At 34.2% G+C, this 57,671-nt stretch carries 49 protein-coding genes and 4 tRNA genes (2 of these 53 cut by a window edge); 13 read left to right on the plus strand and 40 right to left on the minus strand.

Annotated elements, in window-relative coordinates; all coding sequences use genetic code 11:
- The 11 genes from secE to AAYQ05_RS08810 form a co-directional block, all read right to left on the minus strand.
- Nucleotides 1-194, minus strand: partial view of a preprotein translocase subunit SecE gene (secE, locus tag AAYQ05_RS08760; protein ID WP_008466927.1) — the 5' portion only. 4 nt of this gene lie to the left of the window's left edge; 194 of the gene's 198 nt are visible here — the first part of the coding sequence; it begins with the start codon at nt 192-194; the stop codon falls past the left edge of the window.
- 18 nt (nt 195-212) lie between these two features.
- A tRNA-Trp gene (locus AAYQ05_RS08765) sits at nt 213-283 on the minus strand.
- Nucleotides 284-339: 56 nt separating this feature from the next.
- Nucleotides 340-1,527: an elongation factor Tu gene (tuf, locus tag AAYQ05_RS08770; protein WP_109192121.1), complete on the minus strand. Its 1,188-nt coding sequence runs from the start codon at nt 1,525-1,527 to the stop codon at nt 340-342.
- Between the two features lie 55 nt (nt 1,528-1,582).
- Nucleotides 1,583-1,654 (minus strand) — tRNA-Thr (locus tag AAYQ05_RS08775).
- Between the two features lie 91 nt (nt 1,655-1,745).
- A tRNA-Tyr gene (locus tag AAYQ05_RS08780) sits at nt 1,746-1,826 on the minus strand.
- A gap of 60 nt (nt 1,827-1,886) precedes the next feature.
- A tRNA-Thr gene (locus AAYQ05_RS08785) sits at nt 1,887-1,960 on the minus strand.
- Nucleotides 1,961-2,051: 91 nt separating this feature from the next.
- Nucleotides 2,052-2,354 carry a ribosome hibernation-promoting factor, HPF/YfiA family gene (gene hpf / locus AAYQ05_RS08790; RefSeq protein ID WP_179001097.1) on the minus strand — a complete coding sequence of 101 codons (303 nt, stop codon included), beginning with the start codon at nt 2,352-2,354 and terminating at the stop codon, nt 2,052-2,054.
- A 32-nt stretch (nt 2,355-2,386) separates the two neighbouring features.
- The gene (locus AAYQ05_RS08795) at nt 2,387-3,280 is read right to left on the minus strand and encodes a tyrosine-type recombinase/integrase (protein ID WP_343542718.1); all 894 of its coding nucleotides are present in this window, start codon (nt 3,278-3,280) and stop codon (nt 2,387-2,389) included.
- Nucleotides 3,281-3,370: 90 nt separating this feature from the next.
- Nucleotides 3,371-3,565, minus strand: a complete 195-nt coding sequence (gene rpsU / locus AAYQ05_RS08800; RefSeq protein ID WP_026730435.1) for a 30S ribosomal protein S21 — start codon at nt 3,563-3,565, stop codon at nt 3,371-3,373.
- Between the two features lie 146 nt (nt 3,566-3,711).
- A complete protein-coding gene (locus AAYQ05_RS08805; RefSeq protein WP_343542720.1) occupies nt 3,712-4,851 on the minus strand; it encodes an acyl-CoA dehydrogenase family protein in 1,140 nt (379 codons plus the stop codon).
- Nucleotides 4,852-4,866: 15 nt separating this feature from the next.
- On the minus strand, nt 4,867-5,754 hold the full coding sequence (locus tag AAYQ05_RS08810) for a helix-hairpin-helix domain-containing protein (RefSeq protein WP_343542721.1): 888 nt from the start codon (nt 5,752-5,754) through the stop codon (nt 4,867-4,869).
- A gap of 263 nt (nt 5,755-6,017) precedes the next feature.
- Here AAYQ05_RS08810 and AAYQ05_RS08815 point away from each other — a divergent pair, with 263 nt between their 5' ends.
- Nucleotides 6,018-7,484, plus strand: a complete 1,467-nt coding sequence (locus tag AAYQ05_RS08815) for an APC family permease (RefSeq protein ID WP_343542722.1) — start codon at nt 6,018-6,020, stop codon at nt 7,482-7,484.
- Nucleotides 7,485-7,533: 49 nt separating this feature from the next.
- On the opposite strand, the gene AAYQ05_RS08820 is transcribed toward AAYQ05_RS08815, so the two are convergent.
- The 7 genes from AAYQ05_RS08820 to AAYQ05_RS08850 form a co-directional block, all read right to left on the minus strand.
- Nucleotides 7,534-7,761 (minus strand): PspC family transcriptional regulator, encoded by a 228-nt coding sequence (locus tag AAYQ05_RS08820; RefSeq protein WP_008466940.1) that lies wholly within the window; start codon nt 7,759-7,761, stop codon nt 7,534-7,536.
- A gap of 72 nt (nt 7,762-7,833) precedes the next feature.
- Entirely contained in the window at nt 7,834-9,105 is a 1,272-nt protein-coding gene (locus AAYQ05_RS08825) for a DUF2851 family protein (RefSeq protein ID WP_343542725.1), read from the minus strand.
- Nucleotides 9,106-9,181: 76 nt separating this feature from the next.
- Complete coding sequence (locus AAYQ05_RS08830; RefSeq protein ID WP_343542727.1) at nt 9,182-9,664, minus strand: 3'-5' exonuclease; 483 nt, start codon at nt 9,662-9,664, stop codon at nt 9,182-9,184.
- A 78-nt stretch (nt 9,665-9,742) separates the two neighbouring features.
- Nucleotides 9,743-11,104 (minus strand): pyridoxal-phosphate dependent enzyme, encoded by a 1,362-nt coding sequence (locus tag AAYQ05_RS08835; RefSeq protein WP_281631384.1) that lies wholly within the window; start codon nt 11,102-11,104, stop codon nt 9,743-9,745.
- Nucleotides 11,105-11,152: 48 nt separating this feature from the next.
- Nucleotides 11,153-13,138 (minus strand): putative porin, encoded by a 1,986-nt coding sequence (locus tag AAYQ05_RS08840; protein WP_343542731.1) that lies wholly within the window; start codon nt 13,136-13,138, stop codon nt 11,153-11,155.
- 250 nt (nt 13,139-13,388) lie between these two features.
- Nucleotides 13,389-14,903 carry a SusD/RagB family nutrient-binding outer membrane lipoprotein gene (locus AAYQ05_RS08845; protein ID WP_343542733.1) on the minus strand — a complete coding sequence of 505 codons (1,515 nt, stop codon included), beginning with the start codon at nt 14,901-14,903 and terminating at the stop codon, nt 13,389-13,391.
- Nucleotides 14,904-14,906: 3 nt separating this feature from the next.
- Nucleotides 14,907-18,191 (minus strand): SusC/RagA family TonB-linked outer membrane protein, encoded by a 3,285-nt coding sequence (locus AAYQ05_RS08850; RefSeq protein WP_343542735.1) that lies wholly within the window; start codon nt 18,189-18,191, stop codon nt 14,907-14,909.
- Nucleotides 18,192-18,842: 651 nt separating this feature from the next.
- Here AAYQ05_RS08850 and rnhB point away from each other — a divergent pair.
- Nucleotides 18,843-19,505, plus strand: a complete 663-nt coding sequence (rnhB, locus tag AAYQ05_RS08855; protein WP_343542738.1) for a ribonuclease HII — start codon at nt 18,843-18,845, stop codon at nt 19,503-19,505.
- A gap of 31 nt (nt 19,506-19,536) precedes the next feature.
- On the opposite strand, the gene AAYQ05_RS08860 is transcribed toward rnhB, so the two are convergent.
- From AAYQ05_RS08860 to AAYQ05_RS08880, 5 genes are all read right to left on the minus strand, one after another.
- Nucleotides 19,537-20,388 (minus strand): nuclear transport factor 2 family protein, encoded by an 852-nt coding sequence (locus tag AAYQ05_RS08860; protein ID WP_343542739.1) that lies wholly within the window; start codon nt 20,386-20,388, stop codon nt 19,537-19,539.
- 305 nt (nt 20,389-20,693) lie between these two features.
- Nucleotides 20,694-21,392: a lipoyl(octanoyl) transferase LipB gene (gene lipB, locus AAYQ05_RS08865; RefSeq protein WP_343542740.1), complete on the minus strand. Its 699-nt coding sequence runs from the start codon at nt 21,390-21,392 to the stop codon at nt 20,694-20,696.
- 5 nt (nt 21,393-21,397) lie between these two features.
- Nucleotides 21,398-22,147, minus strand: a complete 750-nt coding sequence (locus AAYQ05_RS08870; protein WP_343542742.1) for a hypothetical protein — start codon at nt 22,145-22,147, stop codon at nt 21,398-21,400.
- 66 nt (nt 22,148-22,213) lie between these two features.
- Nucleotides 22,214-23,017: a hypothetical protein gene (locus tag AAYQ05_RS08875; protein WP_343542743.1), complete on the minus strand. Its 804-nt coding sequence runs from the start codon at nt 23,015-23,017 to the stop codon at nt 22,214-22,216.
- A 58-nt stretch (nt 23,018-23,075) separates the two neighbouring features.
- Nucleotides 23,076-23,801: a hypothetical protein gene (locus tag AAYQ05_RS08880; RefSeq protein WP_343542744.1), complete on the minus strand. Its 726-nt coding sequence runs from the start codon at nt 23,799-23,801 to the stop codon at nt 23,076-23,078.
- A gap of 280 nt (nt 23,802-24,081) precedes the next feature.
- Here AAYQ05_RS08880 and lysS point away from each other — a divergent pair, with 280 nt between their 5' ends.
- The 3 genes from lysS (at nt 24,082) to AAYQ05_RS08895 (ending at nt 30,210) form a co-directional block, all read left to right on the plus strand.
- Nucleotides 24,082-25,785: a lysine--tRNA ligase gene (lysS, locus tag AAYQ05_RS08885; protein WP_343542747.1), complete on the plus strand. Its 1,704-nt coding sequence runs from the start codon at nt 24,082-24,084 to the stop codon at nt 25,783-25,785.
- A gap of 389 nt (nt 25,786-26,174) precedes the next feature.
- A complete protein-coding gene (locus AAYQ05_RS08890; RefSeq protein ID WP_343542749.1) occupies nt 26,175-27,320 on the plus strand; it encodes a S1 family peptidase in 1,146 nt (381 codons plus the stop codon).
- Nucleotides 27,321-27,402: 82 nt separating this feature from the next.
- Nucleotides 27,403-30,210: a DUF2135 domain-containing protein gene (locus AAYQ05_RS08895; protein ID WP_343542751.1), complete on the plus strand. Its 2,808-nt coding sequence runs from the start codon at nt 27,403-27,405 to the stop codon at nt 30,208-30,210.
- Between the two features lie 63 nt (nt 30,211-30,273).
- Here AAYQ05_RS08895 and AAYQ05_RS08900 read toward each other — a convergent pair whose 3' ends face one another.
- The 8 genes from AAYQ05_RS08900 to AAYQ05_RS08935 form a co-directional block, all read right to left on the minus strand.
- Nucleotides 30,274-30,870, minus strand: a complete 597-nt coding sequence (locus tag AAYQ05_RS08900; protein ID WP_343542752.1) for a hypothetical protein — start codon at nt 30,868-30,870, stop codon at nt 30,274-30,276.
- Between the two features lie 27 nt (nt 30,871-30,897).
- Entirely contained in the window at nt 30,898-31,917 is a 1,020-nt protein-coding gene (locus tag AAYQ05_RS08905) for a 2-hydroxyacid dehydrogenase (RefSeq protein WP_281631370.1), read from the minus strand.
- A 14-nt stretch (nt 31,918-31,931) separates the two neighbouring features.
- Nucleotides 31,932-32,183, minus strand: a complete 252-nt coding sequence (locus AAYQ05_RS08910) for a DUF6755 family protein (RefSeq protein ID WP_177210660.1) — start codon at nt 32,181-32,183, stop codon at nt 31,932-31,934.
- An 18-nt stretch (nt 32,184-32,201) separates the two neighbouring features.
- Entirely contained in the window at nt 32,202-32,711 is a 510-nt protein-coding gene (locus AAYQ05_RS08915; RefSeq protein ID WP_343542755.1) for a QcrA and Rieske domain-containing protein, read from the minus strand.
- Between the two features lie 11 nt (nt 32,712-32,722).
- Complete coding sequence (locus tag AAYQ05_RS08920; RefSeq protein ID WP_281631368.1) at nt 32,723-33,292, minus strand: 4Fe-4S dicluster domain-containing protein; 570 nt, start codon at nt 33,290-33,292, stop codon at nt 32,723-32,725.
- 19 nt (nt 33,293-33,311) lie between these two features.
- Complete coding sequence (locus AAYQ05_RS08925) at nt 33,312-35,528, minus strand: molybdopterin oxidoreductase family protein (protein WP_343542760.1); 2,217 nt, start codon at nt 35,526-35,528, stop codon at nt 33,312-33,314.
- A gap of 100 nt (nt 35,529-35,628) precedes the next feature.
- The gene (locus AAYQ05_RS08930; RefSeq protein WP_281631366.1) at nt 35,629-36,678 is read right to left on the minus strand and encodes an MFS transporter; all 1,050 of its coding nucleotides are present in this window, start codon (nt 36,676-36,678) and stop codon (nt 35,629-35,631) included.
- A gap of 6 nt (nt 36,679-36,684) precedes the next feature.
- Complete coding sequence (locus AAYQ05_RS08935; protein WP_343542761.1) at nt 36,685-38,154, minus strand: MFS transporter; 1,470 nt, start codon at nt 38,152-38,154, stop codon at nt 36,685-36,687.
- Nucleotides 38,155-38,440: 286 nt separating this feature from the next.
- Here AAYQ05_RS08935 and AAYQ05_RS08940 point away from each other — a divergent pair, with 286 nt between their 5' ends.
- Entirely contained in the window at nt 38,441-38,881 is a 441-nt protein-coding gene (locus AAYQ05_RS08940; RefSeq protein WP_343542762.1) for a DUF4890 domain-containing protein, read from the plus strand.
- 45 nt (nt 38,882-38,926) lie between these two features.
- On the opposite strand, the gene hemL is transcribed toward AAYQ05_RS08940, so the two are convergent.
- From hemL to AAYQ05_RS08965, 5 genes are all read right to left on the minus strand, one after another.
- On the minus strand, nt 38,927-40,213 hold the full coding sequence (gene hemL / locus AAYQ05_RS08945; protein ID WP_343542763.1) for a glutamate-1-semialdehyde 2,1-aminomutase: 1,287 nt from the start codon (nt 40,211-40,213) through the stop codon (nt 38,927-38,929).
- Nucleotides 40,214-40,291: 78 nt separating this feature from the next.
- Nucleotides 40,292-40,801, minus strand: coding sequence for a hypothetical protein (locus AAYQ05_RS08950; RefSeq protein ID WP_343542765.1), 510 nt, complete (start codon nt 40,799-40,801; stop codon nt 40,292-40,294).
- A 51-nt stretch (nt 40,802-40,852) separates the two neighbouring features.
- Nucleotides 40,853-41,752 carry a glucosaminidase domain-containing protein gene (locus AAYQ05_RS08955; RefSeq protein ID WP_343542768.1) on the minus strand — a complete coding sequence of 300 codons (900 nt, stop codon included), beginning with the start codon at nt 41,750-41,752 and terminating at the stop codon, nt 40,853-40,855.
- On the minus strand, nt 41,745-42,653 hold the full coding sequence (locus AAYQ05_RS08960; RefSeq protein WP_343542770.1) for a 1-aminocyclopropane-1-carboxylate deaminase/D-cysteine desulfhydrase: 909 nt from the start codon (nt 42,651-42,653) through the stop codon (nt 41,745-41,747). The genes AAYQ05_RS08955 and AAYQ05_RS08960 overlap by 8 nt, the downstream gene beginning before the upstream one ends.
- Before the next feature lie 59 nt (nt 42,654-42,712).
- A complete protein-coding gene (locus AAYQ05_RS08965; protein WP_343542772.1) occupies nt 42,713-43,045 on the minus strand; it encodes a hypothetical protein in 333 nt (110 codons plus the stop codon).
- 114 nt (nt 43,046-43,159) lie between these two features.
- On the opposite strand from AAYQ05_RS08965, the gene AAYQ05_RS08970 reads away from it, so the two are divergent.
- From AAYQ05_RS08970 to ilvA, 4 genes are all read left to right on the plus strand, one after another.
- Nucleotides 43,160-43,345 carry a C1orf53 family protein gene (locus AAYQ05_RS08970; RefSeq protein WP_111377387.1) on the plus strand — a complete coding sequence of 62 codons (186 nt, stop codon included), beginning with the start codon at nt 43,160-43,162 and terminating at the stop codon, nt 43,343-43,345.
- 448 nt (nt 43,346-43,793) lie between these two features.
- Complete coding sequence (gene hutU, locus AAYQ05_RS08975; protein WP_343542774.1) at nt 43,794-45,770, plus strand: urocanate hydratase; 1,977 nt, start codon at nt 43,794-43,796, stop codon at nt 45,768-45,770.
- A 30-nt stretch (nt 45,771-45,800) separates the two neighbouring features.
- Complete coding sequence (locus AAYQ05_RS08980) at nt 45,801-46,337, plus strand: DUF4136 domain-containing protein (protein WP_343542775.1); 537 nt, start codon at nt 45,801-45,803, stop codon at nt 46,335-46,337.
- Between the two features lie 323 nt (nt 46,338-46,660).
- The gene (gene ilvA, locus AAYQ05_RS08985) at nt 46,661-47,905 is read left to right on the plus strand and encodes a threonine ammonia-lyase IlvA (RefSeq protein ID WP_343542777.1); all 1,245 of its coding nucleotides are present in this window, start codon (nt 46,661-46,663) and stop codon (nt 47,903-47,905) included.
- A 77-nt stretch (nt 47,906-47,982) separates the two neighbouring features.
- Here ilvA and AAYQ05_RS08990 read toward each other — a convergent pair whose 3' ends face one another.
- Nucleotides 47,983-50,400 (minus strand): RICIN domain-containing protein, encoded by a 2,418-nt coding sequence (locus AAYQ05_RS08990; RefSeq protein ID WP_343542778.1) that lies wholly within the window; start codon nt 50,398-50,400, stop codon nt 47,983-47,985.
- A 376-nt stretch (nt 50,401-50,776) separates the two neighbouring features.
- Here AAYQ05_RS08990 and AAYQ05_RS08995 point away from each other — a divergent pair, with 376 nt between their 5' ends.
- The 3 genes from AAYQ05_RS08995 to AAYQ05_RS09005 all read left to right on the plus strand — a co-directional run bounded on the left by AAYQ05_RS08995 (nt 50,777) and on the right by AAYQ05_RS09005 (nt 53,624).
- Entirely contained in the window at nt 50,777-51,187 is a 411-nt protein-coding gene (locus AAYQ05_RS08995) for a group III truncated hemoglobin (RefSeq protein WP_129746285.1), read from the plus strand.
- 76 nt (nt 51,188-51,263) lie between these two features.
- Nucleotides 51,264-51,710, plus strand: a complete 447-nt coding sequence (locus AAYQ05_RS09000; RefSeq protein WP_281631357.1) for a hypothetical protein — start codon at nt 51,264-51,266, stop codon at nt 51,708-51,710.
- A gap of 138 nt (nt 51,711-51,848) precedes the next feature.
- Entirely contained in the window at nt 51,849-53,624 is a 1,776-nt protein-coding gene (locus tag AAYQ05_RS09005; RefSeq protein WP_343542780.1) for an aromatic amino acid hydroxylase, read from the plus strand.
- Between the two features lie 209 nt (nt 53,625-53,833).
- Here the strand turns inward: AAYQ05_RS09005 and AAYQ05_RS09010 are convergent, their stop codons facing one another.
- The 3 genes from AAYQ05_RS09010 to AAYQ05_RS09020 all read right to left on the minus strand — a co-directional run.
- Complete coding sequence (locus AAYQ05_RS09010) at nt 53,834-54,469, minus strand: DUF4230 domain-containing protein (RefSeq protein ID WP_343542781.1); 636 nt, start codon at nt 54,467-54,469, stop codon at nt 53,834-53,836.
- 194 nt (nt 54,470-54,663) lie between these two features.
- Nucleotides 54,664-56,976 carry a translocation and assembly module lipoprotein TamL gene (tamL, locus tag AAYQ05_RS09015; protein WP_343542784.1) on the minus strand — a complete coding sequence of 771 codons (2,313 nt, stop codon included), beginning with the start codon at nt 56,974-56,976 and terminating at the stop codon, nt 54,664-54,666.
- Nucleotides 56,960-57,671, minus strand: the 3' end of a protein-coding gene (locus AAYQ05_RS09020; protein WP_343542785.1) for a translocation/assembly module TamB domain-containing protein. 4,400 nt of this gene lie beyond the right edge of the window; the window shows 712 of its 5,112 coding nt (coding positions 4,401-5,112); its start codon lies off the right edge, out of view; the stop codon is at nt 56,960-56,962. The genes tamL and AAYQ05_RS09020 overlap by 17 nt, the downstream gene beginning before the upstream one ends.

Below are 57,671 nucleotides of genomic sequence, written 5' to 3' on the forward strand. Positions count from 1 at the left end.
CCTTTTAACCAGTTAAAAAATCCAGCCAAAGCTTTTGCAAAAAATTCGTCTACTCCCCATGTTGCCAAAGCGAATAAAATCGAAAATACAGCCACAACAATTGTCAATTTTTGAACTTCAGCCCAAGCTGGCCAAGTAACATTTGACTTTAACTCTTCGAAAGCCTCTGATAAATAATTAGTAACTTTTGTCATTTGATATATTTTTTATTGCACGGGCGGAGGGATTCGAACCCCCATCAACGGTTTTGGAGACCGCTATTCTACCCTTGAACTACGCCCGTAATTAAAGCCAGTGATTTCAAATAAGAAATTCACTGGCTTTTATTTATTTATAGAATTACTCTACGATTTCAGTAACCTGACCAGCTCCAACTGTTCTACCACCTTCACGGATAGCAAAACGTAAACCTACGTTCATAGCGATTGGGCTTAATAAAGCAACTTCAATAGTTAAGTTATCACCTGGCATTACCATCTCTACACCTGCTGGTAAAGTAATAACTCCTGTTACGTCAGTTGTACGTACGTAGAACTGTGGACGGTAGTTATTATGGAATGGAGTGTGACGTCCACCTTCTTCTTTTTTCAAGATATAAACCTCAGCTTTGAATTTAGCGTGTGGTTTTACTGAACCTGGCTTAATAATAACCATACCTCTTTTGATATCAGCTTTATCAATACCTCTTAACAATAAACCTACGTTATCTCCAGCTTCACCTCTATCAAGGATTTTACGGAACATCTCAACTCCTGTAATAGTAGAAGTTAATTTTTCAGCTCCCATACCAATGATTTCAACAGGATCTCCAGTGTTAGCAACTCCAGTTTCGATACGACCTGTAGCAACAGTTCCACGACCTGTAATTGTAAATACGTCCTCAACTGGCATCAAGAATGGTTTAGCAACGTCACGTACTGGCTCTTCGATCCAGTTGTCAACAGCTTCCATTAATTCGATAATTTTAGGTACCCAGTTTGGATCATTGTTTAATCCTCCTAAAGCAGAACCTTGAACTACAGGACCATTATCTCCATCATATTCGTAGAAAGATAATAAATCTCTAATTTCCATTTCAACAAGCTCTAATAACTCAGCATCATCAACCATATCCACTTTGTTCATGAAAACAACGATTCTTGGAATACCAACCTGACGACCTAAAAGAATGTGCTCACGAGTTTGTGGCATTGGACCATCTGTAGCAGCAACTACTAAGATAGCTCCGTCCATTTGAGCAGCACCAGTAACCATGTTCTTTACGTAATCCGCGTGACCTGGACAGTCAACGTGAGCGTAGTGACGGTTAGCAGTTTCGTACTCTACGTGTGATGTATTAATAGTAATACCTCTTTCTTTCTCCTCTGGAGCGTTATCGATTTGATCAAACGATTTTGCTTGACAGTAACCAGCATCTGACAATACTTTTGTAATTGCAGCAGTTAATGTAGTTTTTCCGTGATCTACGTGTCCAATTGTACCTATGTTTAAGTGCGGTTTGGAACGATTAAAATTCTCCTTTGCCATTTTACTTAATTTTTAATCTTAGTTATATATTAATTTTCAATTTCCTACTTACTTGAGCCAATGTCGGGATTTGAACCCGAGACCTCTTCCTTACCAAGGAAGCACTCTACCCCTGAGCTACACCGGCAGAGAGTTCTGATTTGAGATTTCCGAATCCAAACCTCAGATTTTCAACAATCTAAAATCCAAGACCCAAAATCTTAACCTCTTTTTTGTTGTGGGGAGAGCAGGATTCGAACCTGCGAAGTTCACACAGCAGATTTACAGTCTGCCCTCGTTGGCCGCTTGAGTATCTCCCCTAATTTTAAAATTCCATCATTTTAAAGAACCAAATTCCAAATCGCATTTGAAATTTTCTGAGCCGATAGAGGGACTCGAACCCACGACCTGCTGATTACAAATCAGCTGCTCTAGCCAGCTGAGCTACATCGGCGAATGCATTAAAAAAGTCCGCTATTTCTAACGGACTGCAAATGTAGCTATTTTATCTTTTAATCAAAACATTTTTTCAAAAAAAATTTCAATTAAATATGCGCTCTTATTTTTTCCTTCCTTTTTACAAGCAAACGTTCTAACGACTCTGCAGAAAGCTCAACGGCTTCTTCAAATGTTTTACACTGTTTTTTCACCAAAAAATCATCACCAGGAACATTAATCTTTATCTCCACCACCTTATTCTCTTTATCACTTGTTCTTTCAACTTTTAAAAAAACATCTGATGAAACCACTCGATCGTAGTATTTCTCTAGCTTACCCATTCTTTCTTGGATAAAATCGACCAACTTTCTGTCGACAGCAAAATTAACTGCATGAACATCTACCTTCATAATAAAAAATTTAGGATTAACATTTAGAATTACTATTTACTTCTTGGATGCGCACCTTTATATACTTTTTTAAGTTCCGCCAGACTATTATGTGTATAAACCTGTGTAGATGCCAAACTAGAATGCCCTAATAACTCTTTAACTGAATTCAAATCTGCCCCATTATTCAATAGGTGAGTTGCAAAAGTATGCCTAAGCACATGCGGACTTTTTTTTACCTTTTCTGAGACCCTACTAAAGTATGAATTTATTAAACGATAAACAAAAGATTCGCTCAATTTTAACCCTTTTTTCGAAACAAAAAAATAGTCCGAATCAACCAAATTTTCCAAACCATCCCTTTCCTTTATATATAAATCAATCTGATCAGCAATAATTGGTAAAATCGGAATAATGCGCTCTTTATTTCTTTTCCCTAAAACCTTAATTGCATTACTTGAACGATCAACATTTTTAATCATCAAATGAATTAATTCCGCACGACGCATCCCTGTAACATAAAACATCTCCACAATAAGCCTATCTCGAATCTCTTCAAAACCAACAGAGACATCTATAACCTCAAGCAGATCTTTAAGCTCTTTTTCCGAAAAAGGAACCTGAATCACTTTTGGAGTTTTCAATGACTTATGCTTCAACATGGGACTAACCTCTATTTGTTTTGATTTTAAAAGAAACTTATAAAAAGCTTTCAAAGAAGCCATTTTTCTATTAACAGAAACATTTGAAATATCCTGATCAACTAAAAAAACAATCCAACTTCTCACCTGACTATAACTTACCAAATCAATACTTTCCTGACCAAAAGACTCCTTCACAAAAGACTCAAAAGACATTATATCACTCAAGTAAGCCCCAACCGTATGCGAAGAATATTTTTTTTCCAGCAAAAGATAATCCGAAAAAGCCTCTTTATTCGTTTTCATAAAATCTAAAAATTAAGCATAAAAAAAACCGTTAGCATCAAAATTAAAACATTTTGACCACTAACGGTAATTATTTTCTAAAAGCTGATATTAACTTTCTAAACTATCTTTCAAGCCTTGAATGTAAGCCGCTTTTTGGATTTGAGCTCTTTTGATAACAGAAGGCTTAATAAAAGCAGTACGTGCTCTTAATTGACGAACAGTTCCTGTTTTATCAAATTTTCTTTTATAGCGCTTTAATGCTCTATCGATATTTTCTCCGTCTTTAATTGGTATAATTAACATAATATAGACACCTCCTCTCGTTAAGGCTGCAAATGTATGTATTAATTATTAATTATGAGTTATAAATTTTGAATTATTTTTCATTTACGGCTTAAAACCAGAAAAAAAATCATTTCTCATGCACTGCATTTACCTTTTAAACGCTGTTATTTCAACAGATTTCTAGAAATAACCAACTTTTGAATTTCAGTTGTTCCTTCTCCTATAGTACATAATTTAGAATCTCTGTAGAACTTTTCTACAGGAAAATCTTTAGTATACCCATAACCTCCATGAATCTGAACCGCATCATTTGCAATTTTTACACATGCTTCAGAAGCATACATTTTTGCCATAGCTCCAGCGGTAGTTACTTGTTTATGCTGTTGTTTTAAAAAAGCAGCTTTATGCAGCAATAATTCCGAAGCTTCAATCTCTGTTGCCATATCAGCCAATTTAAAAGAGATTCCCTGAAAATTACTAATAGGTTGGCCAAACTGATGTCTTTCTTTTGAATATTTCAATGCCGCTTCATACGCTCCTTTTGCAATTCCTAAAGAAAGAGCTCCGATAGAGATTCTTCCGCCATCAAGAATTTTCATAGCCTGAACAAAACCTTCACCTACTTCTCCTAATCTATTTGCATCAGGAACACGGCAGCTGTCAAAAACTAATTCAGCAGTTTCACTTGCCCTCATTCCTAATTTATTTTCTTTTTTGCCAGACGAAAAACCTTTCATCCCTTTTTCAAATACAAAAGCTGTCATTCCTTTAGAATCACCTTTTTCACCAGTACGAACTATTACAACAGCAATATCTCCAGATATACCATGCGTAATAAAGTTTTTTGCCCCATTTACAATCCAATGGTCACCATCTTTAACAGCGGTTGTATTCATTCCTCCAGCATCAGAGCCAGTATTATGCTCGGTTAGACCCCACGCTCCTATATGTTCAGCTGTAGCCAGTTTCGGAAGCCATTTTTTCTTTTGTTCTTCGTTTCCAAAAGTCAAAATATGATTGGCGCATAAAGAGTTATGTGCCGCAACCGACAATCCTATTGACGGATCTACCTTAGAAATTTCTTCAATTATTGTAACATATTCATGATAACCTAGACCCGAACCGCCATATTCCTCTGGAACCAAAACTCCCATGAAACCCATCTCGCCAAGTTGCTTAAATAACTTAATTGGAAAAATTTGCGCTTCGTCCCATTCCATTATATGAGGTCTAATATTCTTTTCTGCAAAGTCTTTTATAGACTGTGCAATCATTAGTTGTGTTTCGTTGTAATCAAAGTTCATGAGTTAGTTTCTTTTTTAGAACTCCAAATATAAACTAATTAATTTTGCTTTTTCAACAGGAAAATCTTTAATTTTTGCTAAATCCTCAATATTTTTAAAATCCCCATTCATACTTCGGTAAGTCACTATTTGTTTTGCAAGACCATATCTAAAGTATGAAAACTGAGCCAACTCCTTTAATGACGCCTCATTTACGTTTATTTTCTTCAAGGTCGAAGGAATCACAGCTTTAAAATGCCCATTTAATTCATTTATAACTTCTGGCGAAAGTCCCCAAATCTCTTTCATCTGCTCCATTGACACAAACGCCCCTATGATTTCTTTCTGCTTTAAGATTCTAGACGACAACCCTTCTCCTATTCCGTAGATTTTCATCAAATCTTCTTGCGTTGCCAAATTAATATCCAATATTTCAAGCTTTTCTTTTTTTGGAAAACTCTTAATACTGAATTTTTTTTTCTCAGCAGTATAATTACTTTTATTTTGTTTCCAATCTGGAAATTTAAACAAAGGAGATATTTTATTTAACAAGGAATCAGAAATACCAGTAACTTTTTGAAACTCTTCCGCTGAGTTTACATATTTATTCTCTTTTCGAAATGCCATTAAACGATCGATTTCTTGTACCGACATTCCAAGCTTGTATCCTTTATAATCAGAAATAAAATTAGGGTTGAAAAGATAGTTAGATGGCTTCGTATTTTTATTGGTTAATTTCTCCTGATCAATTTCTGATTGTAAAGTAAGCCACTCTTCTTTTTCATGACTTTTGGTTTCTGAAATATTAAAATCAGATAAGAAATAAAACAACTGCAATCCTATCATTATAATGAAGAGCATAAAAATGCCTATCCGTTGCTGTTTTGTAAAATGAAAATAACTATTTAAAAACTTAAAATTCATCGCAAAAAGTGTCTTTAAAAAATAAAACAAGAAAAATCCTTCAAATTTATTAAGAAAATAAGTAAGAAAAGTAGTTTTTAAAAAATTATCGAATCTCTTATAAAAGACCAATTAATTTAATGAATATCAATACTTAGAGAAAGTTTCTTACGACTACTGTAAAAAAATCAAAGATTTTATAACTTAAAAGATGATAATTGTTTTTATTTTTTGCAAAAAACAATACATTTGGCACTTAATAACAAATAAACCAATAAAATAATATGTCAATTTGGAGAGTAAAACCTATATCTGCCTTTGAGGCCGATATGAAAAAAAGTGATTTAAAGAGAGTCCTAGGAAAATGGAGTCTTACTGCCATTGGTGTTGGTGCCATTATCGGTGGGGGAATTTTTGTACTTACAGGTACTGGGGCTTATTATCATGCAGGACCAGCATTAGCTATTTCGTTTATCATAGCAGGTATTGCTTGTGTTTTTGCGGCTCTTTGCTATTCTGAATTTGCTTCTATTTTACCTGTGGAAGGATCAGCTTATGCTTATGCTTACGGTACTATTGGAGAAGTTTTTGCCTGGATCATTGGTTGGGGACTAATTCTCGAGTATGCAATGGGATCGATGACTGTAGCGGTCTCCTGGTCCGGATACTTTAATAAATTGCTCAAAATATTTCACATTCACCTTCCTGATTGGCTAACTACAGATCCCGCAAGCTACACTGGAGAAGGTTTTTCTATGAATCTTCCAGCTTTCTTGATCGTTCTTTTAGTTATTTCATTGCTTATTAAAGGAACAAAAAGCGCTGCTAAAGCAAATAATGCGATTGTTATTCTTAAAGTATCTGCTGTAATCTTTGTAATTATTGCTGGTCTTTTCTTTATTAATACGGCAAACTGGAGCCCGTTTATTCCTGAAGCAACTCAGATCATTGAAAAAGAAACTACACACAATGCCTATGGAATTGGAGGTATTATCTCTGGAGCAGCAGCTATTTTCTTTGCTTATGTTGGTTTCGATGCCGTTTCTACACAAGCTGGAGAAGCTATTAATCCTAAAAAAGATGTTCCTTTTGCAATTATTGCTTCTTTATTAATTTGTACTACATTATATATTCTTGTTTCTTTAGTATTAACAGGAATGATGAATTACCAAGACTTTAATCCACTAGGAAAATATCCTGAAGCTATTAAAGCTCCTGTTGCTTATGCATTTGATATTGCAGGACAAGGCTGGGCTGGTTCTATTATTACTGTTGCCGCAACTATTGGTTTGGTTTCAGTATTAATGGTAATGATCATGGGACAATCTAGAATTTTCCTTGGAATGTCTAAAGATGGTTTAATTCCTTCTGTTTTCTCTAAAGTAAACCCTATTTCTGGAACTCCAAAAACGAACTTAATGATTCTTGGAGCCATTATTGCAACTGTTGCTGCTTTTACACCAATCAACAAATTGGCTGACATGACAAGTTTTGGCACTTTGTTTGCTTTTACAATGGTTTGTATTGCCGTGTGGATTTTAAGAGTAAAACAACCAGGATTAACCAGAACATTTAAAGTTCCTGCTTTACCAGTTATTGCGGTATTAGGAATTGCAATCAATTCTTATTTAATTTTTAATTTAAGTAAAGATGCACAGTTATTATCTTTTGGATGGCTTATTGTTGGTATAATTGTATACTTTGGATACAGCAAGAAAAGATCAAAACTTAACAATCCTACTGAAGAATAATAAATACAACTTCATAAAAAAAGCTCCAAATTAAAATTTGGAGCTTTTTTTATAAATCAAATACTGATGTTCTTTTTGAGCGAATTAAATCTTTTAGGCGAATCCAGAAAGCGAGAGTCAAGTAGACTCCAAATCCTAAACCAGCGGTAACAAACGATATATATATGAAAAACAAACGAACACTTGTAACACGCATTCCGAGTTTATCTGCTAGTCTTGAAGAAACATGGAAACCATATTTTTCAAAAAAAAATTTAAGTTTTAAAATTGCCGACATCTTTATATTTTAGATTTAAGTCTTTAGACTTTTAGATTCCCGATTGCTCAGGATTACAAAGGTACAAATTATCTAATTATTTTTAAGCAACTCTAATCCGATAGCACACTTAAGACATGCCTTTTGATCACAATATTCATTTTTAAGCTCTAGCAATCCCTGGCTTTCAAATGCTGATTGAGGCTTTATTCCAAACGAATTAAACTTATCAATAATAGCATTTTTCTCAGAAGCCATTTCATTCATAAAATCAATCAAATCTTCGATTATTAATTCTCCTCTAATATTGGAATAAGCAAATTGAAGCGGAATTATAGTATTGATAATCAACAAATCTATAAATGATTTTGAAAGCATTTTGGATTTCTTTGGACTTTCTTTATCAAACTGATAATGATTCTGCCAATAAGAACTTGCAGAAACACTCAATAGATGATATACTTCTTCAACAGATTTTAAATCAATTATTTTTGAAAACAGGTTTTGATGTCTATAATATAAAGATGCCAATTGAGAAAGCCTTATCGTTGGAAAATTATCTGGTCGAAGTTTAAAAAACTGAAGAGGATCTGTATAAGTCTTTTCTATTTGATATTTATGTCGTAAATAAAAATAGCGAAATTGTAAATCTTTATAATAAACATCCTCTTTCTCTGCTTCTAACAATCCTGAAGTTCCAAAAAGCAACGCTTCTAGATTTTCGGCTTCAAAACTTTCTTTTCTTATTACTGAAAACGGAATTGCTTTTGAAATCTGCAGAAAGGAATTTCCATTGGTATTTAAACCAAAATTCCTTGCTAGAAGACAAAATAAGACCGCTTCCCAATCCTGATTGGTTTCTTCTAATAATTGATAAATAAATTTAGATTTTCGCTCTAATCGCTCAAAAAACAATCTTTCTTGCCAATTCGCAATTACAAATTTGTCAATTGCTTTTAATTGTCTTTCACAAGAAATCCATGTTTTTGGAGCAAATAATGCATTATAATTTTCGATTATTTCTTTTGGGATATAATCTTTAAGAACCAAAACAGGAATCTCAGTGTTATTCTCTCTAAAAATAGCTGTATCATTCTCCCATACTACATGAAGAATGACATTTTTATAAGCTGGATCTTTTTCGTGGTTATGCAAATACCAATCTGAAGATTTTAAATGGATCTCTACATTGCCAGCCCATTTTTGGTTTCCGATTTCTATATGTGCATTAAAAAAATCAGGCCCAGCAAGCTCTAAATAATCGCCAGTCTTAAGAATAGTAATTGGCTCACCTTGAGCTGATTTTAAATTCAAGCTGTCAAATTTCTTGAATCTCCATACATAATGAAGGAAGTCTTCTTTCATTTTAGATTTTATAATGAATTACAAAATCTAAAATAACAAAAATTCAATATTATTCTTACAAATAAGATAAATTTATTTAACGAAGCATGTACAATTTAGCACAGGCCCAAGCATCTGACAATGCCTCATGGTGATTGAGCCGAATATCCATTTCGCGGCAGCAATCACTTAATTTGGTAGGTTTTATGCCTTTTGCTTTATAAATCTTTACCGTGCATTCCCATTTTGCAGCGATATTCAAATCCTCATAGTTTAAACCATGAAGCAACATTGTTTTCATTAAAACATTACGGTCAAAGCTTTCATTATGCGCCACTACAACTCTATTTTTTAGCCTTCTCTCTATCTCAGGATATATCTGAAAGAACGATTTTGCATTGACAGTATCTTTAGGATAAATTCCGTGAACGCGAATTGTAAACGGATTATATACATTATTAGGCGGTTTTATTAAAGATACATACTCGTCAATAATAATTCCGTTTTCGACTGTAACAATACCAACTGAGCATGGATGATATCCCGTTGCAGTTTCAAAATCAATAGCTGTAAAATTCATATTTTATTTTTAAAAGGCAAATCCATAAATCCAATTGTTTTACAATAAGATTTATGGATTATTTTTATTTGCAATGGCTTATTTTATTGAACCAATAATATCATATTTAGTAATAATATGGTGATGTCCGTTTCCTAAATCGACCAAAACAGCATCATTTTCTTTGCTGAAAAGCTTCGAAACTTCTTCGATTGGCGTTCCTAATTTTACGATTGGGAAAGGTTTTCCCATTACCTCTTTAATTGGTTTTTCGGCAACGTTTTTATCAGCAACATAACTTCTAAATAAATCAGTTTCATCTACAGAACCCACAAATCCATTGATATCAACCACTGGAATCTGCGAAATTTTATACTTACGCATACGCTCAATTGCATGAGAAACTAATTCTTCTGTACGCACAACAATTAACTCTTTATCAATATGATCCTTAATAACGTCTTCTGCTTTTGTTATGTTTTCTTCCAAGAATCCACGTTCACGCATCCAGTCATCGTTGAACATTTTACCTACATATCGGCTTCCAGAATCGTGAAATAATACCACAACAACATCTTCTGGCTTAAAGTGCTCTTTCAGCTGCAACAAGCCTTTTATACAAGCTCCTGCTGAATTTCCAACAAAAATACCTTCTTCAAGAGCAATCTTTCTGGTATAAACTGCTGCATCTTTATCAGTTACTTTTGTAAAACCGTCAATTAAAGAAAAATCAACATTTTTTGGCAGAATATCTTCTCCGATACCTTCAGTAATATAAGAGTAGATTTCGTTCTCATCGAAGATTCCTGTTTCATGGTATTTTTTGAAAACAGAACCATAAGTATCGATTCCCCAGATTTTGATATTTGGGTTTTGCTCTTTCAAGTATTTTCCAACTCCAGAAATAGTTCCGCCTGTTCCTACTCCAACAACAAAATGCGTAATTTTTCCTTCCGTCTGTTTCCAGATTTCAGGTCCAGTCTGTTCGTAATGCGCCAACGAATTTGACATGTTATCGTACTGATTTACATACCAAGAATTTGGTGTTTCTTCTGCTAAACGTTTTGAAACAGAATAATAAGAACGTGGATCTGTAGGTTCAACATCTGTCGGGCAAACAACAACTTTTGCACCAACAGCGCGAAGGATATCCATTTTCTCTTTTGACTGTTTGTCTGAGATTACACAAATTAATTTGTATCCTTTTACGATTGCAACAAGCGCAAGTCCCATTCCTGTATTTCCAGAAGTTCCTTCTATAATAGTTCCTCCTGGTTTAAGTCTGCCATCTGCCTCTGCATCTTCAATCATTTTTACCGCCATTCTGTCTTTTACAGAATTACCAGGATTAAAGGTTTCGACTTTTGCCAATACTAACGCATCAATTTCAGCAACAATTTTGTTGAGTTTTACCAATGGCGTGTTACCAATTGTTTCTAAAATGTTATTTGAAAAGTCCATTTTTATTTAAGTTTTATTAAGTGGTTCTAAATAAAAAACAAGCCAGTTTTATTGGAAGAAATTCCAAACCAGACCAAAACGTAACACAAAATCACGATACGGATTATGAGGCGCCGCATAATAATTGCTTTGTGTAAATAAAGCATTAAAATGTTCTGCTTTTAAGTAAAAACGAGTCTGACGTATTCTGGCATTTACAAAGAAATCGAATGTTGCAAAACCTCCAATTTTCTTATCCTGCTGTACAAAAAATTCTGCAATTACAGGGTTATAATCATCTCCGTAGTATTTTGTCATATAATTAAATACAAGCCCTGTTTGCATAAACAATGCTTTTTTAAAGAAATGATTTGAATAATAGAATGTATTTCTAGTTACAAAATCAGGCACATTTAAAATTAAATCTGACTGGTCTACTTTCTGATACAAAAGTGTATTATCTAGTGCAAAAGGCCCAAATTTAAACTCTCGGCTTGCTTTTATTTCTAGATAGTTAATCGCGTTACCGTACTGCATTGGCTTAACAATCTGCTCACTCGCCGCTTTTTCTGCGGTTGTGGCCATATCCGTAAAATACAAATGATCATTTAAAACCGTATACTGAACCTGCCCTGTTAACCAAGGCGTTGTAATCTCTGCGCTTAACGAATTAATTTTTTCGTTTTTAAAATTATTAGACCAATTGTAAGAAACCCAGCTACTTTGGTACAAATTATAATTGTTGTTTGGCAGTTTATTGATGTTGCGGTATCTAAAATCAAATTTGATTTTTTCGCTCATATCATATCGCAACTTAGCATCTAAATCTGAAAGCGATTCATTGGTTATTGATCTTGAATATAAAAATCGACCATTCCATTTGTTTTTCTGATATTCATACTGAGCACCGAAATTATTAAACTGTAAAAACAAATTATCTGGAACCGCATTTCCTGCAGCATCAACAATAATTCGGTTGTACTTATAATTGGATCTGTAATCGTCTATAAAAAATATAAATTTCCCTAAAAGCGAATTCTCATAAGCTGCTCCTACCTTATTATACAGTCTTTCATATTTAGTCTGATCGTTAATATTACTAGCTGCATAAGATTCTCCAAATCGCTGTATACGTGTGGTAGAACCGTCGTTGGCTGTTATCGTTGAGATTACCGTTGGCTGCTTATATTCATAATCTTTATATTCGTAGTTAAACTGATGCGTTATGTATAAATTATTGCTTCCATCGGTTGGGTTCACTCTAAATGCGTGATCAAAAAACAATCTTCTTCCTTTTAAAAAGGATTCCGCATCAGTCAAATAAACCTGTAATCGCTGTCTATTTTTATAATCTTTATTATCGCTTTCAAAATCAGCATCGTTTGTAATACCGCCATTTTCTTCATTCATTATGTCCTGATTCGTAAAATGTGCATTTATCGCATAACGTTTGTCGGTTGTCGCATAACTGGTTGTAATTCTTAAATTTCCAGCACTAACCAATTGGTTATTATAATCCCCTTCAGATCTTAGTCCTTTATAAGCAATAGAGAAATTAAGATTTTTAGAAGCATTTAATGTGATAAAAGAATCTACATTTTGTCCTTTTTTTATTGTTGTATTAAAAAACAACTCTGTAAAAGGTGTTGCAACAGAGTAATATCTAATTTGATCTGCCTGCATATAAATAGAGTGTTTTCCTTTAAAACCAATTTCAGGATAAGGCGAGAAGCTATTCAAACTATATTGAAGTGTATTTAATGGCTGTCCAATATTAGAAAACTCCTGAAGTCCGAAAAGATCTTTTCTGAGATGATTCTGTCTGTAAGCACTTTTAATAGTAAGTGAAGTATCAGCATAAATGGTATCGTGTTCTAAGGTCACAATTTTATACTGATCTATTGTAGCTATTTTTTGCTTTTTCTTTTTTACGGAATCATTAATACTTGAATATTCCGTATTCATATCTAAATTATTTTTTGGAGCAGTTTTTTTTTCTTGCGAAAACAATAAAGTTGGAACAACTAATAGATATAGAAAAATGAATATTCTCATTTGATGGCTTTATATAAATTTATTTTGACAAAATTTGCTAGGCAAAGGTAAGATAAAAACGTATAAACGAAAAAACATAATATATAATATAGGAGTAGAATCGTTTCGGTCTTTTGCAAACGAAAACCCCGTATACAAAAGTATACGGGGCTTTCAAAAAAAAATCAAAATATTTATTTTTCTTATTCCCAAACTGGGTATAATTCATTTTGAATCATCAACTTCATTGATATCAGGTATATTCTAAAGATTAGAATTTATCCCAGAACAATTTAGTGTTTAATAAATCTCCACCAATATCAGAAGCTGCTTTAGTATAATTTGCTTTATTGATACTTGCTTCTGCACCTGGATAAGTATATCTAACAGGCACTGTGAAAATAAGTTTGTTTATAGCTGCTTGAGGCGCTTTTAAAACTGGGAAATCCAATCTTCTGTAAGATGTCCATGCTTCGTATCCTCTGTTATAAAGAGCAAACCATGCTTGAGTACCAATTTTTTCTTTATACGTTGCTCCACTTAATGGATTGTTGTAATCTACTTTTGGGCTCGCAATATAAGCATCAATAGCAGCAGTATTAGTAACTCCCCAGTCTGCCATAGAAGCTCTAATACCAGCATCGTAGTATACTTTTGCTTGAGCAGAACCACCTGGAATTAAGCTTTTCTCTGCAGCTTCTGCCAATAAGAAATTCAACTCCGCAAAATCAAAGATAGTTCCAGGAAAAGCCGGATTGTTTAATGTCGAAGTTATTTGTGAGTAAGTCGTATAAACATTTGCTGAACCGTACGTTCCACCAACAAATGTTCTTCCTGCAGGAATAACTGGAGCTGGAGAAGTTAGATTCGTAAAAAATTTAGGCATCCTTGGGTCACCACCTGGAACAATAGCGTCCATAGCAGAAACAAAAGGCTCAGCAGGAATAAAATCAAATCTCTGGCTAGTTACTAAATCAGCATACAATGGATTTTGGTTTCCTGATGTAGTTAAATAAGTCAATTTTGTATTATCAGTATTATTAGCCAAAGCACCAGAAGCAAGAGCTGCCTGAACTTGAGCAGTTGCATAAGCCGGATCAATATCAGACATATTAAGTGCCATTCTAATTATCAATGAATTAGCAAATTTTGCCCATTTTGCAGTACTTGCAGCATTACCTGAATAGATAATATCTGCTGCACCGAAGTTAGCTGCTGCACTATTTGTTTTTAAGATCGCAACATCTGCATTTAATCTTTTAATAAGATCCTGATAGATCGTTTTTGCATCATCATAAGCTGGCAAAGGATATTTCTCAATATCAATTGCTTGTGAATAAGGAATATTTCCAAAAGTATCTACCAATACACTATAAGCGTAAGCTTCTAAAATATCAATAAGCGCTAATTTATTTTGCTTAACTGCTTCGTCAGCAGGAGTTGCAGTAGTTGTTGCAGCGATCATAACTCTTGAATCGTGAAAATCAGCTAGAACGTCTCTATACAAAACCAAAAAGTGCGTATCAGGAATTTTTCTGTTTGTAATGTTATACTGGCTTTCATCTGGATAAGTGGTCTCTGCCCATTGTTGTGCAAATAATCTAAAAACATTATTATTTACACTAGTGCTAACCATTTGATCGACTAATTTTTTCTCAGCATTTGTAAACAAATATTCCGCTTTGGTTGTTGTTGGTCTTTTCGGATCAACATTCATATCTGTAATGTCCTGGCTGCACGAAACCATCATACCTACCACAGACATTAATAAAAGTACTTTTTTCATGATTTAAAATTTTAATGTTAGGTTACAACCAATGTTTCTTGTTGTCGGAAGTGAACCTCCTGAATAACCTGATGATAAGTTACCTGAACTTAGACCACTTTCTGGATCTGCATCTGGAAGATTTTTACTGATGATCCATAAGTTAGAACCTACTAAAGAAAGACGTAAATCATTTAAACCTGCTTTAGCTATAAATTGTTTAGGGAAGCTGTAAGTAATGCTTACCTCTCTTAATTTTACATAACTTGCATCATAAACAAATGCTTTTTGTGGATTATTATTGTAACCATAGATACTTCCAGCTACCTCAGGACTTGGTGTTCTTGTAGTATTTGGAGTACCATCTTCATTAACTCCTGGTAAAATAACACCTCCGCCGTTAGCCAATGTATTTCTTACAGGGTTTCCAAGTTCGTTGTTTCCTGCTGTAGAAGTGTACAAACCAGAGCTTTGTCCATAATATTGGTCAAGAGAGAAAATATCTCCTCCTTTTTGAACATCGATTAAGAAACCTAGCGATACTTGTTTGTATGTAAATTTATTACGGAAGCCACCAATCCAGTCTGGAGTAACATTACCAATTACATTAGTAGCAGTTGCAGTTTGTAAATACACACCATTTTTAGTTACTCTTTGTCCGTCTTTGTAGATATAATCTTTCCCAAGGATATCTCCATAAGCATGCCCTTTTGTACCAACGATACTAACACCTCCTTGGAATGTACCAATTGTTAAAACATCTACACCTGGAGCTAAAGCTACAACCGTATTCTCATTTTTAGACCAGTTTACACCTAAATCCCACTGGAAATCTTTTGTTTTAACAGGAACCGCATTGAATATCACCTCAATACCTTTATTTTCTACCGATCCTGCATTTACATATTTAGAAGAATACCCTGTTGCAGTAGAATAATCTACAGGAAAAATTTGATCTGCACTTAAACTTTTATAAACACTTGCCTCAAAACCTACTCTTCTGTCAAGGAATTGCAGCTCTAAACCAAGTTCTTTAGATGTGGTTTTTACAGGGTGCAAATCTAGGTTATTACCAGTGTTTGGTCTTGAATAAAGTTGGTTTGAACCAAATGGGTTAAATTTAGTAAATACATCTTGTAAGGCATAAAGATCAATACCTCCTTGTGGATTCTCAGCATAACTCGCTCTAAATTTACCAAAAGTCAACCATGGCGCATTAATATGTTTTGTAAAAACATAACTCGCAGAAGCAGAGTATGTATTAACGTCATTATTACCTTTTGGCAACATCGAGAATGCATCATTACGTACAGTTCCTTCTACATAAAGGAAATCTCTAAATCCTACTGAAGCAGATGCATAAACACTGTTTACCGCCGAATTATCTTCAACCTCAACCGGGAATGGAGAAGGATTTACCGAATTTGATAATGAATAGATTCCTGGAATAATTAATCCTCCATCTGTAGAAGCCAATGTAGAGCTACGTCTAGTTCTTAATGCATTGTATCCAGCTAAACCTGTCAATGAAAAATCTTCAGTAAGTTTTTTATTGAAGTTTAAGGTAAACTGATAGTTTTGCTCAGAAAACATACCTGAATATTTTTGGTATCCTGAGCCAACAGCTAAACGGTTGATACCAAATGTACCTGCCAAAGATCCTACCGCTTTTCTCTCTTCACGTAATTCTGAATAAGAATCTGTACTTACTTTTCCTGTAGCGTTTAACCAATCTGTAAATTTATAGTCAAACTGTCCATAACCAATGAAACGATTTCTTTCGTCTGTCTGGTAATTTCTATATCTTGTAAAATATGGGTTATCCCAATATTTAGGACTTGTATTTCCGTTCGCAGGATCAGCCATATTCCATGAAATATTTTGCCCTCCTGAATTATTAAAAGCTTCTTTCTGAGATTGAATATCTACGTTAGTTCCCCACCATTGACGGAATAAACCTGCAACGTTATCACCACCGTAACCAGTAGTATTTCTACCCGTAGTACTTTGTGCTAAATAATTTGCAAAAATACTTACAGATAATTTATCTGTCATTTTGTGGTTGAATTTAATACTTGCATTATTTTTCTTCAATTCACTATTTGGCAAAATACCAGTCTCTTTATAGTTGTTGTAATTAACAACAAAGTTGTTTTTATCCGTACTACCTTCAAAAGAGATTGTGTTATTGAATGTTTGAGCTGTTTGAAAAAATGTAATTGGACCATTTTTAGCAGCTACCCATGGAGATTTTTGTCCAAATTTTGAAGAATATGGAGTATAAGATTCCCATGTATAAACAGAAAGATTTGGATCAAACGCAACACCGTAAGAAGCATCATCTGTAGTGCTTACCACTTGGTTACCATTTTTATCTATAACAAAAAATGCACCTGTTGGCCCAACTGGAGTTCCAGTAGGAGTTCCATCAGGCTTATAAGTTGGCCCATAACCTTGTCCGTACTTGTTTTGGTAAACAGGGAAAGTTTTTTTATCAACTGAACCAACACCAAACTCACTAGATACAGTAACTCCCATACCTTTTTGAGCTTTTCCTTTTTTAGTAGTAATCATAATTACACCATTACCAGCTTGAAACCCGTATAATGCAGATGCCGCAGCACCTTTCAATACATTTAATGTTTCGATATCATCAGAATTAATATCCATACCAGCATTACCATAATCATAGGTATTACGAGCTCCTTGTGTTTGTGAACCTTGGCTTGAGTTTATGTTACTATTGTTAATAGGCATACCATCAATAACAATAAGCATCTGGTTATTTCCTGTAAGACTTTTAACACCTCTTGAAACTACGCTTGTAGATCCTCCAAAGTTCGTATTTTTTCTAATGTATACCCCAGCAGATTTCCCAGAAAGGTCGTTAAGGAAGTTTGCGCTTGCAGTCCCTCCAACTAAATCCTCTCCTTTTATTTCCTGAGTAGCGTATCCAAGAGCTTTTTTCTCTCTCTTAATACCAAGAGCTGTAACCACAACACTTTCTAATTCTGTAGTATTACTAGTTAATTTTACACTTAATGATGTAGAACTAGCTGCAACTTCTTGCGTTTTCATTCCAATGTAAGTAAAAATCAAGACTTCGCTTGACGATGCTTTGATAGAGAATTTTCCATCAAAATCTGTTTGCGTTCCGCTTTTAGTTCCTTTAACTAATACACTCACACCTGGAAGAGGCATTCCTGCATTATCGGAAACCACACCCGAAACAGTTCTTTCTTGCGCAAAGGTTAGTTGCGTAATCAGCGCCACCAGAAGCACTAAGAATCCATTTAACTTTAGTTTCATTTTTAAAAATTTTGAATTAGTAAGTCGCAAACATCTTAATATTTTCTTAAAACAACAATGCGATTCGCTAACGCAGCTTAACTTTTTTTTAATATTTTTTTAACATCTAATCATTTTAAAACATTTAATTATCACAAAATTAACCTTATACGTAATTTTATACATAAAATACTGTAATTTTATTAATCAATATATTAACATTTATTTAACATTTAAAGCAAGAATTACCTCAATAAAAAGAGAAAAAAAAGCAAAACAGGAAGAAGTATTATCTTACATTTTAATCAAATAAATAAAACATTCTGCATTGAAAATGTTTTATTTGACAAATTTTCACATTACACTCACTCCGTAAATTGTAATAAATTGTAAATCAATTCTTCTAAGTTTTATAAAACTATTTTAAAATCAATTTTAAAAAAATTCGCAATTATGCATTTTGCAAAAAAAATCATAAAAACCAACCGTTTTCTTCTGTTTTTATTAAAGACTGTCCCTTTTTAGTCAATTTGAAAAACCACCGAATTTGATCAATTTTAACTTGACATCTGGCCATTCCAAAACACACAGATTTGCATGAGTTGCGATTTGAACCTACTACCGATTTTTAGGAAAAAAAACACCATATTTGCTTTTAAAAAAAACTAAAAAATGCTCGAAAAAAATTTCTCAGGATTTATTTTAGAAACCGGAACTGATGAAGCCGGCAGAGGATGTCTGGCTGGACCAGTTACTGCTGCTGCTATAATTTTACCCGAACATTTTGAAAATAAAATTCTAAATGACAGCAAGCAATTGTCTGAGAAAACTAGAGCACTTTTAAGACCAATTATCGAAGAGGAGGCAGTTTGTTTTGCCGTTACACATTTATTTCCGGATGAGATAGACGAAATAAACATTCTAAATGCATCAATGAAAGGAATGCAAGAATGCATTTTAAAATTAAAACATGTTCCTGAATATATTATCGTTGACGGAAATCGCTCTTTAAACGCTAAACTGGGGCTTAAAAATACTTTTGGAAAACAATTTACTCAAGATGAAATTGCGCTTCTAAAATCGATTCCTAATCAAAGTATTATAAAGGGAGATGGAAAGTACCTAAGCATTGCTGCTGCATCTGTTCTTGCAAAAACATATCGTGACGAATATATGGATAAAATTCACGAAGAATTTCCAATGTACAACTGGAAAAAAAATAAAGGATATCCGACCAAAGAGCATCGTGAGGCAATTAAAGAATTTGGAACTACAAAATATCATAGAATGAGTTTTAGGCTTTTGCCAGAGCAATTAGAACTCGATTTGTTTTAATAAAAAACGACCTATTTCTAGGTCGTTTTTATTACTTTTTGCTTTTTAAAAACTCGGCAAATGTTTTTGTGTCATAGTAAAAAGGTCTTACAGAAGTAATTTTACCATCCTTTAAGTCGAAATGTTCTGAAATCGGAACAGACATCGTTTTGCCTGATTTTTTAGATTTACAGCTTATTGTAAAATAAATAATTACTTCATTTTTAGACTCATCACTAAAATAAGTCGGTTCTTTTTCTATCTGCAAATCAAAAAATTCTGTCGATTTGGCAAACATTTTTGTCCATTCACTAAAACCTGTATATGTTCCTCCATAGGGTAAACCAATTGCCTGATTGTAAACCGCACCATCTGCCACAACAGTAGCCAACGCATCAAAATCTCTTGTTTTAAAAAGACTTTCGTAATATTTTGTTACAATTTTTAAATTATCAGCTTCTAGATTTTTTAAAATATCAGCTTCAGACAAAGTCGCTCCTTTATCCCAAAAACCAATAATTTTACTTACTTGACCTTTACCGTTTAAACGTGCAAAGTCACGCCCGGCCATTATAAGATTATTTTTAGAATCGAGAACTTTCCATTCCCAGGTTACATAATTGTCCTTTACAATTTTGGGTCCCGATGTTAATACCGCATCTGAATTTTTCTTGTAAAATTCATTGATAACATTATTAAACGCTGCGATTCCTTTTATAGAGGCCGAAGGATCTTCAAAAGTACTATCTTCTAACCAAATCGATTTAATCATCTTTAATCTGGTATCGCTGTTTTTTTCTTGCCACACCTTTTCGTAAACTGCAACTGGATATAGTTTATCTTTCTTTTGGGCAAAAAGACCGTTAAGCGCAAAAAGTAAACAGAATAAGTAGATTTTTCTCATAAGCAATCAGGAATAAAATGAAATTTAAATTTAATAGCATAAAACCAAATTTAGCATAAATAGCTAAGAGAATTACAAGAAGTCTAGAATTTGCCATCCCTTCAAAATCTTAGCTTTTGAGAAATGGTTTTTCAGTTTTTTGAATATAAATTTAAGAAAAAAACAGTTTGTATTTAAAAAATAAGCTTCAAATCCTGATTCAAGACTTCCATGATTATGCACAAATACAGTCTAATTTATCCCTCAAAATAAAAACCCGTTTCAAACAGAATGTCTGAAACGGGTTTTAATATTATTAGCAGTTTTTAAACAAATTCAGCTTCGAACAGCTCAGTTAAATGTTTGATAATTTTAGATTTCACCTCTTCTTCATCTACTTTCTCTACACCAAGTTCTACGTTTAAAGAAGTAACTCCTTTTCCGCGAATGCCACATGGAATAATATTATCAAAATAACCCAAATCGACATTTGCATTTAGCGCAAAACCGTGCATCGTAACCCAACGTGAAGCGCGAACACCCATTGCACAAATCTTACGGGCAAACGGAGTTCCTGCACCAAGCCAAACACCAGTTTCCCCTTCACTTCTACCCGATTCTAAACCATATTCTGCCAAAGTCAAAATAATTGATTCTTCTAGCAAACGAAGGTATTTATGAATATCAGTAAAGAAGTTTTCTAAATCAAGAATTGGATAACCTACAATCTGTCCAGGTCCATGATACGTAATATCGCCACCACGATTGATTTTATAAAAAGTAGCACCTTTGGCTTCTAACTGTTTTTCATTTAATAATAAATTCTCGAGATCACCGCTTTTTCCTAAAGTATAAACATGAGGATGCTCAACAAAAAGTAAATAATTTGGTGTTGGCAGATCTAATTCTTCTCTTCTGTTTTTGATTTTTAAATCGACTATGTCTTTGAAAAGTTCTTCCTGATATTCCCAAGTCGATTTATAGTCTTTCTTGCCCAGATCATGAAGTTGGATTTTTTTGTTCATTTTAATTATTTTTCAAACTCAACATCAAAGTTCAGTTTGTCGGGATTCTCCATATAATCCGTAAAAGAGTATTGAATTGTAATTGATTTTCGATCGTCGCTAAACAAAGCACTTGGATTAGAGACTTTCTTAATCTTTTTTGGAAAATGATATTTTACAATATAGCTAGAAGAAGCAAACATCATTTTTGTCATATCTGCAGCTGTATCTTTTGCTTTTGCTGCCAATTTTTGCTGATCGATTACTGCTTTTCTTGTAAATTTCTTTCCATCATAAGTATAACTTAATTTACTGCCGTTATCCCCTACACCGCTTCCAAGAGGCGTGCTTGCGCCTCCTTCTACTTTTTGAAGCGTACTTAAAGTCTGTAAAACGTCCTGAAGTTCATTCACGTTTTTAAAATCAGTTCCTAAAGTCATTAAAAACTGCTTTTTTTCTGAACTCATCTTAGTCGATACAACGAAGTTTTCTAGTTTTTTCAGTTCTTTCTGCGTTTCTGGAGACAACTTAGCAATGCTATCCTTTTTCTCTTCAAATACTTGTTTGAAAGTAAAAGTAGTATCTATATCTTTCTTAGCACTTTCTCCCATCTGACCAGCAATTTGATCTCCAGCCATTTCCATTAAGGCAGAACCATCCATATCTACCGAAAATTTTCCGGTTCCATTATCGTTGATATAAATGTTTTCAGTAAAAGTACAGCTGGTTAACGTGGCTATTAAAAAAGAAAAACTAAGTAATTTATATAATTTCATCGCGGTATATTTTTATCAAAGATACAAAGACTATTTTTAAAAAAGCATTTTATTGAAAACAGCCTTTTATTGCTCAAATTCGACTTTAAAACCAAAATCGACACTGCTTTCCTGCATATTATCTAAGGGAATTTCGACAGTAAAACTTTTTCGATCAGACGCTATTACAGCATTTTTTATCGAAACAGTTTTAATCTTTTTAGGAAACTGATATTCGGCAATGTACTTACACTCTTTAAGCATTTCATCCATCTTTTTTGAGAACGGATCATCGCTTTTTTCTTTCTTAGTTTCTTTTTTCTTTTTAAGTTTCTTATCGTCTTTAGAAGGTGTTACTGACTTAATAAAAACCTTGCCATCATAAAAAATGGTGGTATTAGATTTTTCTTCAGGTTTTGGAGCAGCACTTAACGCTCCTAATCTTTTTTTATCAGTAGCAGCCAGCGCTTCTAAACTTTCGGCAGGTGTTGCAATAGTTTTAAAATCTGTTCCGCTAGGAAAATCAATTGACATGGTATATTCGAATTGCTTTTTCTCGTCGTTTACTTTCATGCTAACTTTAAAATTCTCCAAAATTTTAAGCTTCTCTTTTTCTTTCTCCAGCATCGCAATTTTTTCTTTATCTGCATCTGGCAATTTAGAAATACTGTCACTTAACTTGTTAAGCATATCTTTAAAGGTAAAAGTAGTATCCACGACTTTGTTGACTTTAGTCGAATCACTTTTTTTCATTCCCATTTTATACATCGGAGACATATCAAAACCGTACGAAAAAGTGCCAGAACCATCTTCGTTCATAGTCATCTTTTCCTTAAGGATACAGCTAGTAAAACAAAATGCAATAAAAAAGCAAAGTAGTATTCTTTTCATAATTTAGGTTTAAGTTATGCAAGCGAAGATACTTTCTTTTAAAAAATTTTTGAAGTTTTTATTCTAAAACTACTTCTAGATTTGTCATTTCAGGATTTCCATAAAAAGCAGAAAGCGGAAATTCTATAATCAGCCCTTTTTTATCGGAACTAATTAAAACTTTAGGATTAGAAACGGATTTTATATTTCTTGGAAAATGGTATTTCAAATTATAGGTTTGCATTAAACTTGAATTACCGTATCGCTCTAAAAATTTCTCAGATTCTTGTTTCGCTTTTTCTAATTCCTCTTTATTTATAATGACAACTGATCGTTTAAAAACTTTTCCATCAAAATCATATCCAATTCTATAATAATGATTTTCTGCTGTGAGAGCGTAATTATGCTGAATATCTGATGCGTAATTTTCGGTCTTATATAAATCGGGAATTTCTGAAACTGTTTTAAAATGAAGTGAAAGTTCGTTTTTATATTCTTTTTCAAAGGAGCTCTTTTTTAAATGTACTTTTACTTTGGCATATTTTTGAAATAACCGCTGCTCTTCTGCTTTATACTTTACGAAGTTTTCGTTGTATTTATTGATATAATCTTGAAAGATATAGGTTGTATCTTGAAAAACATTTTCTTTAGAATACTCTTCTCCTGCTATTTGCATATAACTGTTTTCGTCTCGAATCTGTTCTATTTCTATGGTACCACTTCCGTCTGAATTTATGGTAATTGTTTCGGTAATTTGACAGCTTGCAAAGAAAAACAGAATTAATAAGCTTAATAAATATTTCATTTTTTTTGAGAAGATTCTGAGATTGTGAGTTGCTAATATAGTTCATTTTTTATTTAATTTCTTACAAAATAAAGGTCTTGTAAAAACAAAATGGTGCAATCTAGCCCCGATAGAAGCAGTATCCTTTTTCTTTCGCCATGGCGAGGAAAAGATACAAGCAGATAGCAGGACTAAAGTTGATTGAAACCCAATAAATTGCTGCTTCAAAAAATCTAAAAACTGCATTAAAAAATCTACATTCTTTTGTTTATCTTTGCACACTTAAAAAACAGAGCACAAAATGGCATTATCAGAACAAGAAATCATCAGAAGAGAAAAACTTCAAAACTTACGCAATCTGGGAATCAATCCTTATCCAGCTAATCTTTTTCCTGTAAATCATACTTCGAAGCAGATAAAGGAAACTTTTGAGGAAGGTAAGAAGGTTATCGTTGCTGGACGTTTGATGAGTGTTCGTGATCAGGGTAAAGCTTGTTTTGCTGAATTACAAGACAGCGAAGGTCGTATTCAATTGTACGTAAATCGCGATGTTTTATGCGAGGGTGACGACAAAACTTTATACAACCAAGTATTTAAAAAATTAACCGATTTAGGTGATTTTATTGGTATTGAAGGTGAATTATTCACTACGCAAGTTGGTGCAAAATGTATTCGCGTAACTGGTTTTACTTTCTTGAGTAAAACATTACGTCCGTTACCTTTACCAAAAGTTGACGAAGAAGGAAATGTTCACGATGCTTTCAACGACGCTGAATTGCGTTACAGAATGCGTTATGTAGATTTAACTGTAAATCCACAAGTTAAAGAGACTTTTATTAAACGTACTAAATTGTTCAGTGCGATGCGTGGTTATTTTAACGATGCAGGATATCTTGAAGTTGACACTCCAGTTTTACAATCAATTCCTGGTGGTGCTTCGGCAAGACCATTTATTACGCACCATAACTCGCTTGATATTCCGCTTTACATGCGTATTGCGAATGAATTATACTTAAAAAGATTAATTGTTGGTGGATTTGAAGGTGTTTATGAGTTTTCTAGAAACTTCCGTAACGAAGGGATGGACAGAACGCATAATCCTGAGTTTACAGCAATGGAAATATATGTAGCCTATAAAGACTACAATTGGATGATGGAATTTGCTGAAGGCTTGTTGGAGCATTGTGCAATTGCTGTAAATGGCACAAGCGAAGTTACTTTTGGCGAGCACAAAATCAACTTTAAAGCGCCTTATGCACGCGTTACAATGACAGATTCAATCAAACATTTTACTGGTTTTGATATCTCTGGAAAAACAGAACAAGAATTGTTTGAAGCGGCAAGAGGAATGGGAATCGAGGTTGACGAAACAATGGGTAAAGGAAAATTGATTGATGAGATTTTTGGAGCAAAATGTGAAGGAAATTATATTCAGCCAACTTTCATTACAGATTATCCAAAAGAAATGTCTCCGCTGTGTAAAGAGCACCGCGATAATCCAGATTTGACTGAACGTTTTGAATTAATGGTTTGCGGAAAAGAAATCGCAAATGCTTATTCTGAATTAAATGACCCAATTGACCAAAGAGAGCGTTTTGAAGATCAAATGCGTTTGGCTGCAAAAGGTGATGATGAAGCAAACGGAATTATCGACGAAGATTTCTTAAGAGCTCTTGAGTACGGTATGCCTCCTACTTCTGGAATGGGAATTGGAATGGACCGTTTGATTATGTATTTAACAAACAATGCTTCTATTCAAGAAGTTTTATTGTTCCCTCAAATGCGTCCTGAGAAAAAACAAGCTCAAATCGAACTTTCTGACGAAGAAAAATTCATCATTGACTTGCTTACCAAAAATGAAAATAGAATGGATTTAACGCAGCTAAAAATTACAGCTAACTTAAGCGGTAAAAAATGGGATGCTTCTATGAAAAACTTATCTAGACACGGTTTGACTAAAGTTGTCGTTGACGGCGAGTTTAAATTTGTGGAATTGGTGGGGTAAATTTTAAAAAATCCAATTTTGGAAATTCCAAATTGATTTACATACTTCAAACCCGACAGGTTTTTAAAACCTGTCGGGTTTATTTTTTTTTAAACTAATACTTCTTCCCATCAATATTTTAAAGCCAAAATCAAAATTGCGATTAAAAAACTGAAAAACAATACGTTACTTCCCTTAAATTGTTTTACAAGAAAATACTTTCATAATCCTAGCTATAAAATTCAAAAACAAAACAAAATTCGGTTGGCATTGAATATGCAATTGATTTTGTTTTTGCTTTTTTTTAGCAAACAAATTACTACATTTGAAAAAAAAAATAGACTTTGTATAAAGTCTATTTTTTTTTAACCCAAACCTATTCAATTAACATTTTTCAACCAATATTTTAAATGAAAATTAGAAAAATCGCCCCAAACGAAGACTTAGAAACAACAATCAAGAAAAAAAGAAATCGTAACAAATTTATTTTCATCGCTATTATTGCTCTTTCAGCTGCAGGATTTTTAGGATTTAAATATTTTACTCCTAAAAAAGAAGCTGTTTGTTTAGGCACAGATACTAAAATCTATGATACTTACAAAGATGCCGTTGTACTTATAAAGCATAAATATGGCTATTTTGCTAAAATTAATGGAAAAGAAATCCCTCTTAATGTTGAAGATGCTAAGGAAGAAACCATTTACGGAACAGGTTTTTTTGTAGATACAGAAGGAGACATGATTACCAATAGACATGTTTTACAGCCATGGAATTCAACTGAAGAAGAAAGTGAAAAAGTAAATACTAATATTCGAAATCTGCGAATGAAAATTGCTTCTATCCTTACTAGCGATGTTTCTGAAGATGACTATGAAAGCTTTATTAGCAACAATTGGTCACATGCTTCAGTCTCTTATGATGAAGGTGAAGGAGACGGAGAATATGAAGAATCAGGCGAAGAAACTACTGAATCAGCAGGTGAAGAATTTGTTAGTTCTAATGAAACAGAAACAGATTCATCGCAAGTATCAACTGATATCGCAGCATCTATTCCTGTAAAAGAATATGTTTCTGCAGAAAACATTGAAGTATATGTAAAAACGGTAGACATTCAAGTTGCACTTCATAATTCTGATAGCGAATGGATTAATTGTGAAATGAAAAAAGTTTCAGACGACATCAATATTGATTTAGGTATTTTGCAAGTAGCTGATCATAAAACTCCTAAAACCGTTACCAATATTATAAGCCTTGATAATATTGTTGACAATGATACTTCTCTTGCTCCAGGGCAAAAAGCGATAATGGTGGGCTATCCAATGGGAATAGATTTGGCACAGACCAATTCTGGTATAAAAGTGCAACTTTACAATGGTCAAATAAGTAAAGAATCTGATGGCAACAAAATTCAATACAGTATAACTTCTACACATGGTGCTAGTGGTTCGCCTGTTTTTAACGAATGTGGACAACTGATTGCAGTTAATTTCAGTGGATTCGACCAAGTTCAGGGTTTCAACTTTGGAATTGTGGCTAAACATATTCAAGCACTCTAATTTGAAAAAATCCCGAAAAAAACGCTTAAATCTAATCAGGTTTTCACTTTTCCAACCAAACAAAAAATCGACTTAATTAATTATGAATAAATTTTTTAGTATCTGTGCACTACTGTTCTGCGGTGCCGCTTTTTCACAGATTCCAACTCTGGATGTCGAAAATCAGAAAAAAAATTCGGTAATCTTACAGGAGGTAAAAATTGAAACCAAAATTTTAGGAAATCTTGCTTCCACTACAGCTACTTATACATTTTATAATCCTGGCGACAGAATTTTAGAAGGAAATTTTACCCTTCCGTTGCCAGAAGGAGTAAGCGTAAGTGGTTATGCTTTGGACATTAATGGAAGCTTAAGAGATGCCGTTCCTGTTCCAAAAGAACGAGCTAAAGAAGTATTTGAAAGTATTGAAAAAAGAAATGTAGATCCAGGTATTATTGAAAAAGTAGCTGGAAACAATTTCAGAACTAGAATTTATCCAATTACAGCTAGAGGCAGCCGATTTATTAAAATTACGTACAATCAGGAATTGAAAAATTCGGCTACTGATTATCAGTACTTTTTAAGTTTTGCCAATGCTATTAACATTCCAAAATTTAATCTGAAAGTAGTAGTTAATGAAAGTTTAGTCACTCCTAAAATCACTGAAAATCCAGACGGAAGTTTTTCTTTTCAGAAAAAAGGAAACCAATGGATTGCTGAGATTAATAAAGTAAATTTTACGCCAAATGAAAGCCTTAAAATAGCTATTCCAAAAGTAAACGAATCGTCGAACGTGATGCTTCAAAAAGCTTCTGACGATAAATCTTATTTTGCAGCAAGTGTTTCAATGAATTTCCCTGTAAAGGAAAAAACAAAATCTCAAAAAGTTGCCATTATTTGGGATAATTCATTTAGCGGATCAAAGAGAGAGCGTCAAAAAGAACTGGACTTTCTTAATGCTTATTTTTCAGACAACAAGAATGTTGCAGTCTCTTTTGTTCTTCTAAATAATACGCTAGAAAAAACAGAAGAATTTACTGTTTCTGGAGGAAACTGGAATGCCTTAAAAGACAGAATTCTTAATCTGAAATATGATGGTGGAACTGACTTCGGCGCTTTAAAAGAGATTTCATCAATAGACGAATATCTTTTGTTTTCTGACGGAATTTCAAATTTTGGAGATTTAACTTTAAAATTCAAAAAACCGGTTAACACTATAACAAGCACCCCAACTTCTGATTTTAATCTGCTGAAACTTTTAGCATCACAATCTGGAGGAAATTTTATTAATCTTAACGAATTAGATACGCAATCTGCTCTAAAAACATATAAAAGGCTTCCGATTCTGTTTTTAGGCTTTAAAGAAACAAATACGCTTCAAGAGTTATTTCCAAATGTTGGAACTGCCGTAAACGAACCTGTGAATATATTCGGAATTTCATCTTCGAACTTGAGTAAACTTACTGCTGTTTTTTCAGTCGGAGACAAGAAATTTGAAGTGCCTGTAGATTTTAGTAACGCTGTACAAGTAGATAATTGGCCTCTTGCACAGTTTTGGGCGCAACGAAAAATTAATGATCTTGAACTTAATTCAACTCAAAACAGTGATGAAATCAGAAATCTGAGCGAGCAGTTTGGTGTAGTAAGTAAGAACACCAGTCTTATCGTATTGGAAGATGTTAATGATTATGTGCGTTTTGGCATTACTCCTCCACAGGAATTATTACCAGAATACAACAGAATCGTTTCTCAAAACAAAAAACAAATTTTAGAAAAAAGAAGAAATCTTCTATCTAAAGCTTTTGATAAAACACGTGAACTGACAACTTGGTGGAACAGTGAATTTAAGCCTACAGAAAAAAAACAATATCCTACAATTTCTAAGCAGTCACAAAAATTGTCGTCAGCAGAGGAAAGTGTTGTTAGCGATAATGCTTTATATTCTGCAGAAAGTAGAGCAAGCGATAAAAAAACAGCTACAGGTAAAATAACTTTGGTAGAGGTTGAAAGCACTCAAGAGTACATGAAAGATTTTCAATCTTTACAATCGCCGGAATTGATTTACCAGAAATATCTTGAAAATCGTCCAAAATATGAGAAACAGGTAACCTATTATTTTGATGTTTCTAAACTCCTATTCAAAAAAGGTGATAAAGCTCTTTCTCTAAAGGTTTTAAGCACATTAGCAGAACTTGATTTGGAAAATGAAGAGTTGTACAAAACGATATCTTATCTGTTGAAACAGAGAGGCAATTATGAAAAAGAATTGTGGATTACTCAAAAAATTCTAGAATGGAGACCATTTGACCCTCAAAGCCACAGAGATTATGCATTGGCTTTGGTAGACAATAAAAAACCTCAAGAAGCTCTTAACATCTATAAAGGCATGCTTTATCAGGAATATACCGATGAGATTTCTATTAGAGATAATGGTATCGAAGAGATTTTGATTATGGAAATCAATAATATTTTGAGTCAAAACAAAAATGTTGATGCAAGCAAAGTAGATGATCGTCTAAAAGCAAACCTTCCAGTCGACATTCGCATTGTTATTAATTGGAATAAAGACAATACAGATATAGACCTTTGGGTTACAGATCCAAGAGGAGAAGATTGCTCTTACTCGCATAGATCTACAGAAATTGGAGGAAGATTAAGCAACGATTTCACTCAAGGTTTTGGTCCTGAGCAATTTTTACTTAAAAAAGCGATTAAAGGGAAATATAAAATTAAGACTAATTTCTTCGGCGAAAGACAGAACATTCTTTCTGGACCAACGACTGTAATGGCAGAAGTTTATCTTTATTATTCTGATGGCAGACAGGAACGTAAAATTGCTGTTTTCCAAAATCAAAAAGAAAACAAACGCGAAAGTGACAGTAAAATTCTAATTGGAGAATTTGAATTTTAGAAATTACAAAGCTTACTAATATTTAAACCCGACAGATTCTAAAATCTGTCGGGTTTTTTATTTTTAAAACGAATATTTCTCCAATTTCTTTCCTTGAATATCCAAAACCTTTGTACTCTCTTTTGGAACATCGCCTTTTATAACTTCTTGAACAGATGGATTGGATGGGTATTTTCCACTTTTCATTTTTAGAAGATGAAATTTTCCTCCGCTTTCAAATATCAAATCATAAAACTTTTCAGTTGATGAAGAGGTTACATAAATCGGGAAATCGGTTACTGTGAAACGATTGATTACAGTACCATCATTCTTTAAAATATAACCCGAGCATCCTCCACTTCCGCAAAAATAAGGGTTTGCAAAACCAACTAAATATTCGTTTTTCTTATCATTATTCAAATCGAAAGCTTCATAATAAAAATAACGATCGTCTTTGGTCAGTGCAGGGATATCATTCTTTAATAAAACCAATAACTGTTTACGGATTAACTCTACGGCTTTATCTTCTTTTGGCGTAGCTTCACTTAAATTTGCTGTACCACCAAGTGTTTTAGATAACGTATCTTGAACAACTGTTTTTACAATATTTTTCGAATTATCTTTATTTTGACAAGAGCTTAATGCCAAAATACTCATTAGAATTAAAATCTTATTTTTCATAATCTGATATTTTAAATTCGTTATAATTTACACCAGTAATGCCGCTTTATTTTCAATATCATTTTGAGTCAGCAATGATTTTATATTGTTAAAAGTCACTAAAGCAATCTGAGTTAAAGCTTCGTTGGTAAAAAACGCCTGATGTGCTGTTACCAAAACATTTGGAAAACTCATTAAACGCTGAATTGCATCATCTTGAATAATATCTGCCGAAAGATCTCTAAAGAACAATTTTTCTTCCTGTTCGTAAACATCAATACCTAAATAACCTATTTTTCCTTCTTTCAAACCTTCAATAACAGATGACGTTTCTATTAATCCACCGCGACTGGTATTGATTATCATAACACTGTTTTTCATAAAAGAAATAGAAGTAGCATTGACAACATGTTTTGTTTGCTCATTCAACGGACAATGAAGCGAAATAATATCACTAGATTTAAAAATCTCTTCCAAGCCGACAAAAGAAACACCGTCCTTTTTCATTTCTTCATTTTCTATAATATCATAAGCCAAGACTTTACAGCCAAAACCTGAGGCTATCTTGGAGAATGCTTTTCCGATATTTCCAGTTCCAATAATTCCGATTGTTTTTCCGAATAAATCGAAACCTAATAATCCGTTTAAAGAGAAGTTCTGCTCGCGAACTCTATTATAAGCTTTATGTGTTTTTCTATTTAAAGTTAAAATCATTGCCATGGCATGTTCGGCAACTGCTTGCGGAGAATATGCGGGAACACGGCAAACTTTTATGTGGTGTTTTTTAGCTGCCTCCAAATCGACATTGTTAAATCCAGCGCAACGTAAGGCAATTATTTTTACTTTTTTTTCTGCTAATTGTTTAATAACGGTTTCGTTTACAATATCATTTACAAAAACACAAACAATCTCGCACTCTTCAATTAAAGCTACAGTCTGAGGATTCAATTGTGTTTCAAAGAAATTCAACTGAAAACCAAAATCTTCATTGTATTTATTGAAAAACGTTTTATCATATGGCTGAGTAGAGAAAAAGGCAATTTTTCTTGCATCTGGATTTGAGTTCATGATATTCTATTTTTTTATGTATTATTTTTAAAATTCCCTTTTGGCAGATAATACAGCCATCCAAAACCAATCAAAAATAAAATAAGCGAACCTATAAAAGCAGGAATTAAAATTTCTTTATTGTTATCTAATGCATTGTTTAAAGCAGCATACAATAACCAGATCTGAATGCTTACATTTAAGATTAAAACAAATATTAAAGTAGACAGAATAACATTCAACTTATTAGGATTTGCTTGATTTTGGCTTTTTCTAAATGTACTCATAATTTTTATTTTAAACTATTAACTTTCTTTATTTTCGAATGCTTTTACGAAAATTTTATCCCCTTTTAAAAGCACTTCTAACTGAGGCAACGCTCTCGGCGGAGGTCCAGCGATAACATCTCCCGTTAAAGCATCAAAAGAACCTTCGTGGCATGGACAATGAATTATTCCTGTTCCAGGTTTGTAATAAACGGCACAAGAAAGATGCGTACATTTTTGTTCGTAGGCTCGAAACATGCCGCTTTCTAAATGCACCAAAATATAAGGAATGGCACTTCCTTCAATCACAAAACCTCTTGTTCCGCCTAACGGAATATCTTTTACTTCACACACAAAATGTTCTCCAACAACTTCTTCGCCAGGCAACAAATACGCTTTTGCTGCGACCAAACCACTTCCTACCATTAAGCCTCCAGAAACTAGTGTAAGAAACTTGGCAAAATCACGACGGCTGACTTGTGTCGATTCCTGCTTTTTATATGGAAAATCTTTCTTCCAGTTTTCACTTAAATTATCTTCTTTAGACATGGATTTTAGATTTAGAATATTCGTAATTCGTTGCTTCCTTTTGGCATCATGATATTCACTTTTGTATTGACACGTTCTTTCCCGAAAACAAATGAATTTACAGGAGTGCTGTTTGGACGCATTTCTTCAATCTGAGCGCGAGTTCCATAAAACAGCGCGCCACTCGGGCAAACCGTTGCACACATTGGCTTTTTACCAACGCTGGTTCTATCGTAACACATATTGCATTTCATCATCAAATCATATTCTTCCATTTTCTTTGGAACTCCAAACGGACAAGCCATTACACAATTGGAGCAGCCAATGCAGCGTTCTGTATTTGCGGTATGAACTACTCCGAATTCATCTTGCGAAATCGCATCAGCTGGACAAACATTTGCACAAACTGGATCTTCGCAATGCATACAAACCTGAACTGTGGTCTGAATTGTCACGGCACGCTCTACATAATTAACATGAATCATGGATTCCTGACCATTCGTTTCACATTCCGAACACGCCATTTCGCACGCTTTACAGCCTATGCATCTTTGTAGGTCTACAAAAAACTCTTCGTTTTTATTATAATTGGTTACATTCATAATTGTTGCTTTTTATAGATTAAACACTTGCATAAGCATCTGATTTGTCTGATGAGTTTTCGATTTCGCCCAAAGGTTCCAACTTACAAGCACAGACTTTAAATTCTGGAATTTTAGAAATCGGATCTAATGTTCCAGGCGTTAACTGATTGGCCGATTTTTTCCCTGGCCAGTGATAGGGAATAAAAACGGTATCTTTTCGAATGGTTTCTACAATATTGGCAGGAAAAATTCCTTCTCCTCTTCGGGTTGAAACTTTAACTAATTCCCTTTGCTGAATATTATATTTCTGAGCCATTTCTGGATGAATTTCCAACAAAGGTTCAGGAAATTGATCTACTAGTTTTCCTATTCTTCTAGTTTGCGTTCCGCTTAAATATTGAGAAACAACACGACCAGTTGTTAATGTTATTGGATATTCTTCATCTGTAACCTCGCCAGGCAGTTTATAAGGAGCTGGATTAAAATGTGCTTTTCCGTCTGGTGTGGCAAATTTTTTATCTTCCCACAATCTTGGCGTTCCAAGATGATCTTCGGTTGGACATGGCCAGAAAACACCCATATTATCTTCTACTTTTTTATAGGTAATTCCGTTGTAATCAGCAGTTCCTCCTTTTGAAGCGACACGCAGTTCATTAAAAATGGCTTCACTATCTGCGTAAGTAAATCTTTCTTCTTCGCCTAATCTCTTTGCTAATTCTAATAATATTGAAGTGTCTGTTCTCGCATCGCCTGGAGGTGTTACAGCTTGACGAATTCGGATAACACGTCCTTCGGCTGAAGTTGTCGTTCCCTCCTCTTCTTCCTGCAATGAACCTGCTAAAACAATATCAGCATGACGTGCTGTTTCGTTCAAAAAGAAATCTATTGCCACATAAAACTCTAATTTTTCAAGAGCAGAACGCACATAATTATTATTCGGTAAAGACACTAACGGATTAAAACAAATCGAAATCAATCCTTTTATTTCACCGCTATGGATTGCTTCGATAATCTCATAAGCTGTGATACCTTTATGTGGCATATCTTCTTCCTTAATTTTCCAGACATCGGCAATGTATTTGCGATGATCCATATTTTCGATATCACGATTTCCAGGCAATTGATCGCATTTATGACCGTGTTCTCTTCCTCCCTGTCCGTTTCCTTGCCCCGTAATGGTTCCGTAACCACAATATGGTCTTCCAATTCTTCCTGTTGCCAAAACCAGATTAATGCATCCTAATACATTATCGACACCTTTTGAGTGATGTTCGATTCCTCGTGCGTGCAGTAAAAAGCTCGTTTTTGCTTTTCCCCATAATTCAGCTGCCTCTTTAATTTTTTCTTTCGAAATTCCCGTAATCTCTTCTGCCCATTCTAAAGAATAATCCTTTACGGCATCAATTGTTTCTTGAAATCCCGAAGTATGATTATCGATAAAATCATGATCTAGCATATCATGATCTACGAGATATTTTAGCATTGCACCATATAAAGCCGAATCGGTTCCCGGTCGTACATCTAAATGGACATCAGCAGTTCTTGCCAATGGAATAACTCGCGGGTCGACTACAATTAATTTAGCGCCGCGATCTCTCGCTTTCCAGATCCAATGGGTTAATGTTGGAAACGTCTCACTAATATTCGCTCCCGCAACAATAATAACTTCAGCATATTCTAAATCCGAATAATTGTTTGAAGCTCGATCTAAACCAAATGCTTTTTTGTTTCCTGCGCCAGCACTTACCATGCAAAGACGTCCGTTATAATCTAAATTTCTTGTTTTTAAAGCTACTCTAGCAAATTTTCCTACCAAATAACTTTTTTCGTTTGTAAGCGAAACTCCAGATAACATCGAAAAAGCATGTTTGCCGTATTTTTCCTGAATTCTTTTAATTTCCGAAACGGTTTTATCCATAGCTTCATCCCAAGTAGTTTGTTCAAAACCTTTGCCTTCTACTCTTTTTATGGGGTGTAATAATCGGTCGGGATGATTGTTCTGCATATAGCGCTGTACCCCTTTTGGACACAAACGGCCTTCGTTGAACGGAAATTCCATCCAAGGTTCAAAACCAACCACTTTATTGTCTTTTACAGATAATTGAATTCCGCACTGCATGCCACAGAAACAGCAATGTGTCTTAACCGTTTTATCTGGTTCATCACGTCCTGGATATCCTTCTTTTGGCGTATAATTCAGATGCGGACCAAATGCTTCAATTATTTTTTCGGTTGATACAGGTAGTTTTGCCATGATTTTTTTTTGTTATTTTTTGGTTTCAGATTTCATGTTTCATGTTTCATGTTTCACGTTCTGCGACGAAACTTGAAACCTTAAACTTGAAACTATAATTTTATCCAAATAAATTTCCGCCTTCGATTCTTGCTTTTAAATGCGCTTTTGCCAAACGATCTCGTTTTCCTTCGGGACTTAAATCCAGATGTGAATTTCCTTGATCGTCACTAAAGTCAAAGCCTAATTGTTTGGTTACAATTTTTAAATCATCAATATGAAGCTGAGTTGTAAAAGGTTTTCCTGTTTCTTTACAGATTGCCATTCCTTTTTTCATTCCTTCTTTTTTGTAAATGTGCGCACCAATCTGTGCAGGTCGTTGAATGATATGGAAGAACTTTCCAAACGGAATCCATATTAAAAACATTATTACCGTTACGGCATGAACCACTGCGAGAAAATCATACGCAAATCCTTTCATAAATTGATAAGAGTAAGTCAGACACAAACCTGTAACCGAGATTGCAATTAATAATAAAAGCGGTAATAAATCTCCTTCGAAAGTTTGAGTTGCAATTAATCCCGGATTGGTTAAACGTCTTCTTAAATAATAAAGTGATCCAAAAATAACTAGATAGGAAGACCAGTTTAAGGCATGGAAAGTCAAAAAAGCCATAATAGAATCCAACCTGAAATCCATTACTTTAAAACCAAAAAAGTGAGCTTCGTAAACTGAAATGGAATTTGGTGCCAAAGTAAAATGAATCCATCCAAACGTTAACGGAAAAGTAATTGCAAAAGCCGAAAAACAGCCAATTGCAATACAGAAATGAGCCAGCCATCTGTATTTTCCTCTTGGATAAATGAACTTCTGAAAAGCGATATTTTGAACTGATTCTTTTCCTAAAAACCACAAATGCGAAAATACTTTTCCTGTAAAGAGAAAATGAATTCCGCGCTTGAAATACATCCAAGTTGGCGGTCGTTGCAGCCAAACTGTATAGCGATACACGACTCCGAAAAATGCAAACAGAGTTCCGAATAAATAGGTAACTAAGGCCGCATCAAAATTCTGCAATTTTCTTGATCCATAAAAAACCAATACGACCATAAAAACCGAAGCTGCCGTTGCAATTAATAAAGCTTTCGTATTAAATGTTTTTTCTTTCATGACAGATTATTTTCGATCAATATCTTTAGCCATTTCAGGCAGTTTTTCTTTTGTCATTTTCACAATTACACGGTGCATCCAAATCAGACAGGTTAATGATAGTGCCAGAATAAAAAGCCAAGAACTCGTCCAGAATCCAGTAAATGATAATAAATAGCCAAAAATAATGGGTCCGAAGAATCCGCCTAAACCGCCTAAGAGTCCGACCATTCCACCAATTACACCTACTTCATTGGGAAAATAATCTGGTATATGTTTGTACACCGCGGCAGAACCAATTCCCCACGAAATTCCTATTAGAATAACCAAAACTAAATACACCCACATATTGGCTTCAAAATGAATTTGTGTAATTCCTTCTGCCAATAAATCTTTTTTCTGTATTTTTTGATTTTCTACTACGACAACTTCCTGCCATGTTTTTTTGGATGGAAAAAATTTAGAATGCGGCTGACTTTCATCTTTCTGACTTATAGCATATTCTTTACCATCAACCACTATTTTATCTGGCGAAACCGCTGTAACAGTTCCGGCTTTACTGGCCAAGAGACCACTTCCTGAAGTAGTGATGTCCATTTTTGGAAACAATAATAAAAAGCTTAATACGACCGAAGAGCTCAAAACCCAGTACATTACCTTTCTGGCTCCGAATTTATCCGACAAAAAACCTCCAAAAGCGCGTACGACACCCGCAGGTAAACTAAAACAAGAAGTAAAGATTCCGCCTAAAACTAAAGTTGTGTGATACACATTCATAAAATTTGGCAGAAGCCATTGCGAGAAAGTCACAAACGAACCAAATACTAAGAAATAATAAGTTCCGAAACGCCAAACACGCACTCTCTTTAAGGGCTGCAATAATTGTCTTACCGTTTTAGATTGTGCTTCACTTTTTTTGTTTTTAGCGAAAATCAAAAATACAATTCCCATTAATAGCAAAGCAGAACCATAAAGTACAGGAAGCCATTTCCATCCATTTTCAGGATCGTTTTCTGAGAATGTACTCAAAAGTGAAGGCGCCAAAAAAGGTGTTATAGAAGCTCCAGCAGTGCCCATTCCAAAAATTCCTAAGGCTCTTCCTTGCCATTCTTTAGGATACCATACAGAGGTTGAAGCTACTCCTACAGCAAAACTGGTTCCTACCATTCCGAATAGAAAACTTAAAATGGCAAAAACAGTAAAAGAAGTTGCAAACGGCAAAAGAAATAACGGAATTGAAGCCAAAATCAATAACCCAGAATGTACAATTTTGCCACCAAACTTATCAGTTAAAATTCCCATTGGCAATCTCATGATTGATCCTGTAAGAACAGGAATTCCCAATAGCCAGCCAATTTGCACAACGCTCCAGTTAAAAATTTCTTTATCAACTAAAAATGTAACTAATACTCCGTTGAGGGTCCAGCATGCGAAACAGATTGCAAATGCCAAAGTATTTAAAAAAAGAATGCGGTGGGCTTGGGAAAGATCTGCCATAGAATAAAGTATTAAATTGTGTTTTTGAAATCTATTACTGAAATATGGGAATCATGGACATTGCTTTTCATAAACAACAGAAAAAGCAATAGTTTCCTAAAGTTAAAAAAAAATATTCGAAGCAAGATACTTACTGTCAAATATTTAGCGTTATAATAATCTTATTTAAATTCATTCTTTAAAAAAAATGTAAATCAATCTGTTAAATAAAACACAATTTTAAAAGACTGATTAAACCAGTTTTAAATAATAAAGTCTAATCTGAAAACAATTAAAAAACTTGAATATGAAAAAATTATTTATCGCAGCTATGTTATTTGTTGGAATAGCAAGTTTTGCACAAGACATGGATCAAAAACCAGCACGTGAGCAAAGAGAAAGAATGACTCCAGAACAGCGTAATGAGAAACAGCTTCAAAAACTGACTACAGAATTAAATTTAGATGCGAGTCAGCAAGCACAGGTAAAGCAGCTTTTAGCAGATAGAAGCGAAAAAGCCGAAAAATTTAGAGAAGCTAGAAAAGAAAAAAAAGACAGTAACACAAAACCAACTGCTGAAGAAAAAGCGGCTTTCAAAAAACAAATGGAAGACGAAGTCGCAGCAAATGATGCTAAAATGAAATCGATCTTAAAACCTGATCAATACACAAAATGGAAAGCGCTGCAAGAAGAGAAAAAAGACAAAATGAAGGAAAAAATGAAAGAGCACAAAAAAGATAAAATCTAATTTGATGCATAAAAAAAGAGGCTTTAAAAGCCTCTTTTTTGTTATTTAAAATGTTTTCGAAACTTTATCGATCGCATTGATTGTAAAATCTAAATCTTCGTAAGTCAAAGCGTCTGTAATGAACCATGTTTCGTATGCAGATGGCGCAATGTAGACACCTTCCTGCAACAATCCATGGAAAAATTTCTTGAATGTTTCGTTATCTCCTTTCGCAGCAGTCTGGAAATCGGTTACCGGATTTGCATCAAAGTGAACAGAAATCATAGAACCTACTCTATTGATTGTAAAAACAACATTGTTAGCTTTTAAAACTCTATCAATTCCTGCTTCTAAATAAGCTGTTTTTTCTTCTAAACGAGTAAAAATTTCTCTGTCATTATCTAGAGCTTTCAACATGGCATATCCTGCCGCCATTGCTAACGGATTTCCAGATAACGTTCCTGCCTGATAAACTGGTCCAAGAGGCGCTAAATAATTCATGATTTCTTCTCGTGCAGCAAAAGCTCCAACTGGAAGTCCACCACCAATAACTTTTCCGAAAGTCACAATATCAGCATCAATTCCATATAATTCTTGAACTCCACCACGCGCTAAACGGAAACCTGTCATTACCTCATCAAAGATCAATAAGATTCCGTTTGCAGTACATAAGTCTCTTAAACCTTGCAAGAAACCTTCTTGAGGTGGGATACATCCCATATTTCCCGCAACTGCTTCGATAATAATCGCCGCGATTTCTCCTTTATTAGCTTCGATTAAAGCTTTTACATTCTCTAAATCATTGTATTTAGCTAATAAAGTATCTTTTGCAGTTCCTTCTGTAACTCCTGGACTATTTGGAGATCCAAAAGTCACAGCGCCACTTCCTGCCTGAATCAAGAATGAATCAGAATGTCCGTGGTAACAGCCTGCAAATTTGATGATTTTATCTCTTTTTGTAAATCCGCGAGCTAGACGAATTGCGCTCATACACGCTTCTGTACCCGAATTTACAAAACGTATTTTGTCAATATTTGGAACCATAGAAACAGCCAAAGCTGCAATTTCTGTCTCCAATTCTGTTGGCATTCCAAATGAAGTTCCCAGTTTTGCTTTTTCGATTACCGCATCAACAACTGGCTGATATGCATGACCTAAAACCATTGGTCCCCAAGAGTTGATATAATCTATTAATTTGTTTCCGTCTTCGTCGTATAAATATGCGCCTTTAGCACTTTTTACAAAAATCGGAGTTCCGCCAACCGCTTTAAACGCTCTTACTGGTGAATTTACTCCTCCTGGAATTACTTTTTCTGCTTCAGCAAAAAGCTGACTACTTCTTTTGTATAACATTCTTATTTTTGATATTTAAATTGTAGAGTTCATATTTATCAGCTTAAGCCTCTTATAAACTCATTAAAATATTTTTCCTCAATTTATTCTTTTGGCAGACCTTGCGTATCCATGATGCGAATCAAACTCTTCTTTTAAAGCCCACCTATTTTTACATTTATCGCATTCATATGTTTCTTCTTTAATACTATAACAACCAGCATCTCCCTCCTGAATTTTCTCTACAAAAGTTAAAGACTTTAGAGAACAAGTTAATCCAGAATATTTTTCACATTCTTTTGGATTCCCACATTGTACAGAGTTGTCATAAAAATAAACTTCTGCAATTTCAAAATGTTCAACAGGAAAGTAATTTTGAGTCTCAAATGGAGCATATTCATTTGATACAACTTCGTTTACTTGTAACCATTTTCGAACATTTTTGTATTCAATCATTTTCCATAAACCGCCACATTTGGGACACTTATAGATTAAAATTTTCAATTTTCCTTCTCTCAAGAAATAGGAATCTAATTCTGTTAAATATTCCTTTTCACAAGTAAGTTCCAAATTAGATCTCTCAAAATTTCCGCAATATTTATAGATCACTATTATTTCAAATTTTAGAGTTCAGTCCCAAAAGGTATTTGAATAGATTAATTACTTCACTTTCAACCTCTGCCCGATCGAAATCGCATTATCAGTCAGATTATTTTTTCTTTTTAAATCCTCAACCAATAAATTGAATTTTTTTGAAATCGAATACAAAGTATCTCCTTTTTGAACCTCATATAAATTCGGATCATATTGATTCATATTGATCTTTGGATCAGAAGCGACGTCATAAGATGATTTTTTTGGTGGAGCCGAAGTATTTATTGGCACATAATTTCTTCCTGTAACTTGACAATCATACTGATGCAGATTGTATCGCTCAATATAACTAATCAATTTATCTGGATATTTAGGATCTGTTGCATATCCGCAAGCTCTAAGCCCTTTTGCCCAAGCCTTGTAATCATCTTTTTCGTAAGTGAATAAACTGGCATATCGTTTTTTTCCAACCAAAAATAAAGCGTGATCTCTATATGATTCTGATGCCTGAGGATATTTTCTAAAACATTCCTGAGCCGAGTCATCGTCATGGCGAACACTTTCGCCCAACCAATCATTATGGCACTTTATTCCAAAATGATTATTAGCATCTACAGCCAAATCTCCTCTTCCTGCACCAGATTCCAAAATTCCCTGCGCCAAAATAATACTCGCTGGAATTCCGTAAGTTTTCATGTTTCCCATTGCAATTTCTTTGTACTGCAACACATAGTTATTAATTAAATCACTGGTAACAACTGTTTTAGATGTAGATTGAATAACCTCAGTTGTATTATTTGTAGAAGGGTAATTTTTACCGATTGGTTTAACAGGAGTATTTCTTTTTGCTGCCGCTGTTCTACTTTGAACGGCTGCCGCTTTTTTGGTCGTCGCGATGGCAGGCTTACTAGAAGAGCAGCTTGCTAAAGCTAATATTACGAGAAGTAATACAATTTTTTTAATCATTGGTTTTGAGTATTGGTAATTTCTTCTGCTTCAACTTTATATTCATTCCGTCAATTCCCTGCAATCCGCCTGTGTGAATGAGTAAAATTTTTGAATGTGGAGGAAAATAATTTTTGCCGATTAAATCTATAACGCCAAAAACCATCTTTCCTGTATAAATTGGATCTAAGGGCACTTTTGTTTTTTCAAAAAAAGCATTAATAAATTCAATTAATTCTAAATTTATCTTGCCATAACCTCCAAAATGATAGTCAGAAACTAAATTCCAGTTATCTTTATTTGCAAAAATACGAATTTCATCGGTTAAAAAGTCACCTTTTAACGCTGGAAAGCCCAAAATTTTCTGATTTGGCAGCGAATTATTAATCAATCCCGAAATCGTGCCGCCTGTTCCAACAGCACAGCAAACGTAGTTGAAAACCGCATCTTCAACTGTCAAAATCTCTTCGCAACCTTTTACGGCGAGTTCGTTTGTTCCGCCTTCAGGAACGAGATAAAAATCGCCAAATTTATCTTGCAGCTTTTGTAGAAAAGATTCTTCGTTTTTTAAACGGTACTCTTCTCTTGAAACAAACTCAAACTGCATTCCGTTTTCCTGAGCAAATTTCAAGGTTGGATTTTCTTCTATTTTATTTAAAAGCTCATCGCCGCGAATAATGCCGATCGTCTTAAAACCTTGTTCCATTCCTGCATAAGCTACAGCTGCGATATGATTGGAAAAAGCGCCGCCAAAAGTCAGCAACGTCTTTTTATTTTCGACTTTAGCCTGAAGCAAATTGTATTTCAGTTTTCTGAATTTATTTCCTGAAACAAACGGATGAATTAAATCTTCTCGCTTAATTGTCAACGAAATATCATTCGGAAACTGAATATTTATATTTTGATTGAAAACTGGATTCATTTTTTAAAGTTGAAAGTCGAAAGTCAAAAGTCGAAAGTGATAATTCATGTCTTGATATCTTAAAGCTTATTGTATTTCAGAAACTGAAAAAATGATCTGTTTTTAAGATAATTCAAATCATTTTCTTTAGCGTAAGCTTCTCTTTCAAAACTGATATTTCGATAAGCCAAAGCTCCATTTTTATATTGTATCAGACGAATTAGATATTCTAAAAAATACCAGACAAAAAACGGAATTACTAAAAGTTCTAATTGCTGTCTCAAATGAATCTTTTCATGATTAACAAAAACCTCATTTGTTTTATCAAAATTATATTTTACCAAAACAAACGGAAATACAGCCATTCCTCGATAACCTTTCGGAATTAAATATTTGGCAACAATCAGAAACATTGGCTGTAAAATTTATAAATTTGTAGCTATAAAATTGTTCGATTTCAATAAAATCATAATCAAATCTTTTTATTTTTGATTATGATTATTCGAAAAGGAACGCGAAGCAGATTTATGAAAGAGCAAAGTAATGAAAATAAATTAATCGAAGGCGAAGATTTTTACTATACGCCTGAAGGTTATAAATGCTTTACCGAAAAACACCATTTAAAAAGAGGTTATTGTTGCAAAAGCGGATGCCGTCATTGTCCTTATGGGTTCGATAAAAGAACGGGCGAAATAAGAAGAAAAACGAATTAGATAATTCTAAAATCAACAATCTAAAATATTAATATGGATATCCATTCAAGAAAATTCAGGATTAAAATCCACAAGTCCTATCACAGGTCGGATATCCGCTATCCTTAGTTTTTTAATTAGAAAATGTGACAATTTGCCAATGTGACAATTTTAAAATGAGGCAATTAAAATAAATTTCAAATTTTAAATTCCAATTTCGTCGGTTAATATTTCGCTCCACTGGAGCTTTTATATTGGGGTTACTGTTTTTCTATAAATATTTCGCCTTTCCAAGGCTTTATTTTATCAGCTCCAGAGGAGCTAAATATTTATAGAACCAATTAACCATCTGTCATATTTGAGCCCCAGCGGGCGACATAATTAAAAAAACAAAAATTAATCTGTTGTTAATCTAACCGCAATATCTTAGCGTCTTAGAACCTTAGCAACTTAGCATCTCTAAAAAAAAATGACTTTCAAAGAACAAATACAACAAGGAATACCTTCTATATTACCTCCAAAAAAGGACTACGATCCAGCAATTAATCATGCTCCGAAACGAAAAGAAATTCTTTCGGCAGAAGAGAAAAAACTGGCGCTTAAAAATGCTTTACGTTATTTTGATCCAAAACATCATGCAGAATTAATTCCTGAATTTTCAGAAGAATTAGAAACTTACGGACGTATTTATATGTATCGTCTTCGTCCAGATTACAGAATGTATGCAAGACCGATTGAAGAATATCCTGGAAAATCATTACAAGCAAAAGCGATTATGCACATGATTCAGAACAATTTGGATTATGCTGTGGCGCAACATCCGCATGAATTGATTACCTATGGCGGAAACGGTGCTGTTTTCCAAAACTGGGCACAATATTTATTGACAATGCAGTATTTGTCTGAAATGACAGATGAGCAGACTTTAACTATGTATTCTGGGCACCCAATGGGATTGTTTCCTTCGCATAAAGAAGCGCCAAGAGTTGTGGTAACAAACGGAATGGTTATACCAAATTACTCTAAGCCTGACGATTGGGAAAAAATGAACGCTTTAGGAGTTTCACAATACGGACAAATGACAGCGGGAAGTTATATGTATATTGGCCCGCAGGGAATTGTACATGGAACTACAATCACGGTTTTAAATGGTTTCAGAAAAATAAAACAAAATCCTGAAGGAAGTTTATTTGTAACTTCTGGTCTTGGCGGAATGTCTGGCGCACAGCCAAAAGCTGGAAATATTGCAGGTTGTATTACGGTCTGCGCCGAAGTAAATCCGAAAATTACTAAAATACGTCATGAACAGGGATGGATTAATGAAGTGGTAACTTCGACTGACGAATTAGTTGCCAGAGTAGCTTTGGCGAAAACCAATAAAGAAACTGTTTCTATCGCTTATTTAGGAAATGTTGTCGACGTTTGGGAACGTTTTGATCAAGAAAACATCAAGATTGATTTAGGTTCAGACCAGACTTCTCTTCATAATCCTTGGGCTGGAGGTTATTATCCGGTTGGAATTTCGTTTGAAGAAGCAAATGATTTAATGGCAAATAATCCCGAATTATTCAAAGAAAAAGTTCAGGAAACTTTACGTCGTCATGCAGATGCAATTAACAAACACACAGCAAAAGGAACCTACTTTTTTGATTATGGAAATGCCTTTTTACTAGAAGCTTCTCGTGCAGGCGCCGATGTAATGGCCGAAAACAATATCGATTTTAAATATCCTAGTTACGTTCAGGATATCATGGGTCCAATGTGTTTCGATTACGGATTTGGTCCTTTCCGCTGGGTTTGCACTTCAGGAAAACCAGAAGATTTATTAAAGACAGATAAAATTGCCTGTGACGTTTTAGAAAAAATGGCTGAAACTGCTCCAAATGAAATTCAGCAGCAAATGCAGGATAACATTAAATGGATTAAAGGCGCGCAAGAAAACAAATTGGTTGTAGGTTCTCAAGCTCGAATTTTATATGCCGATGCTGAAGGAAGAATTAAAATCGCTGAAGCATTCAATCAAGCAATTGCAAAAGGCGAAATTGGCGCTGTGGTTTTAGGACGCGATCATCACGACGTTTCTGGAACTGATTCGCCATATAGAGAAACGTCAAATATCTACGATGGATCCCGTTTTACTGCCGATATGGCCATTCATAATGTGATTGGAGACAGCTTTAGAGGAGCAACTTGGGTTTCTATCCATAATGGCGGCGGAGTTGGCTGGGGAGAGGTTATAAATGGTGGATTTGGTATGGTTCTTGATGGTTCTACAGAGGCTTCAAAGCGTTTAGCTTCAATGCTTTTCTGGGATGTTAACAACGGAATTTCAAGAAGAAGCTGGGCCAGAAATGAAGGTGCTGTTTTTGCTATAAAAAGAGCCATGGAAGTTGAGCCATTATTGAAAGTAACTCTACCTAATCTAGTCGATGAAAGTTTGCTTTAATTAAAATTGAGAACATTAATTCTTAGAAATATGAAAACACTTAAGTTAATTCCGTTTTTGCTACTGCTGATACTTACTTCTTGCAGTACCGTGACCGTTTATTCTGATTATGACAAAACTGTCGATTTTACGCCTTATAAAACGTACGCCTACTTTAAGCCAGGAATTGACAAGGTTGAAATATCAGATTTAGATAAAAGAAGAATTTTACGCGCTATTGATGATCAAATGCAAGCTAAAGGCTTTACAAAAAGCGAAAATCCTGACTTGCTGGTAAACATTTTTACAAAATCAAGAGAACAAGTAGATGTAAACCAATTTACCGCTGGCTGGGGTTATGGCTGGGGCTGGGGTTGGAATCCTTACATGATGTATGGGGGACAAACTACAGTTTCTACTTCTACTGAAGGAACTTTATACATTGATTTAATCGATGCTAAAAAGAAAGAAATGATATGGCAAGGTGAAGGTATTGGAACTCTAACAAGAAATATCGATAAGAAAGATGAGAAAATTGCTGAGTTTGTAGCTAAAATTTTAGCTCAATATCCACCAGTAAAAAAATAGTTTTCAGTCGCAGTTGGCAGTTTTCAGTTTTTGTAAAACTTTAAATAGTTGCGAACTTTTCAGAAATAATTAATACATTTGCGCTTCAATCAGCAAAGAAAATGACAAACTTTAACAACATTATTATCGCTATTATTAGCATTATTGCAATTCAGCAATAATGGCGAGGTGCTATATAAGTTGGTAAAATATAATTTATAAGAACCTCCCAATTGGGAGGTTTTTTATTTTTAAAATAATTTTAAACAGCCACGAATTCACGAATTTATATGTTCGAAGATTATCAAAAATAATTCGTGAATTCGTGGCGAAAAAAAAATCTCATGAGTCTATTTAACGAAGTACTTAACGCAAAAAAGCAACTTGAAAATGTCGTTGCAGCAACGCCATTGATCCAAAATTTAAATCTATCAGACGAATTTGAATCGACTATTTTATTAAAAAGAGAAGATTTGCAAATTGTTCGTTCGTATAAAATTAGAGGCGCATACAATAAGATTTCTTCGTTAAATGAAAAAGAAAAAGCAAACGGAATCGTATGTGCCAGTGCAGGAAATCACGCGCAGGGCGTAGCTTATTCCTGTAATTTACTGCACATAAAAGGTAAAATTTATATGCCCAAAACAACTCCAAAACAAAAGGTAAAACAAGTTCAGTTATTCGGAAAATCGTTTGTTGAAATTGTTTTAACCGGAGATACTTTTGATGACGCTTATGGTTCTGCAACCGCAGATGCTATTAAAAATCACAAAACATTTATTCATCCTTTCGACGATGAGAAAGTAATCGCTGGACAGGGAACTGTCGGATTAGAAATTCTTGAAAGCTTTAAAGAACCAATCGATTATGTTTTTGTTCCAATTGGCGGCGGGGGATTGGCATCGGGATTGTCTGAGGTTTTTAAACATTTAAGTCCGCATACAAAAATCATTGGTGTTGAACCAAAAGGTGCTCCTTCGATGAAAACTTCCATCGAAGAAAACAAAAACACACCTCTAAAAACTATAGACAAATTTGTAGATGGCGCAGCTGTAAAACAAGTTGGCGATAAAACTTTTGAAATCTGCCGTTATAACCTAGAAGACATTATTTTAGTTCCAGAAGGAAAAGTCTGCACTACCATTTTGAGATTATACAATGAAGAAGCAATGGTGGTTGAACCTGCGGGTGCATTGACAATTGCTGCTTTGGATTTTTATGCAGCTAAAATTAAAGGCAAAAATGTAGTCTGTATTGTAAGCGGAAGCAATAATGACATTGAAAGAACTGCCGAAATAAAAGAACGATCTTTATTATATGAAGGTTTAATGCATTATTTTATGATTCAGTTTCCACAGCGTCCTGGAGCTTTAAAAGAATTTGTCAATAATATTTTAGGTCCAGATGATGACATCACTTACTTTCAGTTTGCAAAGAAAAACAGTCGCGAAGTTGGTTCTGTAGTTGTTGGTTTAGAATTGAAAAACAAAAATGATATTATGCCAATTAAATTGAAAATGACCGAAAATGGTTTTGAGTTTCAATACCTGAATGACAATCAAGATTTGTTTACTCAATTGATCGGATAAAATAAAAAAAAGGCTGTCAGATGGGACGACAGCCTTTTAAAATCAAATCAAATTACTAATTGAATGTTTGGATTTAATTATTGCTTTAATATTTTTTTCGAATAAGAACCTTTGTTATCGGTAACTTTTACAATGTACACGCCTTTTGGTAATCGAGAAATTTCTACTTCAGCTTGATTTCCTTTTACAAATTTTACATTTTTCTTTAAAACTGGCTGTCCAGTAATATTGAAAACCTGCACTTCGGCATCTCCTTCATGATTAGTATCAATTTTTAAAGCATCATCTGCTTCATTTACAAAAATGGTCATATCGTTTGAACTTGTATTTTCAACTACAGGCGTTTGCGCGGCTAAAGCACTTTTTGCTGCAGAAGATTCAACTTGCACCAATTGCCATTGCTGATTTAAACCTCCTGTATAAGCCCAAACCTGAATATTGGCTCCATTTGCTGTAGAAACATTTTCAACGTCAAGCGATTTACCGCTGTTTACGTTTATAATTTTATAATAACCAGTTCCTAAACTTGTTACTGTCCATTTGAATTCATTTGAAGATGAAAAAGTTTTCTGCTGTACTTTTAGTCCATCCACAGTTCCATTATTCTCAACCGCCAAATACATTCCTGTCGATTTTACGATAATGTAATAATTACCGCTTCCGTCAGAGACAAATTTCCATCTTTGATTACTTCCTCCTCCATTTGTAATGTCATACTGCTGAATTCTGCTTCCGCTTGTCGTAGCATTATCTGCAACATCTAACCCCCTATTGCTGTTTCTCGAAATAATATTGTAATATCCAGGAAATCCTGTTGAACCAGCCGTTACAGTAATTGCGCTTGTTGCTGTTTTAGCGCCATCAACAGTCGTCACAGTGATTGTTGCATTTCCTGCAGCAATTGCAGAAACCAATCCGTTTGAATTTACAGTTGCAACAGATGTATTGCTTGAACTCCAATTTACTGCAGTATTTGTAGCATTACTAGGAGAAACTGTCGCTGTTAATTGCTGTGACTGACCCGCTGTAATTGTTGCAGAAGTTGGACTTACACTAACTCCTGTAACCGCAACTGGATTTGATGTTCCCCAAGTAAAAGTAACCGCAGAAGATGATGGAACTGCATAATTAAATGCTGATGATCCCGAAACTACTTTTATCGTATTTGATGATCCGCCTGAGTTATAAATTACAAGTGCGGTTGACCCATCAGGATTTTTAAATGCAACTGAAGAAATACTTCCGCTTGTGCTTGAAGAACCAATTCTTACTGCACCTGGTTTTACATATTTAGAAATCTGGCCAATAATATAATACGCTACATTTTTAGTATAACTTGTACTATTATTAACTGTAATAGCACCTAAACAAGTACTGCATCCGCCAGGAGTACGAGGCCCTAAACTTGAATTGTTTGCAGCGTTCCATTCTAGAACTGTTTTAGACCAGTTATTAGTACTTCCAATCACAACGTTTTGCATGTGCCATCCAAAATCTCCGCTAAAGCTTCCACCCGAACCCGTGTATTGTTCTGTAAAATAAACATTTTTGTTGGTTTGAGTTTTTACTGTTGACATAGCTGAGATATTACCTAAATACAAATGAAATGCTGCTCCGTCAACATAAGAACTATTGTTTAAAACATCAATCGGATAGGCTGTATTATCGCAATTGTGGTCAAAAGCAATAATTTTTATGTTTCCATAGCCCGCTGCAGCCATTTGTGGCCCAAGCTGTTGATTGATAAAATTCTTTTGCTCTGTAGAATTCATCAGCATACTTGGTTCGTTGTTGGGATTTTCAGGTTCGTTTTGTGGTGTAATTGCCCAAATATTAATACCTTGTGCTTTCATAGCATCAAAATATTTTACGAAGTATTTTGCATACGCTGTATAATATTGCGTTTGCAAAGAACCTCCAACCCAAGATCCATTGGTTTTCATCCAACGCGGTGCTGACCAAGGAGTTGCCAAAATTTTAATGTTGGGATTAATCAGTAAGATTTTTTTAATAATTGGAACCAAATAAGTCAAATCAGGTCCGTTCAAACTAAAATTGTTCATGTTTGTGTCTCCTGAAGTTTCGTTATAACTGTAAGAAGAACTGCTTAAATCTGAAGCGCCAATACTAATGCGAACTACATTTGCATTTAAGCCTGTTGTCGGATTGTATAAATCATTCAATAATTGGTTTTGCTGAGTGGCAGCCATTCCAGAAATAACTTCACAGCTTCCTTCGGTAAGAGTATAACCAAATCCGTCCATAGTTTGGTAAGTTGTTCCTGCAGTTACTGTTACAGTAGAAGGATTAGTTCCAGAATTGGTTCCGAAACTTACTGTTGCCTGCTGCTGTAATAATTTAGTTTGATCTCCTGTAGTCATAAAAGGAGTTACTGTCTGAGCATTTAAGCTGTTCATGAATAAAAGCGATCCGCAACATAATAGTTTTAACGCTTTACTTACCCGATTTGTAGGTGTTTGAGTAGTTTTGTGCATTCTTTTGTAGTTTTGGTTTGATAATTAGTTTTTCATTATTTATTCAGTTTTATTTTACTAAAACAACACAATATTATGAGTATTTTTACAACATTCTCATTATTTTAACTTTACAAATACACATCAAATTAAAAAAACAGATATAACAAAAACCAATCTAATTGTTTTTCAAAATACTGAAAAACAATAATTTAAAAAACAAAAAATCATAAAAAACTTACCTGTTAAAATCGAAATAACTCATCATAAAATAAAAAATCTATACAAATCCTTACAAAATGTGATTTTATCTAGCAATTAAAGGGCATATGACAATTATCAGGAACGTAAAAGAAAGATATATTGTATTTTTGCGGTTTACTTAAAATACAATAAAATGACAGCTTTAAAAGATATATCGACAATAGAAGACATTCAGCAAATGGTTAACAGCTTTTATGCAAATGTTAGAAAGGACGATTTAATCGGGCCGATATTTAATGATAAATTACAAGACCGCTGGGAACCACATTTACAAAAAATGTACAATTTCTGGCAGACTATTCTATTTGATGTTCGCGCTTATTCTGGAACACCTTTTCCTCCACATAAACAATTACCAGTAGACAAAACCCATTTTGATCGCTGGATTGCCATTTTCAATTCGACAATCGATTCGCAATTTGCTGGTCCAATAACCGAAGAAGCCAAAATGCGTGCCACCAATATGGCTTTTATGTTCAGCCATAAAATTGAGTATTTTAGAAATGCAGAAAATGAAATGAGAAATGCAATAAAAAAATCTTAAAAAATTTCTTTCAAATAAAAAGCAGAACTTTATATTTGATAAAATGAATTAAACCCAAATCTATATTCTTTTATTTATGAAAAAAGTAATTTTCTTTATTACAATCTGTTTCTCATTTTTAAATCAATTATCGGCACAATCACAAACGTCAGCTTCTAATTTATATAAAGGAACCGTTGACGGAAAAACACCAATAACAGTTTACATTAAAACAGAAGAAAATCCTTGTACAGCCGATTTAATGTATACTTCTATGTATCGTCAGAATAAATCAAAAAACTGGATTCAGCTTAATGTTACTCAAAACAGAAAAAAAGAAAATGAATTTGTGTTAGTTGAACAAGGATTTAGTGGTGTTTTGATTTTACAAAAATTAGGAAATTCTTTTACTGGTTTATGGATTAGCCCTGATGCTAAAAAACAATTAAAAGTGGATCTCAAAGAAGCTTCGATGACTAAAAAAGAGCTTGAAAACTTCGAGAAAACAATGGAAAAAGTGAATTATGAAAATAATGATTGCTAGTAAATCATTTTATTTCCACTTTTTCAAAATCTACAAAAATGCAATAAAAATCAATTTCGAATAAAAATTTTGTGATGGATGATAAAAAAACGAGCCGTAAATTCGTAATTTTACATTTTAATCTACAACGTTTTCGAAATGAATCCAAACATTGAAACCAATCCGTTATTAGAGCGATTGCCTAAACATTTACAGCAATTTATTAAACCTCAAGATTATAGCGATTATTCTCCTATCAATCAGGCGGTTTGGCGATATGTTATGCGTAAAAATGTAGATTATCTTTCTAAAGTAGCGCATCATTCTTATCTGGAAGGCTTACGCAAAACAGGAATCGAAATTGATTCTATTCCGAGCATGTACGGCATGAACCGAATTCTAAGTGAAATTGGTTGGGCAGCGGTTGCCGTTGACGGATTTATTCCGCCAAATGCTTTTATGGAATTTCAGGCTTACAATGTTCTAGTTATTGCGTCTGATATTAGACAATTGGAACATATTGAATATACTCCTGCTCCAGACATTATTCACGAAGGTGCTGGCCACGCTCCTATTATTGCAAATCCTGAATATGCGGAATATTTGAGACGTTTTGGTGAAATTGGATGCAAAGCGATTTCCTCACACAAGGATTATCAAATGTATGAAGCAATTCGTCTGCTTTCTATTTTAAAAGAAGCCGAAGATACGCCTCAAGAAAAAATCGACGAAGCTGAAAAAGCGGTTGCCGATTTGCAAAATGATATGGGAGAATTGTCTGAAATGGCTCAAATAAGAAACCTGCATTGGTGGACTGTTGAATACGGCTTGATCGGAACGGTTGAAAACCCGAAAATATATGGCGCTGGATTGCTTTCTTCAATTGGAGAAAGTGCCCACTGTATGACCGATGATGTAAAGAAAATACCTTATGATATTTCGGCTGCAAATCAGAATTTTGATATTACGCAGTTACAGCCTCAATTATATGTGACTCCAAATTTTTCTTATTTAAGTTTAGTTCTAGAAGAATTTGCCAATAAAATGGCTTTACGAACTGGAGGCCTTTCTGGAATTCAAAAACTGATTCAATCGAATGCTTTAGGAACTATTGAATTAAGTACAGGTTTACAGATTTCGGGAGTTTTTACAAATGTTATTGAAGAAGAAGGAAAACCAGTTTATATTCAGACCACTGGAAAAACGGCTCTTTCCTACCGCGAAAAAGAATTAGTGGGTCATGGAACTTTAACACATCCACATGGTTTTGGAAGTCCGATTGGGAAACTGAAAGGTTTTAATCTAGCGATTGAAGATATGAGTCCGAAGGATTTACAGGCTTACAGTATTGTAGAAAATGAGACCGTAAAACTAGAATTTGAAGGCAATATTATTGTGCAAGGTGAAATTATCACAGGTTCTAGAAATCTTCACGGAGAAATCATTTTAATCAGTTTTAGAAATTGCACCGTTACGCATGGAGAAACCGTTTTATTTCAGCCTGAGTGGGGTAACTATGATATGGCAATTGGCAAAAAGGTGATTTCGGCATTTTCAGGTCCTGCCGATGTAAATAGTTTTGACTTAATCAATATTGTTCCTTCAACGAAAACGATCAAAGCAAAACATACTGATGAACGTGATGAATTGGAGCATTTGTATGCTTCTGTTCGTGAAATCAGAACGAATAAATCTTCTAAAAACGAATTAAAATCTGTTTTTGAAAAGCTAAAAAATAACCATTCAAACGACTGGTTATTGTCTGTTGAAATTGCTGAGCTTTTGAAGGATTCAGACGAGAAACAGCTTCTACAGGAAGTTTTGGTTTATTTGGATCAATTGAAAGAAAGACGTCCTGAAATTGCACATTTAATTTCTGGCGGATTGGATTTGATTTTTGACAGTTCTTTGCCTAATTTGCCACAAAGGCACTAAGACACGAAGTTTTTTTAATCTCGCAAAGATGCCGATTTTGTAAAAATATTAAAAAAGGCTTTAGCCAAATCCTATATTTTGGCTAAAGCCCTTTGCTTAGGTCTTTATTTTTCCTCCAGCTAAAGCAGGAGGCAATTCAAAAAATCATTTTAATCCTTTAATCTGTGACAAAAATTCTTTGCTACTCTACGTCTTTGCGAGATTCTTTTTTACAACTTTGAATTCAAATCCTTAGTCAGCTCCGTTTCAGATTCAATAGTTTTTCCGTTGTATTGCAGTTTCCAACCCATTGAATTGGTCATGATTAAAATCTTAGATAATTCGCTTATCAACCGATTTTGAGCATTGGTTTTTAGGGTCGAATTTTCGATTTTCTTAGCCAAATTTGCTTTTACCGATTTATTGATTTTATTGTAATCGTCTCCCGTAAACGGATTCAGTTTGCTTTGCTCAACATCATAAAACTGTATGTCTGGATTTATGGTGATTTCTTCTTTCGGAATATTTAAAATCGTAATGGTTTTGTTTTTTTCATCAATATCATATTTCATTTGATGCAGATCATAAGCAACCGTTACGTTTGCATTGACCACAATGAGTGCTTTTTTCTCAAAAGAAATCATGTCCATTAAATACTTCTGCTGATTTTTATAAGTGATGACTTCTGAGAAATGCCCTTCGGTAACAACCAATTTTCCAACGTTAAGAATCTGCTGCTGAATTAAATTGGTATTGTACTGAATATCTGAATCGTCTTCTTTTTTGAACTGGCAATATTTAAATCCAAGAACAATTATTAAAACGATAACTCCGACACCTATAATTCTTTTGATCAAGTTTTGCATTCCTCTAAAATATTTTAGACCAATTTACTCCTTTTTTTCTTTTTTTTCGCCACGAATTCACGAATTTTCGCTAATCCCTTTGGGTTAAAAATATGGAAGTATTTCACAAATCAAATTCGAAAAATTCGGCCTAGCTAACCAACAAATTAAAAATAATTCGTGAATTCGTGGCTAATCGATCCCTGCAAATAAATTTAAAATGGATATCCAATAGCAATATTCAAAATCAGATTATCTTTTCTCCAAGAACTGCTTCCTAGGTTAATGTCATCAATCACCCAACGTTGTCCATCTGGTAAAGCAGGATTTCGAAGCGGAATAGCTAAATCAGTTCTTAAGATCAAGAAAGATAAATCGAAACGTAAACCTGCTCCTGCTCCAACAGCTATTTCTTTCATAAAATCTTTTGAGATTTCTGCTCCTGGTTTGTTCGGATCAGCGTGTAAAAGCCAAATATTACCTGCATCCAGAAAAACCGCGCCTCTTACTATACTGAAAAGCTTAGCACGATATTCAGTATTAAATTCCAGTTTTAAATCGGCTGATTGATCAGGCGTATAATTATCATTTGTCGTTGGTGGAATAACATAACTTCCCGGCCCTAAAGTTCTAGCTCTAAAAGCTCGAATACTATTGGTTCCCCCTACTACAAATTGTTTAGATGCTGGAAGTGTATTCGAATTTCCATAGGCAAATCCCGCTCCAACAATCAATCTGCTGGCTAATTCGCTTTCTTTTCCCAATTTTAAATAATGCCTGAAATCGGATCTGATTTTTACATATTGGCTAAACGGAACATCAAATATGGTTTTAACCTTATTTGGATAATCAGCACCTGTGATCAAGCCAGTTAAATTTCCCGCCAAATCCAATTCACCATTAAAATAGATTGTATTCTTTTTACGTTTCTGCATGGTATTGGTATAGGTGTAATTGTACGTTGGGCCAAAAACCAGCTGTTTTTCAATTACTTTTCCTAAAGCCGCATCTTGCTCTATATCTGCCATATATTCTGGCGTTACATGGTTCGGGCTTACATAGGTCACATCAATTACATTCAATTGATGTTCTTTACGAATGTTTTCTTTCCACATATAACCAAAGGAAGTATTAAAAGAATTCAAAGCATACAGTTGCGTCCTTTTTTGATATTCGTAACGCAAAGTGGCTTTGGTTCTTGGCACATATTCGCTATTTCCTTCAATATGAAAAGGCGTTATGAATCTTGGCCAGGTTAAACTAACTTCTCCTCCCAGTTTATAAATATTCTTTCCTTTGTTTGTTCCTCCCAACTGAAAATCGGCACCACCAAAAACAGAAGCCGTAAACAATTCGGCACCCTTTAGAAAATTACGGTTGTTCCAGTTTAAATTTAATTCTGTACCGGTATAACTCGCAGAATTGGTTTTTCCAATCACTTCCACACGAATAAACTTTTTAGGCAAAAGTGTCAAGAAATAGTATGAATCTAAAGCATTCGGAATAGAATCTGAAGGCTTAAATTCGTTCTTGACAAAACTAAACGTTCCAAGATTTACAAATCGGTTTAAAGTTAAATTATGATCTTTTCGATTGTAAACATCTCCTTTTTTAAAATAAATCGTCCGATCGTAAATTCTTGGTTTAAAAGTTTCTGTCGTATCAATTATAGTGAGATCTTTATATTGTGTGATATTCCTTTTTCTATAAACCGCACTATCATTCGTTAGAGAATAATTCGGATACACAAAGATTTTATCTATTTTGTATGAAGTCAAAGCTTTTACAGGCGTATCATCTTTTATCACCAATCTGATTCGCACTTCGTGATCTCCTTTGCTACTATCTACTTTTGCCAAAATATAATCTGGATTAAAATAGAAATAGCCTTTTTCTTTTAACCTCGCATCGATTCTTTCTCTTTCTGCTTTTATCACATCCAAATCGTATGGATTTCCAACTTTAAGGAGACTCCTTCTATGGCTTTTGGCTATAATTTTTGACATCTTTAAAGAATCGTCTGGAAACGTAACACTTTTTATTATGTATTGTTTTCTAGGCGTAACCGTATATTCGGCCGTCACTCTTTTATTTCGCACAGTCGAATCGGCACTGACACGGGTTTTAAAATAACCTCTGTTTTCTGTAAAATTTCGTAAAACCGACGCATTATAATCTAAATCAACTTGACTGAAAAGTACTGGCGGTTCTCCAACTTTATTGCGTAACCAGTATCTTGTTCCTTTATCTTTTTTAGGTTCGCCGGCAAGATTATAAATCAATAATTTAGGACGAAGCCCAAAGATTTGTTTATTGGGTTTTGGGCGCAATAAACCTTCTAATTCTGTTTCCAACGCTTTTCGATCTTTCTTTTTCATGATCGAATCTTTGATGGTTACAGAACCTCCTGTATAAAGCAGATCGCCTTCTGGAAGGTATTTTGTATTACTGCATCCTACAGCAAAAAATACCGAAAGTAGTACGAAACACTTTAAATATATATTGATATAATTACGTTTTTTGCTCATTTCCCTTAATCTCTTTTTCGTCTTCGTTGTCTTGCAGTTTTTGTTTTTCTTTTTCTTCTTTCTTTTTTTGCTTTTCTTTTTCTTTACGGATTTTCTCTTCTCTTATCAATTCTTTTTCTGCTTCTGTACGATGAAATAGTTCTCTAAATTTATTGTAGCTCATTGTAATCACAAATGCAACTCCAGTCTCAATAACCTGCCCTTCAACCGCAACCTGATATTGATTTTTGCGATAAGCTCGAACCATATATCGGCCATCTTTTGTTAATTGATAATCTAGAGCCACATCGCCCGCAATATTGGTGCTATCTTCATTGGCACGTTCTTGTCCTTCAACACCAAAACTGCTTCCAACAGTAATTTTCAATCGATCATCCAGCAGTTTTTTAGAAACTTCAACATTTAGATCGGTTCTGTTCTGCATGGTTCCTGTGGTGTAATCTTCTGTAGATTCCAAATCGAAATTGACCTCAAATCCTTCAACAAGATCCCCTGCTAGATTATTCAATTGCTGCGAAAGTATTTTACTCACACTCTGTCTTGCAAAAGATTCTGCACTTACGCCACCACTTTCGCTCGCAAACGGATTTTCGCCCACAAATCTGTTCAATAATAAAAGAGCAAAAACTTGTTTGTTGAGTTCTGCTGGATCTTGCTCTAATTGTTTCAGTTTTGCCCGTGTCATATCTACAACA

The sequence above is a fragment of the Flavobacterium movens genome (genome assembly GCF_039581425.1).
Taxonomy (GTDB): domain Bacteria; phylum Bacteroidota; class Bacteroidia; order Flavobacteriales; family Flavobacteriaceae; genus Flavobacterium; species Flavobacterium luteolum.

Coding starts and splice junctions, on each gene's coding strand:
- AAYQ05_RS08895 (WP_343542751.1), top strand. CDS start 27,403: ATGAATAAATTTTTTAGTATCTGTGCACTACTGTTCTGCGGTGCCGCT.
- AAYQ05_RS08960 (WP_343542770.1), bottom strand. CDS start 42,653: ATGAATCCAGTTTTCAATCAAAATATAAATATTCAGTTTCCGAATGAT.
- lysS (WP_343542747.1), top strand. CDS start 24,082: ATGGCATTATCAGAACAAGAAATCATCAGAAGAGAAAAACTTCAAAAC.
- AAYQ05_RS08815 (WP_343542722.1), top strand. CDS start 6,018: ATGTCAATTTGGAGAGTAAAACCTATATCTGCCTTTGAGGCCGATATG.
- AAYQ05_RS08935 (WP_343542761.1), bottom strand. CDS start 38,154: ATGGCAGATCTTTCCCAAGCCCACCGCATTCTTTTTTTAAATACTTTG.
- ilvA (WP_343542777.1), top strand. CDS start 46,661: ATGAGTCTATTTAACGAAGTACTTAACGCAAAAAAGCAACTTGAAAAT.
- AAYQ05_RS08930 (WP_281631366.1), bottom strand. CDS start 36,678: ATGAAAGAAAAAACATTTAATACGAAAGCTTTATTAATTGCAACGGCA.
- hutU (WP_343542774.1), top strand. CDS start 43,794: ATGACTTTCAAAGAACAAATACAACAAGGAATACCTTCTATATTACCT.
- rpsU (WP_026730435.1), bottom strand. CDS start 3,565: ATGTTAATTATACCAATTAAAGACGGAGAAAATATCGATAGAGCATTA.
- AAYQ05_RS08980 (WP_343542775.1), top strand. CDS start 45,801: ATGAAAACACTTAAGTTAATTCCGTTTTTGCTACTGCTGATACTTACT.
- AAYQ05_RS08970 (WP_111377387.1), top strand. CDS start 43,160: ATGAAAGAGCAAAGTAATGAAAATAAATTAATCGAAGGCGAAGATTTT.
- AAYQ05_RS08995 (WP_129746285.1), top strand. CDS start 50,777: ATGACAGCTTTAAAAGATATATCGACAATAGAAGACATTCAGCAAATG.
- tamL (WP_343542784.1), bottom strand. CDS start 56,976: ATGAGCAAAAAACGTAATTATATCAATATATATTTAAAGTGTTTCGTA.
- AAYQ05_RS08835 (WP_281631384.1), bottom strand. CDS start 11,104: ATGGACTTTTCAAATAACATTTTAGAAACAATTGGTAACACGCCATTG.
- AAYQ05_RS08860 (WP_343542739.1), bottom strand. CDS start 20,388: ATGAGAAAAATCTACTTATTCTGTTTACTTTTTGCGCTTAACGGTCTT.
- AAYQ05_RS08820 (WP_008466940.1), bottom strand. CDS start 7,761: ATGTCGGCAATTTTAAAACTTAAATTTTTTTTTGAAAAATATGGTTTC.
- AAYQ05_RS08990 (WP_343542778.1), bottom strand. CDS start 50,400: ATGCACAAAACTACTCAAACACCTACAAATCGGGTAAGTAAAGCGTTA.
- AAYQ05_RS08870 (WP_343542742.1), bottom strand. CDS start 22,147: ATGAAATTATATAAATTACTTAGTTTTTCTTTTTTAATAGCCACGTTA.
- AAYQ05_RS08900 (WP_343542752.1), bottom strand. CDS start 30,870: ATGAAAAATAAGATTTTAATTCTAATGAGTATTTTGGCATTAAGCTCT.
- AAYQ05_RS08845 (WP_343542733.1), bottom strand. CDS start 14,903: ATGAAAAAAGTACTTTTATTAATGTCTGTGGTAGGTATGATGGTTTCG.
- rnhB (WP_343542738.1), top strand. CDS start 18,843: ATGCTCGAAAAAAATTTCTCAGGATTTATTTTAGAAACCGGAACTGAT.
- AAYQ05_RS08910 (WP_177210660.1), bottom strand. CDS start 32,183: ATGAGTACATTTAGAAAAAGCCAAAATCAAGCAAATCCTAATAAGTTG.
- AAYQ05_RS08955 (WP_343542768.1), bottom strand. CDS start 41,752: ATGATTAAAAAAATTGTATTACTTCTCGTAATATTAGCTTTAGCAAGC.
- AAYQ05_RS08850 (WP_343542735.1), bottom strand. CDS start 18,191: ATGAAACTAAAGTTAAATGGATTCTTAGTGCTTCTGGTGGCGCTGATT.
- AAYQ05_RS08805 (WP_343542720.1), bottom strand. CDS start 4,851: ATGAACTTTGATTACAACGAAACACAACTAATGATTGCACAGTCTATA.
- AAYQ05_RS08915 (WP_343542755.1), bottom strand. CDS start 32,711: ATGTCTAAAGAAGATAATTTAAGTGAAAACTGGAAGAAAGATTTTCCA.
- AAYQ05_RS08795 (WP_343542718.1), bottom strand. CDS start 3,280: ATGAAAACGAATAAAGAGGCTTTTTCGGATTATCTTTTGCTGGAAAAA.
- AAYQ05_RS08810 (WP_343542721.1), bottom strand. CDS start 5,754: ATGAATTTTAAGTTTTTAAATAGTTATTTTCATTTTACAAAACAGCAA.
- AAYQ05_RS09005 (WP_343542780.1), top strand. CDS start 51,849: ATGAATCCAAACATTGAAACCAATCCGTTATTAGAGCGATTGCCTAAA.
- hemL (WP_343542763.1), bottom strand. CDS start 40,213: ATGTTATACAAAAGAAGTAGTCAGCTTTTTGCTGAAGCAGAAAAAGTA.
- AAYQ05_RS08925 (WP_343542760.1), bottom strand. CDS start 35,528: ATGGCAAAACTACCTGTATCAACCGAAAAAATAATTGAAGCATTTGGT.
- lipB (WP_343542740.1), bottom strand. CDS start 21,392: ATGAACAAAAAAATCCAACTTCATGATCTGGGCAAGAAAGACTATAAA.
- AAYQ05_RS08830 (WP_343542727.1), bottom strand. CDS start 9,664: ATGAATTTTACAGCTATTGATTTTGAAACTGCAACGGGATATCATCCA.
- AAYQ05_RS08880 (WP_343542744.1), bottom strand. CDS start 23,801: ATGAAATATTTATTAAGCTTATTAATTCTGTTTTTCTTTGCAAGCTGT.
- AAYQ05_RS08825 (WP_343542725.1), bottom strand. CDS start 9,105: ATGAAAGAAGACTTCCTTCATTATGTATGGAGATTCAAGAAATTTGAC.
- AAYQ05_RS08920 (WP_281631368.1), bottom strand. CDS start 33,292: ATGAATGTAACCAATTATAATAAAAACGAAGAGTTTTTTGTAGACCTA.
- hpf (WP_179001097.1), bottom strand. CDS start 2,354: ATGAAGGTAGATGTTCATGCAGTTAATTTTGCTGTCGACAGAAAGTTG.
- AAYQ05_RS08840 (WP_343542731.1), bottom strand. CDS start 13,138: ATGAGAATATTCATTTTTCTATATCTATTAGTTGTTCCAACTTTATTG.
- AAYQ05_RS08940 (WP_343542762.1), top strand. CDS start 38,441: ATGAAAAAATTATTTATCGCAGCTATGTTATTTGTTGGAATAGCAAGT.
- AAYQ05_RS08905 (WP_281631370.1), bottom strand. CDS start 31,917: ATGAACTCAAATCCAGATGCAAGAAAAATTGCCTTTTTCTCTACTCAG.
- AAYQ05_RS08965 (WP_343542772.1), bottom strand. CDS start 43,045: ATGTTTCTGATTGTTGCCAAATATTTAATTCCGAAAGGTTATCGAGGA.
- AAYQ05_RS08890 (WP_343542749.1), top strand. CDS start 26,175: ATGAAAATTAGAAAAATCGCCCCAAACGAAGACTTAGAAACAACAATC.
- AAYQ05_RS09000 (WP_281631357.1), top strand. CDS start 51,264: ATGAAAAAAGTAATTTTCTTTATTACAATCTGTTTCTCATTTTTAAAT.
- AAYQ05_RS08875 (WP_343542743.1), bottom strand. CDS start 23,017: ATGAAAAGAATACTACTTTGCTTTTTTATTGCATTTTGTTTTACTAGC.
- tuf (WP_109192121.1), bottom strand. CDS start 1,527: ATGGCAAAGGAGAATTTTAATCGTTCCAAACCGCACTTAAACATAGGT.
- AAYQ05_RS09010 (WP_343542781.1), bottom strand. CDS start 54,469: ATGCAAAACTTGATCAAAAGAATTATAGGTGTCGGAGTTATCGTTTTA.